The organism is Proteiniphilum saccharofermentans (assembly GCF_900095135.1).
Lineage (GTDB): Bacteria > Bacteroidota > Bacteroidia > Bacteroidales > Dysgonomonadaceae > Proteiniphilum > Proteiniphilum saccharofermentans.
In genome coordinates this window covers 2076165-2133835 of sequence record NZ_LT605205.1, presented here as the reverse complement: position 1 = coordinate 2133835, position 57671 = coordinate 2076165, and the positions used below count along the sequence as shown (strand labels likewise).

General features: G+C 42.3%; 44 protein-coding genes and 1 tRNA gene (2 of these 45 cut by a window edge). 12 read left to right on the top strand and 33 right to left on the bottom strand.

Features of this window, described 5'->3' with window-relative positions:
- The 8 genes from PSM36_RS08345 to PSM36_RS08310 all read right to left on the bottom strand — a co-directional run.
- Positions 1-384, bottom strand: partial view of a hypothetical protein gene (locus PSM36_RS08345; RefSeq protein WP_076930529.1) — the 5' portion only. It extends 975 nt beyond the left edge of the window; only the first 384 of its 1359 coding nucleotides appear in the window; the start codon lies at positions 382-384; the stop codon falls past the left edge of the window.
- A 96-nt stretch (positions 385-480) separates the two neighbouring features.
- Positions 481-1398 (bottom strand): glycosyltransferase, encoded by a 918-nt coding sequence (locus tag PSM36_RS08340; protein WP_161947559.1) that lies wholly within the window; start codon positions 1396-1398, stop codon positions 481-483.
- A 6-nt stretch (positions 1399-1404) separates the two neighbouring features.
- Complete coding sequence (locus tag PSM36_RS08335) at positions 1405-2895, bottom strand: O-antigen translocase (protein WP_076930527.1); 1491 nt, start codon at positions 2893-2895, stop codon at positions 1405-1407.
- 19 nt (positions 2896-2914) lie between these two features.
- The gene (locus tag PSM36_RS08330; RefSeq protein WP_076930526.1) at positions 2915-4015 is read right to left on the bottom strand and encodes a DegT/DnrJ/EryC1/StrS family aminotransferase; all 1101 of its coding nucleotides are present in this window, start codon (positions 4013-4015) and stop codon (positions 2915-2917) included.
- The gene (locus tag PSM36_RS08325; RefSeq protein ID WP_076930525.1) at positions 3999-4430 is read right to left on the bottom strand and encodes a sugar 3,4-ketoisomerase; all 432 of its coding nucleotides are present in this window, start codon (positions 4428-4430) and stop codon (positions 3999-4001) included. Before PSM36_RS08325 ends, PSM36_RS08330 begins: the two co-directional genes overlap by 17 nt.
- Positions 4427-4831 (bottom strand): sugar 3,4-ketoisomerase, encoded by a 405-nt coding sequence (locus PSM36_RS08320; protein ID WP_076930524.1) that lies wholly within the window; start codon positions 4829-4831, stop codon positions 4427-4429. The genes PSM36_RS08325 and PSM36_RS08320 overlap by 4 nt, the downstream gene beginning before the upstream one ends.
- 106 nt (positions 4832-4937) lie before the next feature.
- Positions 4938-7310 carry a GumC family protein gene (locus PSM36_RS08315; protein ID WP_076930523.1) on the bottom strand — a complete coding sequence of 791 codons (2373 nt, stop codon included), beginning with the start codon at positions 7308-7310 and terminating at the stop codon, positions 4938-4940.
- Between the two features lie 20 nt (positions 7311-7330).
- Positions 7331-8125, bottom strand: a complete 795-nt coding sequence (locus PSM36_RS08310) for a polysaccharide biosynthesis/export family protein (protein ID WP_076930522.1) — start codon at positions 8123-8125, stop codon at positions 7331-7333.
- 581 nt (positions 8126-8706) lie between these two features.
- Here PSM36_RS08310 and PSM36_RS08305 point away from each other — a divergent pair.
- Together PSM36_RS08305 and PSM36_RS08300 are read left to right on the top strand one after the other, a co-directional pair.
- Positions 8707-10083, top strand: coding sequence for a right-handed parallel beta-helix repeat-containing protein (locus PSM36_RS08305; protein WP_076930521.1), 1377 nt, complete (start codon positions 8707-8709; stop codon positions 10081-10083).
- Positions 10084-10271: 188 nt separating this feature from the next.
- A complete protein-coding gene (locus PSM36_RS08300; protein WP_076930520.1) occupies positions 10272-10727 on the top strand; it encodes a lipid-binding protein in 456 nt (151 codons plus the stop codon).
- On the opposite strand, the gene PSM36_RS08295 is transcribed toward PSM36_RS08300, so the two are convergent.
- The 4 genes from PSM36_RS08295 to PSM36_RS08280 all read right to left on the bottom strand — a co-directional run bounded on the left by PSM36_RS08295 (position 10717) and on the right by PSM36_RS08280 (position 16232).
- Positions 10717-11544 carry a helix-turn-helix transcriptional regulator gene (locus tag PSM36_RS08295; RefSeq protein ID WP_076930519.1) on the bottom strand — a complete coding sequence of 276 codons (828 nt, stop codon included), beginning with the start codon at positions 11542-11544 and terminating at the stop codon, positions 10717-10719. The two genes, PSM36_RS08300 and PSM36_RS08295, sit on opposite strands and share 11 nt — an antisense overlap.
- A gap of 262 nt (positions 11545-11806) precedes the next feature.
- Positions 11807-13324, bottom strand: coding sequence for a hypothetical protein (locus PSM36_RS08290; protein WP_076930518.1), 1518 nt, complete (start codon positions 13322-13324; stop codon positions 11807-11809).
- Between the two features lie 149 nt (positions 13325-13473).
- The gene (locus PSM36_RS08285; RefSeq protein ID WP_076930517.1) at positions 13474-14958 is read right to left on the bottom strand and encodes a hypothetical protein; all 1485 of its coding nucleotides are present in this window, start codon (positions 14956-14958) and stop codon (positions 13474-13476) included.
- A 2-nt stretch (positions 14959-14960) separates the two neighbouring features.
- Positions 14961-16232, bottom strand: a complete 1272-nt coding sequence (locus PSM36_RS08280; RefSeq protein WP_076930516.1) for a glycosyltransferase family 4 protein — start codon at positions 16230-16232, stop codon at positions 14961-14963.
- Positions 16233-16597: 365 nt separating this feature from the next.
- Here PSM36_RS08280 and PSM36_RS08275 point away from each other — a divergent pair, with 365 nt between their 5' ends.
- The 9 genes from PSM36_RS08275 (at position 16598) to PSM36_RS08235 (ending at position 27498) form a co-directional block, all read left to right on the top strand.
- Positions 16598-17548 carry a glycosyltransferase family 2 protein gene (locus PSM36_RS08275; protein ID WP_076930515.1) on the top strand — a complete coding sequence of 317 codons (951 nt, stop codon included), beginning with the start codon at positions 16598-16600 and terminating at the stop codon, positions 17546-17548.
- A gap of 91 nt (positions 17549-17639) precedes the next feature.
- Positions 17640-18662, top strand: a complete 1023-nt coding sequence (locus PSM36_RS08270) for an FAD:protein FMN transferase (RefSeq protein WP_076930514.1) — start codon at positions 17640-17642, stop codon at positions 18660-18662.
- Positions 18663-18685: 23 nt separating this feature from the next.
- Positions 18686-19795, top strand: a complete 1110-nt coding sequence (locus PSM36_RS08265) for a hypothetical protein (protein WP_076930513.1) — start codon at positions 18686-18688, stop codon at positions 19793-19795.
- Positions 19796-19975: 180 nt separating this feature from the next.
- Entirely contained in the window at positions 19976-21676 is a 1701-nt protein-coding gene (locus tag PSM36_RS08260) for a tetratricopeptide repeat protein (protein WP_076930512.1), read from the top strand.
- Positions 21677-21874: 198 nt separating this feature from the next.
- The gene (locus tag PSM36_RS08255) at positions 21875-22648 is read left to right on the top strand and encodes an MCP four helix bundle domain-containing protein (protein WP_154670987.1); all 774 of its coding nucleotides are present in this window, start codon (positions 21875-21877) and stop codon (positions 22646-22648) included.
- Between the two features lie 11 nt (positions 22649-22659).
- Positions 22660-24105 carry a TrkH family potassium uptake protein gene (locus tag PSM36_RS08250; protein WP_076930510.1) on the top strand — a complete coding sequence of 482 codons (1446 nt, stop codon included), beginning with the start codon at positions 22660-22662 and terminating at the stop codon, positions 24103-24105.
- Positions 24106-24294: 189 nt separating this feature from the next.
- On the top strand, positions 24295-25587 hold the full coding sequence (tyrS, locus tag PSM36_RS08245) for a tyrosine--tRNA ligase (protein ID WP_076932140.1): 1293 nt from the start codon (positions 24295-24297) through the stop codon (positions 25585-25587).
- A gap of 175 nt (positions 25588-25762) precedes the next feature.
- A tRNA-Gln gene (locus PSM36_RS08240) sits at positions 25763-25836 on the top strand.
- Between the two features lie 132 nt (positions 25837-25968).
- Positions 25969-27498 (top strand): MATE family efflux transporter, encoded by a 1530-nt coding sequence (locus tag PSM36_RS08235; protein WP_083710984.1) that lies wholly within the window; start codon positions 25969-25971, stop codon positions 27496-27498.
- Between the two features lie 73 nt (positions 27499-27571).
- Here the strand turns inward: PSM36_RS08235 and PSM36_RS08230 are convergent, their stop codons facing one another.
- The 5 genes from PSM36_RS08230 to PSM36_RS08210 form a co-directional block, all read right to left on the bottom strand.
- On the bottom strand, positions 27572-28441 hold the full coding sequence (locus PSM36_RS08230) for a sugar phosphate isomerase/epimerase family protein (protein ID WP_076930509.1): 870 nt from the start codon (positions 28439-28441) through the stop codon (positions 27572-27574).
- 73 nt (positions 28442-28514) lie between these two features.
- Positions 28515-29399 carry a 3-keto-disaccharide hydrolase gene (locus tag PSM36_RS08225; protein WP_076932138.1) on the bottom strand — a complete coding sequence of 295 codons (885 nt, stop codon included), beginning with the start codon at positions 29397-29399 and terminating at the stop codon, positions 28515-28517.
- Between the two features lie 116 nt (positions 29400-29515).
- Positions 29516-30985, bottom strand: coding sequence for a Gfo/Idh/MocA family protein (locus PSM36_RS08220; protein WP_076930508.1), 1470 nt, complete (start codon positions 30983-30985; stop codon positions 29516-29518).
- A 40-nt stretch (positions 30986-31025) separates the two neighbouring features.
- The gene (locus tag PSM36_RS08215) at positions 31026-32693 is read right to left on the bottom strand and encodes a Gfo/Idh/MocA family protein (protein WP_076930507.1); all 1668 of its coding nucleotides are present in this window, start codon (positions 32691-32693) and stop codon (positions 31026-31028) included.
- 12 nt (positions 32694-32705) lie between these two features.
- Positions 32706-33185 carry a DoxX family protein gene (locus PSM36_RS08210; protein ID WP_076930506.1) on the bottom strand — a complete coding sequence of 160 codons (480 nt, stop codon included), beginning with the start codon at positions 33183-33185 and terminating at the stop codon, positions 32706-32708.
- A gap of 242 nt (positions 33186-33427) precedes the next feature.
- Here PSM36_RS08210 and PSM36_RS08205 point away from each other — a divergent pair, with 242 nt between their 5' ends.
- Complete coding sequence (locus PSM36_RS08205) at positions 33428-35080, top strand: AMP-binding protein (RefSeq protein WP_076932137.1); 1653 nt, start codon at positions 33428-33430, stop codon at positions 35078-35080.
- Positions 35081-35216: 136 nt separating this feature from the next.
- On the opposite strand, the gene carB (PSM36_RS08200) is transcribed toward PSM36_RS08205, so the two are convergent.
- The 16 genes from carB (PSM36_RS08200) to fabG all read right to left on the bottom strand — a co-directional run.
- The gene (carB, locus tag PSM36_RS08200) at positions 35217-38429 is read right to left on the bottom strand and encodes a carbamoyl-phosphate synthase (glutamine-hydrolyzing) large subunit (protein ID WP_076930505.1); all 3213 of its coding nucleotides are present in this window, start codon (positions 38427-38429) and stop codon (positions 35217-35219) included.
- A gap of 186 nt (positions 38430-38615) precedes the next feature.
- Positions 38616-41888 (bottom strand): carbamoyl-phosphate synthase (glutamine-hydrolyzing) large subunit, encoded by a 3273-nt coding sequence (gene carB, locus PSM36_RS08195; RefSeq protein WP_076932136.1) that lies wholly within the window; start codon positions 41886-41888, stop codon positions 38616-38618.
- 224 nt (positions 41889-42112) lie between these two features.
- Positions 42113-43183, bottom strand: coding sequence for a glutamine-hydrolyzing carbamoyl-phosphate synthase small subunit (gene carA, locus PSM36_RS08190; protein WP_076930504.1), 1071 nt, complete (start codon positions 43181-43183; stop codon positions 42113-42115).
- 227 nt (positions 43184-43410) lie between these two features.
- Positions 43411-44133 (bottom strand): LytR/AlgR family response regulator transcription factor, encoded by a 723-nt coding sequence (locus PSM36_RS08185; RefSeq protein ID WP_076930503.1) that lies wholly within the window; start codon positions 44131-44133, stop codon positions 43411-43413.
- 10 nt (positions 44134-44143) lie between these two features.
- Positions 44144-45298, bottom strand: a complete 1155-nt coding sequence (locus PSM36_RS08180) for a sensor histidine kinase (protein WP_019540808.1) — start codon at positions 45296-45298, stop codon at positions 44144-44146.
- A gap of 22 nt (positions 45299-45320) precedes the next feature.
- Positions 45321-46544 (bottom strand): ABC transporter permease, encoded by a 1224-nt coding sequence (locus PSM36_RS08175; protein WP_076930502.1) that lies wholly within the window; start codon positions 46542-46544, stop codon positions 45321-45323.
- An 85-nt stretch (positions 46545-46629) separates the two neighbouring features.
- Complete coding sequence (locus PSM36_RS08170) at positions 46630-47379, bottom strand: ABC transporter ATP-binding protein (RefSeq protein WP_076932135.1); 750 nt, start codon at positions 47377-47379, stop codon at positions 46630-46632.
- A 32-nt stretch (positions 47380-47411) separates the two neighbouring features.
- A complete protein-coding gene (locus PSM36_RS08165) occupies positions 47412-48608 on the bottom strand; it encodes an efflux RND transporter periplasmic adaptor subunit (RefSeq protein ID WP_076930501.1) in 1197 nt (398 codons plus the stop codon).
- Positions 48609-48710: 102 nt separating this feature from the next.
- Positions 48711-50081 carry a TolC family protein gene (locus PSM36_RS08160; protein WP_076930500.1) on the bottom strand — a complete coding sequence of 457 codons (1371 nt, stop codon included), beginning with the start codon at positions 50079-50081 and terminating at the stop codon, positions 48711-48713.
- Positions 50082-50371: 290 nt separating this feature from the next.
- Positions 50372-51520 carry a galactokinase gene (gene galK / locus PSM36_RS08155; protein WP_076930499.1) on the bottom strand — a complete coding sequence of 383 codons (1149 nt, stop codon included), beginning with the start codon at positions 51518-51520 and terminating at the stop codon, positions 50372-50374.
- A gap of 25 nt (positions 51521-51545) precedes the next feature.
- Positions 51546-52886 (bottom strand): MFS transporter, encoded by a 1341-nt coding sequence (locus tag PSM36_RS08150; RefSeq protein WP_076930498.1) that lies wholly within the window; start codon positions 52884-52886, stop codon positions 51546-51548.
- 61 nt (positions 52887-52947) lie between these two features.
- Entirely contained in the window at positions 52948-54033 is a 1086-nt protein-coding gene (locus tag PSM36_RS08145) for an aldose epimerase family protein (RefSeq protein ID WP_076932134.1), read from the bottom strand.
- A 130-nt stretch (positions 54034-54163) separates the two neighbouring features.
- A complete protein-coding gene (locus tag PSM36_RS08140) occupies positions 54164-55477 on the bottom strand; it encodes a hemolysin family protein (RefSeq protein ID WP_083710983.1) in 1314 nt (437 codons plus the stop codon).
- Positions 55478-55513: 36 nt separating this feature from the next.
- Positions 55514-56416, bottom strand: a complete 903-nt coding sequence (locus PSM36_RS08135) for a sugar phosphate nucleotidyltransferase (protein ID WP_076930497.1) — start codon at positions 56414-56416, stop codon at positions 55514-55516.
- Positions 56417-56583: 167 nt separating this feature from the next.
- The gene (locus PSM36_RS08130; protein WP_076930496.1) at positions 56584-57267 is read right to left on the bottom strand and encodes an RluA family pseudouridine synthase; all 684 of its coding nucleotides are present in this window, start codon (positions 57265-57267) and stop codon (positions 56584-56586) included.
- 4 nt (positions 57268-57271) lie between these two features.
- Positions 57272-57671, bottom strand: the 3' portion of a protein-coding gene (gene fabG / locus PSM36_RS08125) for a 3-oxoacyl-[acyl-carrier-protein] reductase (RefSeq protein ID WP_076930495.1). 347 nt of this gene lie beyond the right edge of the window; the window shows 400 of its 747 coding nt (coding positions 348-747); its start codon lies beyond the right edge, outside the window; the stop codon is at positions 57272-57274.

The following is a 57671-nucleotide window of genomic DNA, read 5'->3' as shown; positions in this document are numbered from 1 at the left end:
AAGTAACGACTGCACGACCATTTTATTGGTTGATGCAAATATCACAACCGGTAACATTAACGCCATAGCATTTCCAATTAAACCTTTCCAGTCCCAATAAATTTCAGCAGCAAACATTCCTCTTATGATGCAAACGAGATTCCATATCAAATAGATCCATACAATAAGCATATTGTCCTGGTTTCTTTTATCGAAGAAATAACGACGGGAAAGAAAAAAAGCTAACAGGATCAGGAAGGAAATAGCCCACCAAATCGTTGTATTATCTAAAACTCCTGCCATTGGTACTCCCTGTTTAAGAAAAGGAACTACTGAATAGACCGCTAACAATAAAATTGTAACCGGGAGAAAATGGCTGATAATCTGTTTATTTACTCTATTCATTGGTCTTATTTTTTAAAAAAAATTGCTTTAAACATTATACCGATTATTCGATGTTACTACATCCACCTCTATAATTATATTAGCCATTTTACAGTGTTAATAGTGCTTTACACCGTTGGCTTTCATATACCAGTAATTGAGGCTCAACTTTCGCAAAAATCGTCTACCGTTATAGCCATTTATCCCCTTATATCGGAATCTTAACCAATTCTCATAATAGCCCGACAAGTCTAATGGATTGAAAACACTTAAGTGGCGGGTCAGATATTTTTTAAAAACCTTAAAACCTTCCTTTTTTCTGATCTCATCCAACTTCGGACTTCTGGAAGTTGCATTGCTATGTACCCTGTAGGCTACTGTAGGTTTCTCCATATAATGCAACCTGTACCCCTCTTCCAATGCTCTTATCACCATGACCATATCCTCGTATATCTTGAATTCCTCATCTAAGAACATCCCTTTCCCAATCATTTCTCTCTTACAAAAGAAAGTGGGAGTATTCAAAAAGACCGGCCATCGGGAGTAGGTTTTCATCTGTTTTTCGGCCGTGGGCAAACTTGAAAAGTGGATCAGCCCTTCGTTAAGTACCTTATCCCTGATCAATACACCGTTTTCATCAATTTCTCTGACATCCGAGGCTATAAAGGAAGCTTCGGGAAATTGCCTTGTATAGGTTAGATTATCGTCAATTGCACTATCAATAAGGATATCATCTCCGGAGATTACTTTGATCCAGTCACCCACCGATGCACGTACTCCTCTGTTACAGTTAGCCGAAATACCGGTATTACGTGGTACGGTAATTAATTTTGTCGTCGAAAAACGATCCTTATTTTCCACTATCCAATCCGCGCAAAGCTGAACAGTTTGATCACGGGATCCGTCATCACTCACTATCAACTCAAGATTTCCCCAGGTTTGTGCTTTTACGCTTTCGAGAGCCTCAATTACATACCTTGAGCTGTTGTATGTGATAATGATCACCGATACCAATGGATTGTCCGTTACTTTCATAAGCATTTATTTTCTTTTAATTTTTCGTATAAAATTTTGAGTGAGTTCTTTTATCCCTATCCTTTTTTCCAGTTCCCTGAATGAGTACCACGATGAAACGGCAATTAGCAATATACCAATTAAATAACTATAAGGGCGTTCGATAAAGTGTACCACTCCAAACGTGAGTAAAGCCAAAAGGAATTGTATTGTAAAAATCTTTTTAAAAACAGAATGAAATGAGAAATTATATTTCACTTTTGCAATGATGAATACCTGTATAAGATAAACAATATAGGAAACCATAAATGCAAATCCTAACCCATCTAATCCTCCCCAGCGAAAACCAAGAATACCAAAAACCAGCATATACAAACTTCCTCCCAATTCATTCCAGAAGTACAGTTTTCCCTCACCTTTCGCCAGAAACACAAAGGCGATAGCCCAGCTAACAGCTTTGAAAAAAATCCCCAGTGCCGCCCAGTAAATCATACCGGAGATGACCAAAAACTCCGAAGAATATAAGATCAAAACTGCTAAGTTCACAAATACCAGAAAAACAATGAGAATAGGAGCCAAAAGGAGTAGTGCTATTTCGGATTGCTGGTTGATACTCTCCCTGCATAAACCGTTATCCGAAGCTACTCGTGATAAGCCGGGAAAGTAATCGGTTCCCATCGCCGTGAAAATCATTCCCACATAAGTGTTGATCAAGGTAAAACCGGCAGTATAAAAACCCACATCATCCACACTACCGGTATGATTGATATAGATCCTGACCAAATAGCCCGTAATCAAGGCAACCAATCCGCTCAGGCTGATTATAAAACCGGTTCCCATCATACTTTTCCCCTCAGCAATGGTTTTCTCCCCCGAGACTGTTACTTTCTCCAGCTTGATCTTCCGGGCGAAATACCATGCGAAAAAGAATGTAACAAATGCCGTGATAATAATTACCGGCACAATCCCGTCCATTCCAAACAGATAGTACAATGGAACAGTAACAAACAACCCCACCAGGCTTCCGTACAGATTGGCCTTTGCCAGATGCTGTATCCGACGTAATGCCTGTAGCGTTACCAATTCCCCCGTAGTCAATTGATTCAGGAGCAATGTAACGGAGATCCAGATAAAAGGCAGCGTGTATTCCCTATTTCCGAAGGTGAACTCGCTCAACCAGGGTGAAAAGACCAACGTAACCAACGCACCGAGCAGTCCGGATATCCATACCATACGCCGTAAAACAGTAACAACCGTAGAAATGCGTTTCTCATCACCGGTGTTAGTCGCTTCAGAAATACTTTTGACGGCGATCGTGCCAAGTCCAAAATTGGTCAGTCCATTCACCAAACCGGTTGTAGTGGTAAGCAGTCCCACAACCCCCATACCGGTCGGCCCCAATAATACCGCCACAAACTTGGAACGTATTATCGAAATCAATATCTGGAAGACCTGTACTCCACCAAAAACTGAAGTAGCCTTCATGATCTGCCGGTATGAATCTTTCTTTTCTGTCATTTTTTTTTACACTAATGCGTCAACAAAAAGCGTTAACAGCATCTACAATTGTTTTTACTTCTTCATCGGTGATCACCGCACTAATTGGCAAACTCAATACCTCTGCATGTATCTTCTCTGTAATCGGGAATGAAAAATCATTCCAGGCACTGTATGCTTTTTGTTTATGAGGTGGGATCGGATAATGGATCAGTGTCTGTATTCCCTTTTCCCGGAGGTAGTGCTGCAATTCGTCTCGTTTTGCTGAGCGAATGATAAACAGATGAAACACATGTGCATTCCAATCATTGACTACCGGTAATGTAATATCGGGATGGATGATATGCTTCAGATAATAGCCTGCCACCTCTCTCCTACGGGTTGTTTCACTATCGAGATGTGCCAATTTCACATCCAGCACGGCAGCTTGCAATTCATCCAGGCGACTGTTATATCCTTGATAATCGAATCGGTATTTCACTGATGAGCCATAGTTGGCAAGGGTTCTTACTACTTCACCAAGTCCTTTATCATTGGTGGTAACGGCTCCGGCATCACCCAGGGCACCCAGGTTTTTACCGGGATAAAAACTGTGTCCTGCAGCATCGCCCAATGCACCGGTTTTCTTCCCGTTAAATTTACAACCATGTGCCTGAGCATTGTCTTCAATCAGTTTTAAACCATATTGTTTGCAAAGGTTACCGATCTTGTCAGTATAAGCACATTGTCCGTAGAGATGGACGATCATGACTCCTTTTGTCTTCGAAGTAATTGCCGCCTCGATTTTTTGGTCGTCGATCTGGTAGGTAGTTATATCCGGTTCCACCAGGACAGGCACCAACCCACTATCAGAAACAGCAAGAATAGAAGCGATATAGGTATTGGCAGGAACAATGATCTCATCACCCGGTTGCATTACCCCTATTTCCATGTAAGCCCGCAAAATGATCCGCAAGGCATCCAGCCCATTGGCTACACCCACGCAGTAATCGGTTCCGGTATATGCGGCGTAGCTTTTCTCGAACTGCTTCACCTCTTCTCCTAACAAATACCAGCCGGCATCAATCACACGTGACACGGCATCATGGATTTCCGGAGCGTATTGTTGCGTTATTTTTTGTATATCAAGAAATTTTATCATCTCCATTCTTGTAAGCTAAAAATTGATTATAGTCCCTGATATAATCACCGGCATCATATAAGTGCGATGCCAGTACCAGACATACCGATCCCGATGAAAATCCGATCTCCCCGGCCCATATACCGGGCGGGATATGTAGCCCAAGATAGGGCCGATTCAGTGTCACAGTTCGTTTTGTCTTTCCGTCATCGAGGATGATATCGAATGCACCACTCACTGCAACCAGGAACTGATGGCACTCTTTGTGTGCATGCGCTCCCCGATCCTCACCTCCGGGTATATCGTAAAGATAAAAAACACGATTGACCTCGAACGGGATTGATCTTCCATTTTCAATCACACTGATATTACCTTTTTCGTGTTGATGCTTACCTATTTCAATGATAGAGCAATCATAAATAGTAGGTTTATTCATTGCGGATTTTCTTTAAATGATTTGTAATCATAAATATAATCCGACAAGTCGAATTTTGTAGATGCCAGAACCAATGCTACCGAATTGGTGGAAAAATTCTGCATCTGTCTCCATACTCCTTTAGGAACATACAATCCATAATAGGAGCGATTCAGGGAGAATAGTTTTTTCGATTTACCGTCATCCATCAATACTTCGAAACTTCCGGATAATGCCACAATAAACTCCTGGTTGTTTCTGTAGGCATGACCACCTCTCACCTCTCCCCCCGGAACATCATAAATCCAATAAGTACGTTCAATTTTGAATGGAATATGATTGTTCTGTTCAATAACAGAGAGATTTCCTCTTCTGTCAAAATTCTTGGGAAGTTGAATAATTTCCGCTTCATTGAATGTCATCTTGCAACTCCTTTAAAACATGTTAAACATCAACTATTTACAGGACAAAAAAAGACAGTATATTTTAAAAAAAAGACATTACTTCATCCGCCAATTGTAAGCCAATTTATGCATATCCATACCCATATTTCTTATAAAGGCCATACCTGTAGGACGCTTTATTTAAATTAACAGAATTGAGTATGAAATACATCTTCTTGAGTTTGTTCTCATTAAAATACCTGTCAGCGTCTTCCACAAACTTTTTCGGAGTGACACCGGCACGGGTAACAAACAGATTCACATCAGCAATTCGGTTCAGTAAAAAGCCGTCGGAAACCATTCCTATAGGTGCTGTATCAATAATGATAAAATCATATTTACTTTTGAGAGTACTGATCAATTCATCCAGCGCCGGCTTTGCCAATAATTCATTCGGATTGGGAGGAACAGATCCGGCAGTGATAACGGATAAGTTGGGATGAATCCCCGATGGCTTTATCAGCTCCTCCTTATCCATATAGCCCGAGAGGTAGAGTGTCATACCCTGCTTGCTATCCAATCCCAACTGTTTGGCCAGTTTCGGTTTTCTGATATCTAGTTCTACTAATAATACCTTTTTGTCGAGGAGTGCCAGACTCATACCTAAGTTAACGGAAACAAACGATTTACCTTCACCGCTAACACTCGACAGTATATTGACCACTTTTTTATCTTTACTGTCAACTACAAACATAAGGTTGGCCCGCAGGAGTCTTAACATTTCGTTAAAGCTATCGTTATTGTCCTGTTTCACCATAACTGTTTCCGTCTGTACGGTCTTAGGTATCTCTCCCAACAACGGGATGGAGGATATTTTCTCCAGTTCCTCTTTATTCTCCAATTGAAAACGGAATAAATCTCTTATATAAATGCCTATTACAGGTAATACCAGTCCAAGGACAAAGAAGAAAAACAGAATAATTATTTTCTTTGGCCATGCCACACCCGCTACCCGTATATTGTCCACCAATTTAGAATTGGGCTGTACAGCCGTCATGTTCATGTAACGTTCTTCTTTCTTCTGAAGCAGATAGAGAAACAAATCTTCTTTGATATTCTGCTGACGTTTAATATCGGATAATGCCCTTTCCTGTCGTGGAATAGCCCTGACCATGGCATTATTACGAGAATATTCATCATTGATATCCCTCAATTGGATCTCCAGCGTATTTTTTTCTCCTTGCAAACCGGAAACAACAGAACTGAATGTGGATGCCAGTTGATTATTCAGATTGATCATTGATTGATTGCTACTGGAGGCAATTCGTGACAGCCTGTTTCGCTCCAATACCAAATCATTGTAGGCCGTAATCTGGGAGTTCAATACGGTACTTTGAATACCGGTATTAGCCGGAATAAGTTGGGTGTGTCCGCTCATTTGCCGCACAGAACTTAACAAGCTTGAGACAATTCCCAATTGTGTCTCTACATCCATTCTTCGCTGGCGAACACTAGCCAGTTGTGAAGTATAGAGGTTGGCCTGGGAAGAGATATCAGTCAGACCCTGTGATTGCCTAAACTGCTGTGCCTGATCTTCCACACTACTTAATTCATTGCTCAGATTGGCAAGATGCTTATCAATTACCTGTGCTGTTTTTTCAGCCAATTCTAATTGATCACTAATCCCCTGTTGATTATAAGCTTCAATATAGTCTCTGAGGAAATTCACCCCTAATTCCCTATTGGGGGCAGTCATCGTGATATTTGCCACAGTAGAGTTTCTTGAGGTTAGTTTTACATCCAAAGACCCCTTTAATCCATTGGCAACACTTAATGGATGCTGAATAATTACTCTGATCCACCTTTCTTCTGTCGGCAACATCTTGCTTTTTGACAGCTTGAGTTGGCCAAAGGGTAATTGTATAGTGGAAGCATTTCTGGAAGCTTTTACCTGGTACTTTTGCTCGTTAAATTTTCCATCAAACAGATAATTACCATCGGGATAGGCTATCAGATCGAACGTTATACCATTTTTACCCAAGGCGTTTAGCTGTTCTTCCGATAACATAACCTTAACAGGTAACTCGTTTCCATATAGTACCGCAGTCTTTCGTTTGGGAAAGTTGGGGATAATTTTATCCAGGCCAAGCAGAGGACTCATTTCAATATAGGTGGCATACAAATGGTTTTTCCTGACCACCTCTTCACCAACCGGCGACATCTTCAGAATCTCTATTTCATTTTCAACATTATTCCGTCTGAAGACTACTCCCATATTATGTTCCATATTCAGTTCGGTAGTACCTCCCTTCTGATCGTCTTTGAATAGAATGGAAGTAGTTATCTGGTATTTTGGCAATGTAAAATAGATATAAGCTGCAGCAATACCAAGAAAAAAGACGATGGAAAATACAAACCATTTCCAATAAGACAGATATTTCATCAGAATGGCGGTCACATCAATCTTTTTCTCTGATAACTCCATAAACTCTTCTTCTACTCCCATATACTTATTCATAATTTTCCTTTTTGAGATATTTATCGGCGTGTCAAAGTATAAATGGTGACTCCCAATGTGGCTAACGAAACCAATACTGATATAGTGGAGTTCCGGAAATTATCCGCTTCCCCAAATCTGGATGAATTAGCTCTTGTCTGATTGGGTTCCACATAAACCACATCATTTTGTTCCAGGAAAAATGCCGGAGAATCAAATACATTCTTATCGTTAAGATTCAATGTATAAATTACTTTTTCCCCATCTTCATTTTCGCGCAGGACTTTCACATTGTTCCGTTTGCCATATATGGTCATATCTCCTGCCATGGCCAACCCTTCAAAAATGGTTATCCGGCCGTTAGAGGTTTCAAATTTCCCGGGCCTCTGTACTTCTCCCAGTATATTCACGCTGTAATTCATAATTCTGGCAGTTATCACCGGCATCTCTTCCGAGAAAAATGGTTCCAATTGCTTGCCGATATGCTCTTCCAACTGCCTGGTAGTTAATCCGGCAACCTTTAGCTTTCCCAGAGAAGGAAAATTGATTTGTCCTTCACTGTCCACCAGGTAATTTTGTAATACGGGCGTGGAAACGATAGAACTCATCGTCCCATCAATTTGTGGTGCAACGAGATTGAATCTACTCGCAGCTGCGGGCTCACTGCTCACTACTGCAATTGAAAGAATGTCTCGGGGTTTGATTTGGGCATCATATTTTTCACTGTTGAGGATGGTCTGCCCTTGACCGGATTGCTGAAGGTAGGCAATATCTTTTACTTGTACACAGGAAGCCACCATGCAAGCAAAGGCCAGCAGATAAATAGTCTTTTTCATTTTTTGAATTTTCTTTTGGGGTAATTGCACAATATCGCCATGTTACAACAAAATACGGACAACAAACATACAACAACCAGTAACTGTGATTTTTAATTTCTATACAATGACAAAATTTTAATTTTGTCGACCTCTATATTCTTAACTAAATTAGTTAAGTGCTGCAAATATAAGTAGGGAATAGATCATTTCTATAAAAAAAAGCTTACATAACATTACAAAATAACGACACTTTTTTATATAAACGGCTGTAGCATTTATTTTAAACATTTTCATTTTTCACACTTGTTCTAAATAGTGAAATTTTTCCGTTAATGGGTTCTAATTCTTATTAATTTGAATATTTTTCACATCTATCGTCTTGTCTTTTAACATGATGATAAAAAAAAAGCACTTATATTTGCACCGCAATCAAACAACAAGCTACATTGAACCGATTACTTTCGGTAGAAGTCACTCTTAGGAAAATCAGGCATGTTCACTCTTTGTATAAGGGAAATCGTTATTGTGTTTTTAGTTGAAAATAATACGAATTCAATCGGGCTTAAATTTCAAACACACTATCTAAGAAAGAAAAAAAGATGAAACGAAACAACTACATTATCATCATGGGATTGACATTATTATGCCTCCCAATACACTTATCTTACGGTCAAGGATCCAGATATACCGGATCATACAAGAAATCTGGCGTGATTCAACATACACGTCAATCCAATTTTGTAATTGAAGGATTAGAGTTTTCAGGTACCCAAGGAGATATTATTTCTCTATATGCTTGTGAAAATGTAATCATAAGAAACAACAAGTTTCTCTCTTCAAACAACATCGGTATTTATCTTACTGATTGTAAAAACATCACAATCATAGATAACTCTTTCGATAATGTACGTACGGCACTGAGAGCACATAGATCAGAAACTGTAAAATTTGACTACAATGACGTTTTTAATCTCGGTGGCCTTTTAGCATTATCAGATAATACCATTAATGGCTTCGCTGCATTGTTTGATAAGGTAACCGGAAGTGGAAACAGTATCAGTTACAATGCTATCGAAAACATTTTTGGAGATAGTTCTCCTGGTGATATAATCAACGTGAATCAATCCAATGGAACACTACAAAGCCCCATCATTGTGAAAGGAAATTGGATCAGAGGCGGTGGTCCATCACCAAACGGTGGAGGCATTCTGTTAGGAGATATAGGTGGTTCTTATCAAATTGCGGAAGACAATATCCTTGTCGATCCCGGACAATACGGTATTGGAATTGCAGGAGGCCATAATATGACTGTGAGAAATAACAAGATATATGCCAAAAAACAATACTTTACCAATGTGGCTCTTTACGCCACAAATTATTATGAGAACGAATTTGGCAAATCTCATACTATCAGGATGGAAAATAACATCGTTAATTATACGAACAGCAACGGAGTAAGCGGACAATCCTGGTGGATAGGTGACAATATGAAACCGGTTGCAGGTATAGAAACTAACAAATATGATAAGAATCTAACTGCATCTATCCTTCCGACTAAAATTATCGGAAGGGCTGGGTCAACTTCACCTGCTCCACCATCTAATCCCGGAGAAGGAACGACTCCCCTCCCTGAGGATGAACCGGAAGAAAACCCTGCTCCGACCCCTAACCCCGAGAATCCCGGAAATAATGATCAAGAAACTAACAATCCGGACACTTCTCTCCCCAATATAAAGAATGACCCTTCCATCCGGATTTATCTGGACAGATACAACCGGGTTTGTGTGAACGTTGTGGGAACTTTGATTTCACCAACAGCCGAAATTATTGGAGCCAACAACAAATTACAGGTCATCTATCGCAAACCACTAAAGCGTTTCCATACTGTGCTGCCTAACAGACCCGCCCCAGGTAATTACACTATCCTGGTAAAGAACGGGGATAAGGCACACCTAAAAACGCTCTATGTTCCCTGATTCAGAAATTACATCATTGCAATATCTGAAAGCCTGAGGCATATAACGACGAACATGCATCTTTCTTTCCTCTCGGCTTAATACAATTATTCATTACACTAATCGTATAGAAGAACGAACTTATTATCAATCACGTATAAAAGGATAACTCGGGTGAGTTTCTATACATCTAATCATAAAACAATCGTATGAAGAAAATAATATATTTACTGGGATTCCTCACATTGGGAATCATTGCTTCTTGTGAAAAAGAAGCGGATAATGGTGCAACAGGTGATGCATCCAAGCTGGTCAACATCACCGGGCAATGGGAAGTAACAGCCTACAATGATTCCACATTTGTATCGGGACCATTCAAGGTGATCACGCTGAAAGATCCTTCAACTAAAAGTGATTCGATCACTATTCAGGATACGGAGATAGAATTCTGGAAATTCCAAACCAAAGCATTTGTCGATGAAAAGAATGGTACTTTCCAAACAGAACTATCTAATTGCGAAGTAAGTGAGGAAGCTATCGGAATCAAAATTTCGAATGGAAAGATAATTAATTCAGATAGTATTTACTTCGAGATACAGTTCGAGGACGATGAAACTCCTTACAAGAACACTTTCCAGTTAAAAGGACATCGAATTAGCGAATAAGATTATATCCCTGCAATACAGAAACTGCGGTGTTGGCAGGCTGATCCTCATCGTGCTTGTTCACCAACTCTTTGAGCGTATCTATTAATTGTTTTTTGTTAAGTATATCCAGTTTCCTGTTAATACGATGTATCGTCACGAACACCGCATCCAGGGTTCTGTTGGTAATTGAAGCAATATCCTTGCTGTCCATATCGTTTACAAGTAATCCGCAAAGGATCACTTCTCGGTGGGACAGTGAGGGATATGCTTTCTGGATAATACGTAATTCCCTTTCATAATAGACCAGATCATCCAAGGTCAGTTGCTGGTTCTCCTCCCTAAAATATTTCTTCATCAAACTCTCGTGCATGGTCTTTCCTGTTCTGTTCAAATAGGGTTTCAATTTTGCAATCTCCTCTTTTACCGAATAGAGTGATGAGATAGAAGCTACCGAATATTTCTCCGATGCCTTTGAGAAGTAAATAATATACACTTTTCCTAACAAAGGATTGTGTATGCAACTTAAAGAATAATTCATTATTTCGTGCTTGCCATTCAGAAGAATTATATGCACTTTCTGATCATTCACAATGTCATCCTTAAGTTTTTGGTAACAGTCTCCTAAATAGGGATTGATCTTCCTCCATGTCGTCAGGTCGAAAATTGCTCCATCTTGCATTCCCAACGTTTCATAAGCACGCTTGTTTAATATGACTTCCTCCTTGAGAGGAATATAGATGGCAGTGGGACTGGGAATCTGATTGATATCAAGTACAATCTTGCCGTTCAATTGGTATTCATTACCAATTCCGACCTCAATTTCTTGGGTTCGCATTTTGCTGTGATTTTAATATTTGTCGCAAATATATAACATATGGTCGATATTTAAACACAAGTTAACCAAGAAAAAAATATTAAAAATATTAAAAATTAAACACACTTCCTATATATCATTGATTAAAAGCTAGTTAAATAAATTTACATTTTTTGTATCATGAAGAATAATTCCACACTTTTCCTCACTATCTCATTTTTGAAATCCTTATTAAGCTTTCTATATCTAACTGGGCGTTTACGTCCTTTTGTTTTTCTTACCGTTAGTTTCCCGTTACAAACAACTTTTCACTTTGTTTCATTCTTCTTTTTTTGGCTGCCTGATGTATCTTCAAGAGACCTGTGTACGACATAATATCATAGACAAAAATTCGAACTTTCCGTTTGAAAGTATAAGGGTTGACCGGTTCATTCAAAACTTCACTCCATAAATATTTCATTGTATCTATGTATAAAGAAGGTTTTTCACATTTCCTTTTTAATGGATCAATACTCAACATTATATCAAACAATTCTCTTGAATTGAACGGTGTGAAGACTTCTTGTACTATATCCCATTCCAACTGACTCTGAGCCTGCCAACCTCCCATACGATGCTCCCAATAAAACAAATCTAACAAGAGGTAATTAAAACTATTTCCTTTTATTGATTCACGCCATTTTCTTATTTCTTCTCTTATAAAATCTAATTCTTCCCAACCATTTTCCATTTGTAAAAAATCATTTTCAGTTAAATTGGCTTTATGCTTTCCATCTGGGTAGCAAGCACATCGACCAATTTCCGAACAACTACCTTTCACGGCTACTTTCTCTTGTGGATAAATTTTCGACATTCCAAAAGCAATTCTACCCCAGTCATTAATGTGAGCCATATCGGTATTACCTCTATATATTCCGGCAAATTCGGGGGTAATACTTTTTTGACAATCTAAAATATTAAAATTTAAGTTTAGCGATTTAGATAAGGACATAGGTATTCTTATATCCATATGTTTGTCATTCATATTCCTGTATTTCAATGTATAAAAAGTAATATTGGGAACAATATCTTTACAGCTACTTAAAATAATTCTGGAATCCCATCCCGCTGTCAAACTAAAGGCTAAATCCATATTGTTGTTTGCGGCCGAAATTATCTTTTTTAATAGAGTGGAAAACTCTATTACTCCTTCAGAATAATCTCTTCTTTTTAATTCTTGAAACGGATAGTAACGTTTTTGTTCAAATTCAGAAATCTTGACATAATGATTTGGAACTAGGTGAAAAATGTTTTCATACAAAGTTGCACCACTCGGCAGATAGTGCTCTCTGACAGTTGCAACATACTCAGAATTAAAATATTCTTCATGTACCTTTGTTTTTTTCAGAGGTATAACTTCATTGATTAATAATGGCTGAGAAGCTGCATAAAAATTATCCTCGTCTTTTGTATAGTAAACTGTCCTTAAACCACAAGCATCATTAAAGAAGATGAAGTCGTCTTCTGTTTTAATGATTAACACGAATCGACCGGTCAAACTATATAATTTTTTTGGAAAATCATTTATATCTTTCAGATTCGAAAGATCATCAAGTATTTGTTTTGATGTTTCCCCAGGAGCATGTGGATTTAAAATGTAACCGATTAAATACAGATCATAAAATCCTGATGATTTTTCAAATTGACAATCCGGATGAACGTATATAAAATATTTATCATTTTTTTCTATTTGCCACGTTTCAAGCCGCTTACACTCAACGGGGGTAAATAAAAACTGTCTTCTAAACTTTAAGTTATCCATATTTGGGGTTATTAAAGAGTTTCTTAATATAGAGGTAATCATCAATACGAACAAGTCGAAGACCGTACCATCTTGGATTTGTATCTTACTGTGATTTTAATATTTGTCGCAAATATATAAATATGTGGCCGATATTTAATTTTTTTCCCTCAATTTTTTCTTTTTTTCACTGCCTGATATATGTTCAAAAGACCTGTGTATGACATAATATCATAGACAAATAATCGTATTCTCTGTTTGAAAGGATAAGGGTTGACCGGTTCACTCAAAACTTCAGGCCATAAGTATTTCACGGTATCGAAGTACAATGCGGGATTTTCGTATTTCCTTTTTAAGGGATCAATACTAAACATTATATCAAACATTTCTCTTGAATTGAACGGCGTGAAGACCTCTTGTACTATATCCCACTCTAACTGGCTCTGAGCCTGCCACGCACCCATATGATGCTCCCAATAATATAAATCCATCAAGGGGTAATTAAAATTGTTCCCCTTTATCAATTCATGCCATTTTCTTATTGCCTCTCTTATGATAGCTACATCCCTCCAACCTTTTTCTACCTGCAATAAGTCTTCATCCGTCAAATGGGCTTTATGCTTTCCGTCAGGGTACCACGAACATCGACCGACTTCAGAACAACTTCCTTTCACAGCTACTTTTTCTCCGGGAAAAGTTTTTGATATTCCAAAAGCAATTTTACCCCAATCATTAATATGAGCCATATAGGAATTGGCTTCATATATCTCGGCAAATTCGGGAGTAATATCTTTTTGACAATCTAAAATATCAAAATTTAAGTTTAGCGATTCGGACAGGGACCTGGGTATTCTTATATCCATATTCTTATCATCCATATCCCTGTATCTCAGTGTATAAAAAGTAATATCGCGAGCAATGTCCTTACAGCCACTTAAAATAATCCGGGTATCCCAACCCGCCGTCAAGCTAAAAGTCAAATCCAGATTGTTATGTGCAGCCAAAATTATTTTTTTTAAAAGAGTGGAAAACGCAATCACCCCTTCGGCATAATTTCTCCTTTTTATTTTTTGAAACGGATAGTAACGTTTTTGTACAGATTCAGAAGCCTTGACATAATGATTTGGAACCAGATGGAACACGTTCTCATACAAAGTTACACCACTCGGCAAATAGTGTTCTATGTTATTTGCAACATACTCCGAATTAAAATATTCTTCGTAGGCCTTTATTTTTTTCAGAGATATAACTTCATTAATCAATAATGGTTGGGATGCGGCAAAAAAATTATCCTTCTCTTTTGTATAGCAGACTGTCCTAAAGCCACAAGCATCATTAAAGAAGATGAAATCGTTATCTGTTTTAATGATTAACACGAATCGGCCAGCCAAACTATATAGCTTTTTGGGAAAACTGCTTACGTCTTTCAGGTTTGAAAGATTGTCAAGTATCTGTTTTGACGTTTCTTCGGGAGCATGTGGATTTAAAATGTAACCAATTAAATACAAATCATAAAATCCTGATGATTTTTCAAATTGACAATCAGGATGAACATAGATAAAATGGTTGTCAACTTTTTCTATTTGCCACGCTTCAAGTTGCCTACACTCAATTGGTGTGAATAAAAACTGTCTTCTATATTTTAAATTATTCATTTTTAGTATGTCGCATTGATTATTCTGTCATAAATTTCCAACTGGATTTGAAGAACTTTTGTCTGGTCATTTCTTTGCAATGCTGTCTTTCGGGCTTCGGCAGACAACTTTTTAGCCAGTTCCTGATCAGTGATAATTTTCTCTATTTGTCGTGCGCATGCCCAATGGTCTCCTGTTGGAAAATAGAGAGCGGACTTATTATGTTCAGCCAACTGAGGCATCGCTCCGGCAAACGATGCGGCAATAGGCACACCCACCATCATGCATTCTGCCATAAACAGGCTATATGTTTCTACAAAAGAAGGAATTACTACCAGGGATGACCTGTGTATTTCAGCTATCATTGCATCTACGTCCATCTTTCCTAACCAGGAAATTGAATCTGTAATACCTAACTTCTTCACTTTTTTAAGCAACCAACTGGTATAACCATCTCGAATCAATCCATAATATTTTTTATTAATTTGAATATCTCCACCGATATTCAGTTTTATATTGGGATACTTATTTTTAAGCAGGACAATCGCTTCAAAAAGAACTTGTAAACCTTTATAAGGAATAGCTCCGGAACATGATGTAAAGATGTTTATCGTTTGGCTATTATTTTGATATTCCCAAATAGGCGTTTCGTAAAATTCACGTCTTAGCATGATCCCGGTGTGGAAGATATTGCTTTTTGGACTTACGTACTGAACAATTGAATTTACCCAATCTGATTGCACAGATATATTTTCCATCTGTTGAATCAAGCGCCATTCATGTTTTCCATTTTTTTCAAATTCTTTACGGATAAAATAGGGATGATTTTGAGGTCGAAGTATTTCTTTCAGGCCAATACATCCCAGTAGATCATTACGGGATAGTCCTCCGTAATAATTTTTTGGAATAGTAAATAACAAACCCTGTATATCCAATAATATTGGTGTCTGAAGTTTTGCCTTAATTACTGAAAAGCCTAAACCACTTTCTGTTCCCCAAACCTGAATTAAATCGGGCTTTATTTCCTGATTGATTCTTATAATGAATGAGATTACCTCTCTGGTACCTTCATGGCACTTTTCCCTTTCTTTGTCTGGTATAATCCATTGATTTATATTACTGACATTATTTTGCGTAATGGATTTTACATCTCCGTAGCTTACATTATAAAGTTCAATACCCGGACTTTTTGCGAGAGCATCTCCCATTGCAATTAACCACGTACCTGTGGTTTTAATTTTTTCGTTTGAAAATTGTAAGGAACTAAACCAAAGTATTTTTCTTTTTTTATTCATTCGAAAGTTGATTTTTATAAATACTGTTATATCGTAGAAACTTCAGATTGAATTATTCACGCTTGAGTAAGAAACCAATAAACCTCTATATATTAAAACATTAAACGCATACACAAGATGCAGTAATAACCTGAAAGAACATTTCATCTTGCAATGATACAAATAATTTTTAACAAAACATCCTTCTACTGTGAATTTTCTGTGTAATACCTCAACCATTACTGATAAAATGACTTAAATCTCTCAATCGAAATTCTTTATGGATTCCATTAAATATACATGATTATCTTTTCAGTCCCTTTAGTCTCTTTTTTGCGTATAAAATCTCGCTTTTATCTCGTATATTTGTACGATAAAACGAAAACATGGATATATCAGTTGTCATACCACTTTACAACGAGGAGGAGTCACTCACCGAACTGCATGATTGGATCCGGCGCATTATGCTCGAAAACCAGCTGTCATACGAAATTATTTTTGTAGATGACGGGAGTACCGACGGATCCTGGGAAATCATCAAAAAACTCAAAGACGAATCGGAAAATGTAAGGGCGATTAAATTCCGTCGGAATTACGGGAAATCGCCGGCCCTGCATTGTGCTTTCCAGAAAGCGCAAGGCGATGTAATCATCACTATGGACGCCGACCTTCAGGATAGCCCTGACGAGATACCGGAACTTTACCGGATGATCAAGGAAGAGGGATATGATCTGGTTTCAGGTTGGAAAAAGAAAAGATATGATGACAAACTGACCAAAAACTTACCTTCGAAACTCTTCAACGCTACCGCCAGAAAGGTTTCAGGCATTAAACTCCACGATTTTAACTGCGGACTGAAAGCCTATCGTAAATCGCTGGCCAAAAGTATCGAGGTCTATAATGATATGCACCGTTGGATCCCCGTATTAGCCAAGAATGCCGGTTTTACCCGTATAGGCGAGAAAGTGGTCCGTCACAGTCCGCGGAAATACGGGAAAAGTAAATTTGGGGCGAACCGTTTTGTCAATGGTTATCTCGACCTGATGACGCTCTGGTTTTTAAGCCGGTTCGGTAAGAAACCGATGCATATCTTCGGACTATGGGGTAGCCTGATGTTCCTGCTGGGGTTGATTGCTATCATACTTGTGGGAGTCATTAAACTGTATGACATGCATCACGGGAATCCCTACCGGTTGGTTACGGAATCACCCTATTTCTATATTTCCCTTACCATGATGATCCTGGGTACCCTACTCTTCCTTGCGGGATTCCTGGGTGAACTGGTATCAAGGAATGCACCTGAAAGAAATCATTATCGAATAGACGAAGAGTTTTGAGAATTTGTTGATTTGGTAATTTAACGATGTGATGATTAATCTGCTAGTCAGTAAATAACTTTTAGTTCTTAGTTTTTAGTTAAAAAAATATATGCAAATGAAATATCAATACAATCTGTTACTGTTCTTAGTTCTTATGCTGTCCTGTACGTCAGGAAGCAAACGGAACGACCTTTATTATCAGGATCAGGGAGAGATATTCACGACCGGATATAATATCAAGTATGCCTACAACCGCTCATTAAAGGAGGATATCGTGGCGGAACTCAACAGGTTTGATATGTCGTTAAACCCTTTCAAAGAGAACTCTATCATTACGAAAGTAAATCGAAATGAACCGGTGGAACTCGATTCTTTCTTCCTGAAGGTGTTCCGGAGATCGGAAGAGATCTCACGCACGACAGGCGGGAAATTCGACATCACCGTCTCTCCGCTTATCAATGCCTGGGGTTTCGGTTTTCAGAATATGGACACCATCACCCCGGAAATTATCGATAGCCTGAAAGATTTTGTCGGCTATGAAAAAATATCGGTCGATGCCGGAGGAAATATCGTCAAAACCGACCCACGGGTGCAGATAAACACTTCTGCCATAGCCAAAGGATATGCCTGTGATGTAATTGCCGATCTGCTGGAAAGCTATGGTATAGAGAATTATATGGTGGAAATTGGCGGAGAGATTGCGGCCAAAGGGGTGAACGACAAGGGAGACTGCTGGCGTATCGGGATAGATAAACCCATCGACGACGTCACCGGTATGTTACACAACCTGCAAGCAGTACTTTCACTCTGCAATAAATCACTCGCCACATCGGGGAACTACCGCAACTACTATATCAAAGAAGGTAAGAAATATGCCCATACCATTGATCCACATACCGGATATCCCGCACAACTCGATATTTTGGGAGCTACCGTAATTGCCGATGATTGTATGACCGCCGACGCTTATGCCACCGCTTTTATGGCTATGGGTTTAGAGCAATCGGTTGAAACAGCCAAACAAATACCCGGGTTACACTATTATTTCATTTATGAAAAACCCGACGGATCATTAGGTATAGAGTGTTCTGAAGGTTTTGAACAGTTTTTTGTGAAAAAAGACGATGCATAATAAAACGGATATACTAAAAAAGAATGGAACAACTACAAACAAAGAAAAAAAGCCTGAATATTAAAAAAATGTGTCATCAAAAGAAAAATCGGGGCATAATCAGTGCCAACACATCTGATGCATCTTATGGAAAGCTATCCATAGCATTATCGATATTATTTATATTCTCTTCTTTTTTTCTTCCCGCCCAAGAAGCCGAGACACCTACATACCCCAATTTTAAAGTCGATGGAACATTAAAAAATAAATTCGAGCATGCCTCTGAGACTGGCATGTCCCGTTTCTCTGTCCGTAACTCCCGTATCGGTGTAGCAGGGAATATCAATTCTTATTCGGCCTACAGGGTACAAGTGGAGCTTAGTAACGAAGGCAAATTCAGTGTATTGGACCTCAGTGGGACACTGAAACCTATCGAAGGCCTGTCTCTCACATTAGGACAAACCAGTATACCTTTATTCAATAGTTATATTGTCACTCCCGGTTCAATGATGTTTGCCAACCGTGCTTTCCTGGGGAAATATTTTTTAAGTACCCGTGATTTGGGTTTTGTAGCTAAATATGATTTTCTTCTCGGTACTATTCCCACGAAGTTTGAGTTTGGCGTATTTAATGGAAATACGATCAACGATCCGGTCTGGAAAAAAAATATGTCTTATGGAGGAAGAATAGAATTAGGTAATATGCAGGGGTTTCGCATGACCGCAAAAATATATGACTATCCTAATGATGAAACCACCCATTTTCTTTTCTATGGTGCCGACCTGCGTTACGAGCAAAATAACTGGAAAGTAGAGACTGAAGTCATGAAGAAAGAGAGTAAAACTGAGTTTCATACCGATTTGCTTTCTTATTATCTGCAAGGTGCATATACGATACCCGTCCGGACAAAGATGTTTGAATTTGTCAGGCCAGCCGTTCGATGGGATGCCATTGACGGACAACCCGAAGTAGGCGGTTTCGACGTCAACCGGTTGACAACAGGTATCGGTTTCGGATTTAATAATGAGCGTTTTTCCTCTATTCTCCGGCTCGATTATGAATGGTATATGGTGAATCATGGAATGGATATCTTTTCACCAAATGATGAGATGGATTCCGATAAATTCACCCTGGAGTTGCTTTTTACTTTTTAAATATGCTGAAAAAGTATAATGTAGAACCATGGGGCATATATGTATAAATCCAATATAAAAGATTGATAAAATAGCAAAAATATAGATTAACCTGTTTTTTAATTGCGTAGAATTGGGTATTTTTGTCTTTCGCAAACTCTTGGAAAATTGATCAATGCAAACAAATTAATAAATTCACACATGAAAAGAAAATCTTCTATTTTGTCCCTTCTGCTCATTGTCGGAGTCGCCATTTTCTCGACTTCGTGCAGCAGCAAATTAAAGCCGCTTACGCAGAACAACTTCAACGTAACACCTTCCCCGCTTGAAACAGTAGGGAACCAGATCCCTGTGACCATTAACGGTACATTCCCCGAAAAATGGTTTAACAAAAATGCTACGGTGACTATCACCCCCATTCTGAGATATGCCAGTGGTGAAATTGCCGGCACTCCTTACAGTTATCAGGGAGAGAATATCTCCGGTAACAGGATTACCATTTCTCAAAACAGGGGTGGTAACTTCTCGATGAACAGCTCATTCCCTTACACTCCCGAGATGCAGTCATCAGAACTCTACCTCAGGTTCGACGGAAGAATTAAGAACAAACGCTCTAATCTACCTGATCTGAAAGTGGCTGATGGAGTAATCGCAACTTCAGCCCTTGCAGATGTGGCAACTACCTCTCCTTCTGTAGCGCCTGATGGATTTCAGCGTATCATTCAGGACGCCCAGGAAGCCAATATCATGTTCGTCATCCAGCAAGCCAATTTGCGCCAGAGTGAGTTGAACAAACGGGATATGGCAGAATGGAAACGTCGTGTGGAAGAAGCATTCAACGATCCCCGTCAGAATGTAAACGTAGAGGTGTCTGCCTATGCATCACCCGATGGAGGTCTCTCCCTTAACGAAAGACTTGCCGCTGAGCGTGAACGCAATACATCCAAATATCTGGAAAGTGAACTGAGCAGAAGGAAAATCGATACCGATGTCTATGCGCATTACACAGCCCAGGACTGGGACGGATTCCGTCAGTTGGTTTCCGCCTCCAATCTGCAGGACAAAGAGTTGATCCTACGTGTACTGGAGATGTATCCCGATTCAGAGACCCGCGAAAGAGAAATCAAGAATATCTCTTATGTGTTCGAGGAACTGGCAGGCACCATTCTGCCTCAACTGCGCCGTTCACGTATCATCGCCAATATCGAGATCATCGGTAAGTCGGATGATGAAATCATGACGGCATGGAAGCAAAATCCGAAAGAACTGTCGGTTGAAGAATTATTGTACGCCTCTACGCTCACCAACGACGAGACCCAAAAAGAGAGTATTTATCAATATGTAACTGCAAACTTCTCCAACGATTACAGGGGATGGAACAATATCGGAACCATGTTCTTTAAACGCGGGGATTATGCCAAAGCTAAACAATCATTTGATCATGCAGCGCAGGTGAATCCTTCTGCTCCAGAAGTAAATATGAACAAAGCCCTGTTTGCTATAATGGACAATGACCTGAACTCCGCCAACGAACTGTTGGGACGGTCTGCCGGTGCTGCCGGACTTGATGAAGCCATGGGTCTTCTCAACCTGTTTCAGGGTAATTATAACCAGGCTGTGGGTGCTTATGGACAAAGCAAAAGCAACAATGCAGGCTTGGCGCAATTATTAGTAAGAGACTATAATAGGGCAAAACAAACTCTTGAAGCAGTGGAAAATCCCGATGCAATAACGGCTTACCTACTTGCTGTGATCGCCTCCAGAACCAATAACTTCAACGAAGTGGCATCCAATCTGCGTACTGCCATCGGCCGGGACAGAAGTATCGCCACCAAGGCTCTGAACGATCTGGAATTCGCGAAATATCGCACTAACCAGGAATTTATGTCAATCGTCAGATAAAATCCAAGTACTGAAAGAATAGTTCTAATTACCCCTTACAAGGTTTATAAGACAAAGAGGCTGTCTCAGAATGAAGATTAACTTCAGTGAGGCAGTCTCTCTTTTTTTGTAAAAACCCTATTCAAATGAAATAAACAAACCTGAAAACACGTAACTTTGCCAACCGGTAAATTATCTCTCATTATAAATGAAATCAAGATGATAAAATCACTCAAAATAAAGATTGTGCTCAGCCTTTCCCTCCTGATTCTTATGTTGATGGCTGCCGGCGTTATGTCTGTTCTGGATTTCAGAAAAATAGGAAACTCAGTAGATACGGTGCTGAAAAATAATTACCAATCTATTGAATCAGCGAAGAAGATGCTCGATGCTGTAGAAAGAGAAGATAGGGGTATATTGCTATGGCTGATAGGAAATAAAGATTCGGGAATCGAAACCGTTTTGAGTTCCGACTCAATAATCAGGAAAGCAATCGTGGATATAGAAGAGAATATCACCGAAACCAACGAAGCACAGTACGTAAGGGCAATTATGGATGAGTATGAACAATACTATTCTTCCGTAATGACAATATTGGAAAGCGGACATAATGCCGAAGAGTCTAAACTGATATACTATAGCGGAACTGATTCGCTTTTCCTCAAAACAAAAGAGGCCATTAACAGACTGATGGTACTGAATCAAGATCAGATGTACCGGCAGGCAGGGATCGTGAAAGAGCAATCGCGCCGGGCCATGATGCCTGCCATCGTCTCTATCGCGGCTGCCATCATCTTCGCACTATTGCTTTACTTTTTTATCGGTACTTATTTTATCCGGCCCGTCAGACAACTGATCAACAGTATAAAGGAATACTATCCGGAAAAAGGTCGATTGTCCACCGGAATAGTATCCAAAGATGAATTTAAGGAACTGGAAGAAGAAATCAACCAGTTAATATACAGGCTGCGGCGGACTAAAAACTCAATATAAGCATTAGGTCAATGATACGAACAAGAGTAATTATCAAATATCTGGGTTATATACTACTGTTCAATGCATTATTCCTGTCCATTTCGGCAATGATCTCCTTTGCCAATGATGAGGACTCAGTGAGTGCACTCCTTTTCAGTGCCCTGTTAACCGCAGCGCTGGGAGCTTTCCCGCAAATTTTTGTCGAAAAGACAGAAGAGATATCTTTTCACGAGGGATTGGCGATCAGTGTGATGGGTTGGATCATTACCTGTATCGTCGGTATGATCCCCTATTATATCTGGGGAGGAGAATTTAGCTTGGTGAATGCGCTTTTCGAGAGCGTCTCAGGCTATACTACAACCGGGGCAAGCATTTTGAGTGATGTAGAGGCGCTTCCGAAAGGATTGTTATTCTGGCGTTCTTCCACTACATTTATCGGGGGTGTAGGTATTATTCTTTTTGTACTGCTGATCCTACCGGAAAAGAAAGGGGTACAAGCCAGTTTTTATCGTTCGGAAGTATCGGATCTGTCGAAAATGAATTTTCGGGCCCGCTCCCGGTATATCATCCGTATGATAGCCACAGTCTATTTCACGTTAATCGTAGTGGAGACAATCCTGTTGAAACTGCTCGGCATGACTTTTTTCGATGCCATTTGTCATTCATTTTCCACGGTTGCGACAGCAGGTTTTTCCACGAAAAACCTGAGTATTGCCGCTTATGACAATATCTGGATAGAACTGGTCATCATGTTTTTTATGTTGATCAGCAGTATGCATTTCGGTCTGGTTTATGGCACCATGACGAACCAGAAGACAAATATTTTCACTTCCCGTCCCGCACGCATGTATATGGTTGTCACATTCATCGGGATTATTCTGATAACTTTTCAACTGGCACAGGAAAAAGTATATGGACTGGGGGAATCCCTTCGGTATGCGTCTTTTCAGGTGATTTCACTGGTAAGCACTACCGGTCTTGCTACTGTAGATACGGCGAAGTGGCCCTTGTTTTCTATTATCCTGCTTCTGTATTATTCCATACAGTGTGGGATGGTTGGCTCTACAGCCGGCGGTATTAAATTCGACCGGATCTATCTCTTCTTCGCATCTGTAAAAAAGCAATTTAAATCGATCATTCATCCCGAAGGAATGTATGTCGTGAAAATGGATAAAAAAATCATCGATCACAACCTTGAGTTACAGGTTATGATCTTTATCGTTGCTTATCTTATCACAATGATGACTACAACCCTCCTGCTTACAACCATGGGAATAGATGGAACAACTTCTTTGTCGGCTTCCATTGCCACCATCGGAAACGTAGGCCCCGGTTTCGGAGATGTGAGTTCACTCGGCAATTACGGCCAGCTACCCAATGCGGCCAAATACATACTTTCAGCGAATATGTTACTGGGACGTCTGGAAATTATGAATGTATTCGCTCTTTTCTTATTGCTGTGCAGGAAAGATTAGAATTAAGAATAAAGACTTTTGACCCCGAGAGCCAAGACACAAGATACTATGAGATAGTTATTCCGTAGTTATTTGGTAATAGCGGTATAGCCAAATAACACGATCGCAACAAGCGAATAACAACAAAGTTGAATAAAAAATAGTACCTTTGCATACTTAAAAATCGATATATATAGACTTAATCAAATGATGAATTTTGTGGAAGAACTCCGTTGGCGTGGTATGATACACGAAATAATGCCCGGAACGGAAGAACAGTTATTGAAAGAACGGACAGCAGGCTACCTGGGGATCGACCCCACAGCCGATTCACTCCATATCGGGCATCTGGTAGGTGTGATGATGTTGAAACATTTTCAACGTGCAGGCCATACCCCTATCGCGTTGGTGGGCGGTGCCACGGGAATGATCGGCGATCCATCGATGAAATCGGCCGAACGTAATCTGCTAGACGAAGCAACATTGCGCCATAACCAGGAAGCCATAAAAAAACAACTGGCGAAATTCCTTGACTTTGAGAGTGAAATTCCCAACAGGGCCATCCTTGTAAATAACTATGACTGGATGAAAGACTATTCTTTCCTGAGTTTTATCCGCGATATCGGTAAGCATATCACCGTCAATTATATGATGGCCAAAGACTCTGTCAAGAAGAGGCTGAGCGGGGAATCGAGTGAGGGTATGTCGTTCACCGAATTCTCTTATCAACTGCTGCAAGGATACGACTTCCTCCATCTCTACCGTGACAAGGGATGTCGCCTCCAATTGGGAGGTTCGGACCAATGGGGCAATATCACTACCGGTACGGAGTTGATCCGCCGTGTGGAGGGAGGTGAAGCCTATGCATTGGTATGTCCACTTATCACCAAGGCCGACGGAGGTAAGTTCGGCAAGACCGAGAGTGGCAATGTATGGCTCGACCGCCGCTATACCTCACCTTATAAATTCTACCAGTTCTGGCTTAATGTGAGCGATGCCGACGCAGAAAAATATATCAAGATCTTCACTTCCCTCCCGAAAGAGGAAATAGAAGCATTGGTGGCAGAACAGCAATCGGCTCCCCATCTTCGTCCATTACAAAAACGGTTGGCCGAAGAGATTACTGTAATGGTTCATTCGCGAGAAGATTATGAAATGGCTGTGAATGCTTCGGAGATATTATTCGGTAAATCCACATCCCAATCACTCCGTGCCATTGATGAGGAAACCTTCCTGCAGGTATTTGAGGGAGTCCCACAATTTATCGTTTCACGCGAGAAACTGGCGGAAGGCATTAAAGCAGTCGATCTGCTCACCGAAGAGGCAACCGTATTCCCTTCCAAGGGAGAGATGCGCAAGACTGTACAGTCAGGTGGCGTAATGATCAATAAGGAAAAACTAGAATCATTCGACGAAATCATTGATCTTGCCCGGCTTATCGGTGACAAATATATTCTAACCCAACGGGGAAAGAAGAATTACTTCCTGCTGATTGCAGAATAGTGCCAACGTTCAGGTTTTCTGAAAGGTGAATCGTTGAAGGCAAGGTATTTTGGAGGAAACGTCCTCTATAAATTGATAAAGTAATTACTGATTCATCGAAAAATAGCCGGGATTATTTGGAACGTTCCAAATATTATACTACTTTTGCACTGCTTTTCACGAAGCAGATAAGGATTGTCCCATGGTGTAATGGTAGCACATCTGATTTTGGTTCAGCCAGTCTAGGTTCGAGTCCTGGTGGGACAACCAATCCAAAACAATGACAAAACCTTGGTGGATGCCAATATAGTATAAAATCACAGAGACTTAAAAACATTACTTTTCCCTTCTATCTCTTTTTCAGGTATTTCTGGAAAGTGTGATATATTAATTAAATAAAAGGTGGATGCTGCCAACAGGGTCATAAAAAATACCGGCTTCTTGTATGCCAAGATGGCGATAACCGTGTTTGTATCTCTCTATACTACACGATTATTACTCAGTTCATTGGGTGCTATCGACTTCGGGATTTTTAATGTGGTTGGAGGAATTATCGCCATGCTGGGATTTTTGGATGCAGCGATGGCTGGTGCTACGCAACGCTTCATGAGCATTGCGGAAGGAGAAGGGAAGCCGGAGAAGAAGAAAGCTATTTTCAATATCAGCATTATATTGCATTTAGCTATTGCTATTGTTCTTGGATTGGTACTACTTATAATAGGTTATTTTTTCTTCAACGGTATCTTGAATATCCCTGATGACAGGGTATATGCAGCCAAGGTAGTATACGGCAGTATGATTATCAGTACAATGCTTACTGTGATGACTGTGCCCTATGAAGCCGTCCTGAACTCCCATGAAAACATGTTGTATTATGCCATTGTAGGTGTCGTAGAATCCTTTTTAAAATTAGCTGTAGCTTTTATTGTAGTGTATGCCCTGCAGGACAAACTGATTGTATACGGTGTATTGATGGCAGTAATTTCCCTTTTGGTCATGGCAATTATGCGCATATACTGTCACAGACGCTATGAAGAATGCATCATTGCCCCCAGACGCTATTGGAATAAATCCCTCATGAGACAAATGACCGGATTTGCCGGATGGAATTTGTTGAACAATGCCAGTAGAATGATTTCACAATACGGATTGGGTATTGTATTAAATAATTTTTTTGGGGCTATCTTAAACGCGGCGCAAGGTATTGCGAATCAGATATCCGGTCAGTTGATGGCCTTTTCCAATACGATGATAAAGGCTGTTTCTCCTATGATTGCAAAAAGCGAGGGTGCAGGAGAGAGGGAAAAAATGCTGAATGCATCGTTATTATCTGCCAAATACGGTTATTTATTATTCGCTATTTTTGCCGTACCCTTTTTATTGGAGACTCCATATATTATGGAGATATGGTTGGAAGAAGTTCCCGATTGGGCTGTACTGTTTGTCAGACTACAATTAATTCTTTTATTGGTCGAGCAGCTAACACTCATGGTTGGCAGATCCGTGGAGGTACAAGGAGATATAAAAGTTTATTTTGCATTGCAATCGTTCCTGAATATATTGCCTATTGTCTTAACATATCTGTTTTTCTCTTTTGGCTTTCCACCGTACTACTTATATATTATCTGGATTTTGGTAGGAGGTATAATAAGTGGTAGTGTTTGTGTCTATTTTGCAAAGCTGAAATGCGGGCTTAAGTTTTCTGATTTCATGTATAAGGTATTCTATCCCTCTGTTATTCCTACCATAGGCATGTTGATTACAGGAGCCATACTTGTTCATTGGCTGGAAGAATCCTTTCTCCGTTTACTATTTGTCATTGGAATAACCACTATTTCATTTGTCATTATAGTATATACCACTATGGCAAAAAATGAGAAATCGATGATTATCAGCCTGATCAAGCTCTTAAAGAAAAAAATATTCAAATAAAAGAAAATCAATCAAAAAACCCGGAACAGATATCTGCCCGGGCTTTCTCTATGGTCCGTATGAACGGAAGGGATTATTTTGAATAGCGTGCTTTTACATAAGGAGCATCATTCAAAAAGTCATAACTTTCCTTCACACTTTCAAAAGGAGTTAATCCTTCGGTATATCTTTCTACCTCCACGATCATGTATTTGGCTCCTGCAGTTTCAGCATTGTTATAAATGCTCTCGAAATCGACCTCACCGCTTCTGCCCAATTCGAGTTCGTCCTTGATATGAAGCAGTTCGAAACGGCCGGGATAATTGTTGAAGTAATCCACCGGATCTTTACCGCCTTTCACTACCCAATAGACATCCATCTGGAAGAATACCTTGGAGGGGTCGGTATTGTTGAGCATATAATCATACATCAACTGGCCTTCTATCTCCTTGAATTCGAAATCGTGATTGTGGTAGCCGAAGCGGAGACCGGCTGCATTGCACTTCTCACCGATCTGGTTATAATAATCGCAATAGGCCTGCAGATCGGCCAACGTGGCAGGTGTAGGCATCCAGGGGGTAACAATATATTTCATACCTGCCTCTTTATGTGCCTGAATAGCGGTATCCCACCAGGCCCAAACCTCATCCCAGTTGGTTGCGGCTACACTGTCAGCCAATGGTCTTGCCGTATGGGAAGAGAGTACTTCCATACCCACCTCTTCAATAGATTTTTTGAAATCGGCTGGTGACAAGCCATAGAACTGTCCATCGCCATAACCGGCTGCTTCTACTCCGGTATATCCCATTTCAGCGACTTTAGCGACAGTACCTTTATAGTCGGATTTGATATCGTCGCGTACTGAATAAAGCTGAAGATAAATTTCTTTTTTCTGGGTGCAGGCCGGTAAAATAAACAGACCGCTCAGAAGCACAGCCATTAATAAAAATGAACCTTTTTTCATTGTATTGCTTGTTTAAAGAAAAAGAATATTTCCACCTTTCAGTAGAAATATTCTTTCCGGTTGTTTGATAAAATTAATCTAATATTTTGACCCTGATGTTTCTGAACCAGACATCGTCGCCATGATCCTGCAGACCGATGTAACCTTCGCGGTTTTCACCTCCACAGTTGTTCAGCAATTCGAATGCCAAAGGCCATTTATCCTGGCTGAATTTACTTGCCTGCAACATGTCTGTCCACTGTTGTGTCCACAAATGGTATTCAACCACGTTTTCACCATTCTGTCTATGTACAACGGTTCCTTTATAAACCATTATCCCACCGGTATTCCATTCTCCGAATGGTTTTGAATTCTGGGGAACGGCCGGGATCATGTCGTACAACGACAGTGACTGCCGGTTGTTATCCTTACCCAATTTTGCATCAGGATGATTTTCATTGTCAAGTATCTGAGCTTCCGGAGCAGAGATATAAATAGGTTCCATCCTCATTTCGCCAGTGTTAGGATCTTTAGTCTGTACTTCCTGTGCAAGATAGAATACACCTGAGTTGCTACCTTTGGCTACTTTCCACTCGAAATCCAGTTCAAAATTTTTGAACTTATGAGCAAAGATGATATCGCCACCGTCAGCGTCCTGTGCTTCACCACCACCGGAACCGTTAAACTTGATCGCACCATCTTCGATAGTCCATTTCCCGGGAACATCATCTTTTCCGTAACCTCTCCATCCTGTGAAGTCTTTACCGTTGAAGATAACGATATATCCGTCTTTATCTGTCTGGAACTGAGATAAATCTACCTGAGGTTTATCTAATACTGTATATTCAGGAACGGCACTTTCCACAGTAGAATCGGCTCCATTATCTGCGGCAGCATCGGTCTTTTTTCCACCGGGACCGCAAGCCATCAATACACTTGCAAGCATACAACAACTTAATCCGTAAATTGATTTTTTAATTCGTTTCATAACTATTTTTCTTTTAATTAAACTGATAATTAACTTCTGTTGAAATGGGGGAATAACGACGGGCAATTCCGCCGCTATTCCCTTCAATACTATTCAATACTTTAAAATTACGGCATGTCGGGTAATTTCCAGCCATTCTTATAAGTATGCTTGATCATTTCTTCAGCATATGCAATGGCATTTACCGGTTCAGTCCATGTTTTGTCGAATGTGGGGTGACCGTCGGTAATTTTGAAACCGTCTTCAATAATAGTTCTGACAGTCGCGTCGGACGGAATGTTCGTGAATTTCATATTTTCACCATCCCAGTGCAATTCCTGATTTAAAGCCTGCAGTCTTACTGCGAGCACACCCATCACCACCATTTCGTTGAAAGGTCCTGCTTCAGAGAAAGGAGAAGCTGTTTCTACACGGTTTTCGGGAGATTCCTTACATGCGCGCACCCAATCCATTTCGTGAGAGAGGGTTACTTCACGTTGGGTTTTCGGAGAGTTGGGAGTACGTCCGGAAACTAACCACGGATTTACACCATAGCATCCGCAGATAAGGATGTCTTTGGTGCCGTAGAATATCACACCACCACCCTGATCATTCAGGTTTTTACCGGCGGGAACACCTTCAGGACGCATGGGAGTCAAACCTCCGTCGTACCAGGTCACTTCAACTTCGGGCATAGCCACTTTGGGCAGGTTGTCGCGTTGCGGGAACACATATTTCACCATCTGTGCATTAGGAGCACAGTCGGTAAGTAACATGGTGGATGATCCCTGTACTTTTGTGGGGTAGCCCAGATTCAAACCTTTAAACACCGGATGAAGTATATGACAAGCCATATCACCCAAAGCGCCGGTTCCGAAGTCCCACCATCCGCGCCAGTTCCAGGGATGATAAATTTCATTGAACGGACGTTTATTGGCCGGCCCGATGAAGAGATCCCAGTTCAGGGTAGAAGGAACCTTATCAGCTTTTTTCGGAGTCATCAGCCCCTGCGGCCAGATAGGTCTGTCGGTAAAAGCCTCTACTCTCGTCACTTCACCGATCTGTCCGTCTCTGATCCAGTCGATCACCTGCCTTACACCGGGACCGGAAGAACCCTGGTTACCCATACTGGTAGCCACTTTATGTTTGGCGGCAAGTTTTGTCAACAGACGCGATTCGTACACGCTATGAGTAAGCGGTTTCTGTACATACACATGTTTGCCCATCGTCATAGCGTCTGCGGCAATAATCGCGTGTGTATGGTCGGCAGTAGCCACCACTACACCGTCGATGGATTTACCCAACTCATCATACATCTTCCTGTAGTCGTAATATTTCTTCGCGTTGGGATATTTGTCGAATACGCGTTTGCTGTATTTCCAGTCTACATCGCAAAGCCCGATGATATTCTCACTCTGGAGCTGGTTCAGGTTAGAATTTCCCATCCCCCCTACTCCAACGGCAGCTATATTGAGTTTATCGCTCGGGGCCTTGTAACCCATACTCTTTCCCAGTACCGAAGAAGGTACAACTGTTAGACCGGCTGCTGCAATCGCACCGGTTTCTAAGAATTTTCTTCTTGAAATTTTTGATGACATAAGTACTTTTTTTTGGATTAAATTTTAACGTTTTTGATATTTATTCTCTGGTTATCTCTTCTTTATCCTTATCCCAATACATTGTTCGTCCTTCCAGGTACGCCCGTGTTCCCATATGGGCGGTAATAGCTTCTTCGAATCCCTGATCGATGCCACAAGAAGGTTGTTTACCGTTCCTGATGCAATCGAGCCACTCTTTCAGATGCAGGAAAGTAGTGTTATAACGCTTTCCACTGATGAATGAATAGAGAAGGCCCCGTTCGGCAAAATATCTCTCGGTAGCGGTAGACACAGCATCTACACTCTGCCCCGGAAGATAGGTATAGAACGGTTCGTCTAATTTCACAATACCTTGGTCGATCTGCCTACGATACTGTTCTGACTGCGGGTCCACAGTTATCTTGAGCGTGTTGCCCACTTCCATGGTCGCATCGTGCCCCATGATTTTCCGGCTGCGGCTGAACTGGCTGGCCAACGTAGCTGAATACAACATGGTGAGTTCCTTATCTCTGAACTCAAATACCGTTTGTAACACATCGGGTACGGTACGGCCGTCCTTAAAGAAATAGACTCCTCCCGAAGAGGAGGCCGATGAGGGAATACCCAGATGAAGGATCTGGTTCATCGCGTCATACTCGTGTGTCAACAGATCGCCGCTCAGGCCGGTACTGTAATCCCACCAGCAGCGCCAGCGGAAAAATCTTTCCAGGCTGAACTTCTCGCGGGATTCAGGCCCCACATACTTCAACAATCCTGCCGAAGTCATATAATCCATATATTCTTTAATCCTGTCCGGATTTCCTTCAAACTGCTCCCAGTCAATGGTTTTAGGGCTGGCATCCTTATGTATGGGGTAAACCCATGCACCATTGGGGTCATTGCGGTTGGTACCGGTCTCTACCAGTGATATCTTACCCAACAGTCCTCTTTCGATGATCTGCCGCGCCCTCTCGTAGGCTTCGATCTGCCTGTTTTGATGTCCCAACTGAAACACCAGCTGAGGGTTGCTTCTCGCCAAAGCGCGAAGCTCATAAGTTTCGGGGACCGTCCATGTCATCGGCTTTTCCAAGTAAACATGTTTACCGGCCCTGATAGCATCCATAGCCATGGTACCGTGCCAATGGTCGGGTGACGCAATTACCACGGCATCCACATCGGGTGCGGCCAATAATTCCTTATAATGGCGATAGCGCCTGGGTTTGGGGCCTAATGTACCTCCCACCCCTTCTCTGTGGATATTGGCTCCGGCAATTACCGCCCCTTCACCATAAGTATCAAATATATCGCAGACCGCCGTTATCATCACTCGCAGGTCATCCTGCTCCATAAAATCCTGGTAACGGGTATTCGCCGGATCTGCCTTCGATAGCCGGATCAGGTCTTCCACATATTCGGGAGTGGCAAAACCCAATCCCTGCATCAACTGAGTTCCCCTGATACCGAAACCGATGATACCTATCCGGATTACTTCCGCATCAGGAGAGGGTGACGAGTAAGGAGTCACATCAGTGCGGAAGCGGGACATCTCCGCTGCATTGCGGGTGGAGCTTTCTGCTTTTTTCTTCCTGTAAACACCATACGCCATGGCACCCAATACCGGTACCGAAACTATCGCCTTAAGCGCATCACGGCGACCCTGAGATACCTCTTTTGCTGATGGGGTCTTATCTTCTTTTTGATTGTTAATCTCTTTTTCTTCTTCCTTCATAAAAATAATAATCTACCTACTTTTACGAAATAGTAAGCTGTCAAAACTAATAGCCCTGGAGGCCGGAAACAGCATCAATACCGCTACTGTCACCAATAAAATCAGATTCTTATCAACCCATAGATAAGATCCTTCGGCGGGCAGAATATATTCTGCAAATAATAAAGGAGGGTGTGAGAGGTAGTAGAGCAGCAAAAAGATCATGGCTCCTATATAGCCGATATTCGTAAAAAGCCCTAAAACCAACATCAAGCCAACGATTGTCAATCCCCAGATATTGATAAGATTAACAGCTTCAAGCGACGCCGGATTTTCTGCAAGCCGCACGAAAAACGACGCAAACATACCTTTTGAATCCATCAGGTAGCCAAATGCCGACCAGTTCGGGGTAAATACCTTTGCCAAACCCTCATATAAAAAATACCATCCTATCAGAACACGTAGAATAAACAGCGCGTATCGTTGTAATTTGCTATAATGTATTGATTGCATCTCTTATCTGACTAAAAATTTTCACCTCATTCCATAATTCAGGTGTAAAATGCATCTGTAAAAGTAAAACAAATATTTTTGAAAATGAAATTTTATTACAGTAATTGAACAAAATTAGATATTTTATTTCTAAGAAGGAAAAAATTCCGACATTTGTAGCGAATAAAAACAAACAAATCGTTTAACCGATTGTTTTTAAAAATATAAAAACTCTGAATGTTAATTTATTGAATATTGAAAAGATGAATCAAAACACCTTTCTGGGCTTGATTGAACAAAGTATTCGCAATCACTGGGAAATGCCGGCTATGACCGACTTCCAGGGTAAGACTTTTTATTATAAAGATTTTGCCCGCGAGATAGACCAGCTGCATGACTATTTTAGAACTGCCGGCATTCAACGAGGTGACAAAATTTCGATATGCGGTAAAAATTCTGCAAGATGGGTTATTTCCTTTTTTGCCACACTCTCCTATGGTGCTGTCGCAGTGAGTATCCTTCATGAATTCGACAAGGCCAGCGTGCAATTCATCGTAGATCATTCCGATTCAAAAATGTTATTTGTCGACGACACCATTTGGAACGAAATCGATGAGAAAACCATACCAAAAGTTGAAACTGTTTTTTCCCTTGAAAACTATTTGTTGCTGAAATCATCTTCCGACGAATTGAAACAGTTCGATGCAGACACGCCGGACTATTTCGATAAAAAATATGGAAAAGGATTTTTCGTGAACGATATTGTTTTCCGTACCGATAAACCGGAAGAGCTGGCCGTAATCAATTACACTTCTGGCACTACCAATAGTCCCAAAGGGGTAATGCTTCCCTACAGGAGCCTTTGGTCAAATACCAGATTCGCAATCGACAACCTGCCATTTATCGAATCGGGAGATAAAATAGTCTGTATGCTCCCGATAGCACATGCCTACGGCCTGGCTTTCGAAATACTCAATACCATCTCCCTGGGTTGTCATATTCATTTTCTGGGAAAGACTCCTTCTCCTCAGGTACTACTCGAGATGTTTTCGAAGGTGAAGCCCAAATTGGTATTGGCAGTTCCTCTTATCATAGAGAAAATTGTCAACCGGAGTGTACTTCCGAAACTGCAGCAGGGAGCGGCAAAAACCCTTGTCAAAGTCCCCCTGTTAAACAGTGTCGTATATAGTAAGGTACGAGCCTCAATGATCAAGTTCTTCGGCGGAGAGCTGGTTGAAGTGGTAATCGGCGGTGCAGCACTTAATCCCGATGTAGAGAAGTTTTTAAGGAAAATCAGATTCCCTTACACTGTGGGATACGGGATGACCGAATGTGGCCCATTGATCTCTTACGCCTACTGGACTAAGTATAAAGAACGTTCCAGTGGAAAAGTCGTGGACAGGATGGAGGTGAAGGTCGATTCGGGCGACCCGCAAAATATCGTAGGTGAAATATTGACCCGCGGTAGTAACGTAATGCTGGGATATTATAAAAACGAAGAGGCTACAAAACAAACCTTTACCGAAGATGGCTGGTTAAAAACCGGAGATTTGGGAACCATAGACAGCGACGATTTCATCTTTATCAAAGGTCGAAATAAAAATATGATACTGGGATCTTCCGGGCAGAATATCTATCCCGAAGAGATTGAAGAGAAGATCAACAGTTCTCCGTTTGTAAAAGAATCACTGGCTATCAGTGAAGACCAAAAGATCATCGCCCTGCTCGTACCCGACAAGGATATCCTGAAGGAAAATGGTTTTACAGACCAGGATATGAATACCTTGTTCCAGCAGGTGATTGCAGAGGTAAACAGCCAATTGCCTTCGTACAGTAAGATCACCTCCTTCCGGATTCGGGAAGAGGAGTTCGAAAAAACACCTAAACGAAGTATCCGTCGATTCAAATATGTTTAGATTTAGAATTTAAGATTCAAGATTTAAGATTTTTGGAATTAGACTTTTAGATAAAAAAGCGAGAGCCGGGACATTAAAATCTTGGCTCTCGTTTTATATTGTAACTAAATCACTCGATCAGCAAAACATCGATCCTCTAATATTCGTTCCAGCTCCTGATCTCAAGATCATCCTGATCCAAATTGCAGAAGGCCGTGATAAAAGCGCTGGCAAGTCGGGCATTGGTGATAAGCGGGATATTAAAATCGACCGCACCGCGGCGGATAATATATCCGTTGGTAAGTTCCCGTTTCGTGACGTTTTTGGGAATATTGATGATCAGGTCGAACCGCTTGTCGACAATCATCTGCCTGATATTGTTTTCCCCATCTTCGTCCGGCCAGTTCACATCGGTCGCCTTAATGCCGTTCTCCTCCAGGAACTTCTGCGTACCGTGGCTGGCATAGAGATCATAGCCTTTCTCACCCAATAGCTTGCATGCCTCCAGCAGGTCGACTTTCGACTTCATCTCTCCCGAAGAAATCAGGATACCTTTTTGGGGTATTTTGTATCCTACCGAGAGCATCGACTTGAGGATCGCATCCGAGAAATCTTCCCCGATACATCCCACTTCACCGGTGGAGGACATATCCACTCCCAGTACCGGATCAGTATTTTGCAGACGGGAGAAAGAGAACTGCGACGCTTTTACTCCGATATATTCCAGGTCGAAGACCGAGCTGTCGGGTTTGCTGAAAGGCGCATCCAACATGATGCGGGTTGCGGTATCAATAAAATTATGTTTCAATACTTTGGAGACAAAGGGGAAAGAGCGCGATGCCCGCAGGTTACATTCAATCACCTTGATCTCGTTGTTTTTTGCCAGATACTGGATATTGAACGGTCCGCTGATATTCAACTCTTTCGCTATGCGTTTCGATATTTTCTTCACGCGGCGCATGGTTTCGAAATAAATCTTCTGCGCAGGGAACACCAGGGTAGCATCACCCGAATGGACACCGGCAAATTCCACATGTTCCGAAATGGCATATTCTACCACTTCTCCCTCACGGGCTACCGCATCGAATTCAATCTCCTTGGCATTCTGCAGGAAGGAAGAGACTACTACGGGATACTCTTTCGATACATTGGCCGCCATTTTCAGGAAAGCATGCATCTGTTCCTTATCGTAACAAACGTTCATGGCAGCCCCCGAAAGCACATAAGAAGGACGGATCAATACGGGGAAGCCCACTTCGTCGATAAAAGCATCGATCTCTTCGAAGCTGGTCATCTCTTTCCAGCGGGGCTGGTCGATTCCCAATTCATCGAGCATGGAGGAAAACTTATGGCGGTTCTCGGCCCGGTCGATCGACAAGGGAGAGGTTCCCAGGATGGATACATTCTGCCGGTACAACTTCATGGCGAGGTTGTTGGGGATCTGTCCCCCTACCGAAACGATTACCCCTTTTGGAATTTCTATATCGATCACGTCAAGTACACGCTCGAACGACAGTTCGTCGAAATAGAGCCGGTCACACATATCGTAATCGGTCGATACCGTCTCGGGGTTATAGTTGATCATTACCGATTCATATCCCAGTTCACGGGCGGTCTGCACCGCATTGACCGAGCACCAGTCGAATTCTACCGACGAACCGATGCGGTAAGCACCGGACCCCAGCACAATGACGGACTCTTTTTCACTTTTACCGGGTGTAAAAGCTTTATCTGAATCATACGTAAAATATAAATAATTGGTCTTATCCGGATTTTCGGAAGCAACCGTGTTAATGCGGCGTACAATGGGTGTAATCTGTAAAGACTTCCTATGGTTACGTACCCTGATCAGTTCATCCTCTACCGTACTTTGGGGATCTTCTACAAACCGTGCGATCTGGAAATCGGAAAAGCCAAGGCGCTTTGCTTTTTTGAGTACATCTTCCGACAAATCTTCAATCTTATTATAGGTCTCAAGGACTTTTGAATAATTATAAATATTTTCCAGCCTCTCCAGGAACCACGGATCTATTTTGGTCAATTCCTCAATTTGTTGCACTGAATATCCTTTTTCAAAAGCATCGGCAATAGCAAAGATACGCATGTCGGTCGGCTTTGAGAGCGCATCCTCCACATTGTCGAAGGTCATCTCCCTGTTTCCCACGAAGCCATGCATCCCCTGCCCGATCATACGTAATCCCTTTTGGATGATCTCTTCGAACGATTGTCCGATGGACATGATCTCACCGACCGATTTCATGGAGGAGCCGATCTCGTGGCTGACGCCGTAGAATTTATTGAGGTCCCAACGAGGGATCTTCACGATCATATAGTCTACCTTTGGAGCTACATAGGCGGAGTTGGGCGTTCCCATCTCCCCTATCTGGTCGAGCGTATACCCCAACGCCAGTTTTGCCGCCACAAAAGCCAGGGGATATCCCGATGCTTTGGAAGCGAGGGCAGATGAGCGGCTCAGACGGGCATTGATCTCGATAATACGGTAATCGTTGGTCTCCGCATTGAAAGCATACTGGATATTGCATTCTCCCACGATGCCGATATGGCGTACCACACGCTGTGCGATATCTTCGAGCATGGCAATCTGCTCTTTGCTGAGTGTGATGATGGGTGCCACCACAATGCTTTCACCGGTATGGATACCCAGCGGGTCGAAGTTTTCCATCGGTACGACCGTGAAGCAGTGGTCGTTCTTGTCACGGATCACTTCAAACTCAATTTCTTTCCACCCTTTCAGGCTTTCCTCTACCAGTATCTGGTTAGAGAAAGAGAGGGCACTCTTGCATAGCTCTACAAACTCCTCCTGATTCGTGCAGATACCCGAACCTTGTCCGCCTAATGCATATGCCGAACGCACCATAATAGGAAATCCCATCTCACGTGCTGTAGCCAAAGCATCTTCCAGGTTTTCTACCGCTCTCGATGCAGGTGTTTTGGCATCGATCTCATCCAATTTCTTCACAAACAAATCCCTGTCCTCTGTGATCATGATCGCCTCTACCGACGTTCCCAATACACGTACGCCATATTTATCGAGTATTCCGCTTTGGTATAGTTCGGCGCCACAGTTCAGTGCCGTCTGCCCGCCAAAAGCCAGAAGGATACCATCCGGTTGCTCTTTCCGGATTACCTTCTCTACGAAATAGGGAGTGATTGGCAGGAAGTAAACCCTGTCAGCCACACCTTCCGACGTCTGGATGGTAGCAATATTCGGATTGATCAACACTGTTTCTATTCCCTCTTCACGCATTGCTTTCAAAGCCTGCGAACCGGAATAATCAAATTCTCCCGCTTGTCCGATCTTCAGGGCGCCGGAACCCAATAAAATAACTTTTTTAATTGATTTGTCCATGAATTGAATTATATGATTTTTTTGATTGAATCAGATTGATGGAAATTGAACCAGATTGATGGAGATTGAACCAGATTGATGGAGATTGAATGAGATTGAATGAGATTGATATAATGAGTGGTTCATTTGAGTTTACTAAAAGCGAATTTACACATTCATTGTCAATTATCAATTGTCAATTGTCAATTAATTATACTCTCCCCAATGTTTGATTTCTATTTTATCCTGCGATATTCTACAGAAGGCTTTGATAAAGGCACTTGCCAGGCGGGCATTAGTAATAAGCGGGATATTGTAATCTATGGCCCCGCGGCGGATCTTATATCCGTTTGTCAACTCCCTCTCGGTAAGATTTTTAGGAATATTAATGATCAGGTCGAATTTCTTTTGGGCGATCATCTCATCCACCTTCAGTTCCGCTCCTTTCTCATCGGGCCAGGCTACATAATGGCTTTTGACACCGTTCTCCTCCAGGAATTTCTGCGTCCCACCGGTAGCATACAGGTTGTAACCGTGTTGTTGCAAAAGACGGCAGGCATCCAGCAAGTCGACTTTCGAGCGGGATCCTCCTGAAGAAACCATGATATTTTTCTCCGGAATACGGTAGCCTACTGCCAGCATAGAAGTAAGTAACGCATCATCAAAATGGGTTCCGATAGCTCCTACTTCTCCCGTGGAAGCCATATCCACTCCCAATACGGGGTCAGCTTTCTGTAGCCGGGTAAAAGAGAACTGAGGTGCTTTGATACCCACATAATCGAGTTCGAACGCCGATTTTTCCGGTTTCTCCACCGGAATATCAAGCATCACTTTCGTTGCGAGATCTATAAAGTTAATTTTCAATACCTTGGATACAAAAGGAAATGATCTTGACGCCCTCAGGTTACACTCGATCACCTTGATGGCGTTATCCTTGGCCAGGAACTGAATATTGAACGGTCCGGTAATTTGCAGGGCTCGTGCAATCTCCCGCGTGATCTGTTTAATTCTCCTTACCGTTTGCACATAAATTTTCTGCGGCGGGAACTGAATGGTGGCATCGCCGGAGTGTACACCTGCAAATTCCACATGTTCGGAGATGGCATAGACGATCAGTTCGCCGTTGCGTGCTACCGCATCCATTTCTATCTCCTTGGCATTTTCGACAAACTCCGATACTACCACCGGGTATTTGGCCGATACTTCAGTTGCCAGTGTAAGGAAATGTTCCAGTTCCTTTTCGTTGGAACAAACATTCATGGCTGCTCCCGAAAGGACATAGGAAGGGCGTACCAGTAGCGGAAATCCCACTTCTTCGGCAAATTGATGGATATCACTGAGGGTGGTGAGTTCTTTCCAGCGCGGCTGGTCGATACCCAACCTGTCAAGCATGGAAGAGAACTTGTGCCGGTCTTCTGCATTGTCGATACTTTTGGCACCCGTACCCAGAATATTCACACCCGACTGATCCAACCTTACTGCCAGGTTATTGGGGATCTGTCCTCCCACGGAGAGGATGACACCATGCGGATTCTCCAGTTCGATGATATCCATTACCCGCTCGTATGACAACTCATCGAAGTAAAGCCGGTCGCACATATCATAATCGGTCGACACCGTTTCGGGATTGTAGTTGATCATCACAGAGCGGAACCCTTCCTTACGGACTGTGTTCAACGCATTGACCGAGCACCAGTCGAATTCCACCGATGAACCGATACGATAAGCACCCGATCCAAGCACGATGACCGAGCGGTGATCCCCCAGATAATGTACATCATTTTCCGATCCGTTATAAGTGAGATAGAGGTAATTAGTCTGGGCGGGATATTCCGCGGCAAGTGTATCTATCTGTTTCACAAATGGCAGGATACCCAGTTTTTTCCGGTATTCACGTATTTGAATGAAATCATCATCTTTCATTTTTTCCTTCCGGATAGCCCGTGCCACCTGAAAATCGGAAAATCCCTGTTGTTTGGCTGTTTTCAGTATCTCATCGAACCCGGGATTATTTTCTTTTCCAGGATCAATTGATTCGTCCGTATAATTTTCCAATGTTTCCGCAGTCTTTACGATATTATACAGTTTCTGCAGGAACCAGCGGTCTATTTTTGTCAGGTCATGGATCTGGTCGATAGTATATCCTTTTCTAAATGCCTTGCTGATGACGAAGATGCGCTGGTCGGTCGGCTCCCGGAGCGCTTTGTCTATATCGTCGATCTTCAGTTCCTTGTTCTCCACAAAGCCATGCATTCCTAAACCGGTCATGCGAAGCCCTTTTTGTATGGCTTCTTCAAAGGTGCGGCCGATCGCCATGATCTCACCGACCGATTTCATCGAGGAACCGATCTCTTTGGAAACTCCGCTGAATTTTCCCAGATCCCAGCGGGGTATTTTCACGACGATATAATCGAGTGCCGGTTCAAAGAAGGCACTGGTCGACCGGGTCACCGAATTCTTCAGGTCGAACAGGCCATATCCTAAAGCGAGTTTGGCCGCGACGAATGCCAGCGGATAGCCGGTCGCCTTGGATGCCAGTGCCGACGAACGGCTCAGGCGGGCATTGACCTCGATCACCCGGTAGTCTTCAGAGGCGGGATCGAAAGCGTACTGCACGTTACATTCTCCCACGATACCGATATGACGGACAATCCTGATCGAGAGTTCCCTTAACTTGTGATACTCGGAATTGGTCAGCGTTTGCGAGGGAGCCACCACAATACTCTCGCCGGTATGTATGCCGAGCGGGTCGAAGTTCTCCATGTTACAGACGGTGATACAGTTATCGTACCGGTCACGCACCACTTCATATTCGACCTCTTTCCACCCTTTAAGGGATTTCTCCACCAGAAGTTGGTCGGAGTAGTTGAATGCTTTGGAGGCCAGCGATTTCAGTTCTTCTTCATCGTTACAGAAACCTGAACCCAATCCCCCAAGCGCATAAGCGGCACGTACAATGATGGGATAACCCAGTCGGCTTGCAGCCTGTAAAGCATCTTTGGTTGTAGAGACAGCATAGCTTTGGATAGTTTTCACGTTGATCTGGTCGAGTTTTTTCACGAACAGATCGCGGTCTTCGGTATCCATAATCGACTGTACCGGCGTTCCCAGCACAGCGACATTATATTTTTCAAGCGTACCTGCAGTATATAACTGTACACCACAGTTCAGCGCGGTCTGCCCTCCGAAAGCCAGCAGGATACCATCGGGCCGTTCTTTTTCGATTACCTTCTCTACAAAATAAGGCGTTACCGGCAGGAAATATATCTTATCGGCTGATCCTTCCGAAGTCTGCACTGTGGCTATATTCGGATTGATCAGGATGGTCTCTACACCCTCTTCCCGCAATGCTTTCAGTGCCTGCGAACCGGAGTAGTCGAACTCACCTGCCTCACCGATCTTAAGTGCGCCGGACCCAAGGATAAGCGCCTTTTTTATCTTCAGCCGCCCTTCTCCGGATGAGGGAGTTATATCTTGCATAAATAAATTATTATTCATCATTATTGTAGAAGTTAGAATTGAGAATTGAGAACTAAGAACTGAGAATTTGGAAGTCGGAAATGAAGAAGTTCAAAAAGTTCAAGAAGTGAAGAAGTCTTGGCTCTTGACTCCTGGTTCTTGATTCTAATATTCATATCTCGCTTCACGACAATCAGCACATAAAATTGGTAATTTGTAATTAGTAATTAGTAATTTCCAAACGATCAAATCATCTTCACAAACTCTTCAAAGAAAAAGCGGGTATCGGTCGGCCCACCGGTCGCCTCAGGATGGAACTGCACCGAATAGAAAGGTTTTGTTTTGTGCCGGATTCCTTCGTTGGTACCATCATTCATATTCACGAACCAGGGTTCCCACTCAGCACCCAACTGCGATTCGTCCACTGCATAGCCATGGTTCTGGGAAGTAATGTAACAACGGCTACTCCCCACCTTTTGTACCGGTTGGTTATGACTGCGGTGCCCGTATTTCAGTTTGTAGATATTGGCTCCGGCCGCTTTCGACAGCAGTTGGTTCCCCATGCAGATCCCGAAGATGGGTTTCTCTTTCTTCATTGCTTCACGGATATGGGCGACGGTGATTCCGCAATGATCGGGGTTTCCCGGGCCGTTGGAAATCATCACTCCATCGTAGTCGATCCTGTTGAAATCGTAGTCCCATGGAACACGGATCAAACGAACTCCCTGCTTAACCAGTTCCCGTACGATATTCAGTTTGGCACCGCAATCGATCAGGACCACCTTCTTCTCACCCTGCCCATATTCGATCACTTCACTGCAGCTGACTTTGGCAACCAAATTTTCAGTCTCGGGGTCATAAAAATCTATTTCATCGTCCCCAGCATACATTATCTTCCCCAGCATGGATCCTTTTTCCCGGAGTACCTTTGTAAGCAGACGGGTATCTATTCCAGTGATACCGGGGACCCCTTCTTCCTTGAGCCAGTCGCCGAGACTTTTCACCGCATTCCAGTGGGAATATTCATCCGAATAATCCTGTAGGATCAGGCCGTATGCATGGATACGGCAGGACTCAAAAAAATCGGAAACTCCGTCTGTTTCGCTGTATGCGGGAACTCCGTAATTTCCGATAATAGGATATGTGAGTGTTAAAATTTGTCCTTCGTAGGAGGGGTCTGTCAGGCTTTCGGGATAACCGACCATTGCCGTGTTGAAAACTACCTCTCCCGATGTTGCCTTTTCGGCTCCAAAAGATTGCCCATGAAAAACCATCCCGTTTTCAAGGATCAATCGCACCGGTTTGTATCTGTGCATAGTGCGTTACATTATTTGTAGAGTTGATAATTGTATGATATTAGGACACAAAGTTAGAAAAATTCCGGAAATAATGCAACTAATTTCAGAAATCCTCTTTCATTTTATCTGAATTGTGAAATTATTCACATTATTCTTGTTAACCACATCGCCACATAATTATACACCTGACCGCTTGGTGGAAGCAGGTTACCCATTAAGGGGAGCAAGAGACCACCGCGTTTATCTTATTTAGCAGCGATAAAATTGAACACTCCTTGTTTGTAAGTCCTTCCGATGGGTATCTCCCGATTCGCTACCATAAGCCGGTTTCTGTTGAGGAACTCAATTTTGTTTTTTTGTACTATAAAAGAACGATGTACCCTGATAAATAAATGGGCAGGAAGTATCTTTTCCATGTTTTTCATCGATTCCAGGGTGATAAACGGTCGGTTCCGGTTTCCGGTGTAAATCTTTATGTAATCCCTTAGACCTTCGATATAAAGGATATCCTTAAAAGGGATGGGAATGATCTGCTGGTCCGACTTCACGAAAATCGCATCTGTCTCAGGAACATTTTTCTGCATCGGAACATTCTTCGTTACAGCTTCAAACCAGTCTTGCGCTTTTTTGCACGTTACCAGGAATTCGTCGAAAGAGACCGGTTTTAACAAATAATCGAAGGCATTTACGCGATATCCCTCCAACGCATACTCTTTAAAAGCCGTAATAAAGACGATCTTTGTGTCAGGCGGCACCAGACGGGCTAATTCCATACCGTTGATATGCGGCATTTGGATATCCAGAAAAATCAAATCTACCTTTTTGTTTACAAGGTCTTGCATCGCCAAAGCGGGATTATTGTATTTTCCCGTCAATAAAAGGCCGGGTGTATCCTGTATATACGATTCCAAAAGGCTCAATGCCAACGGCTCATCGTCAATAATCCAACAGGTCAGTACTTTATTCATGTTTTTTTTTTCAGGTTTCGATGATCAATACGGTTGAATAGATATTATTCTCAATTTCTTTATGCCACATATGGCGGTAAGGATAAATCAGTTCCAGTCTCTTCTTCACTTGTTGCAACCCGATACCGCTACCGCTTTTATCCGACTCGTCCTTCGGAAAATGACTATTGCGGCACAAGAATTCGATCTTCCCGTCTTCCTTTTCCGACAAAGAAATATCGATAAAAGAATACTCATCACTACTCACCCCGTGTTTAAAAGCATTTTCTATCAGCGAAATAAAAATAAGCGGAGCGATCATCACCTCACTATTTTCCCTGATATCGAATTTTACGCTGAGATTGGTATTGGCAGGCAAACGCAGACGCATCAGATCAATGTAGTTACCGATAAAATTCACCTCTTCCTTCAATGGCACATACATCTTATTATTCTCATATAACACATATTGCAGTAACCGGCTTAAATCCATAATAGCCGGTTTGACTTTCGGCGAATTGAGTTGTGCCAGTGCGTAGATATTATTCAGCGTATTGAGCAGAAAATGCGGATTTATCTGATTCTTTAAGTTTTTCAATTCGGCTTCTATCATCGCCTGCTGCATTTCTTTCTGCATGGCCTCTATTTTGGTCCATCGGCTGCTCATTTTGATGGCCGTACTCAAAACGACCACCAATGTCAGTAAAATTACATCCCGAAGGATGAAAATCACAATCGGCAACCATCTGTTTTTTTCCATCCTGGGAGGGTCTTCCGGAGGCTTTCCTCCTCCGAATGGTGGCATATCTCCGTGCATATTCACTGAAAAGGAGAATTCATGCCAGAGATGAATGAGCAAAGCTGTTCCCAAAATCAACAGGATATTGATAATAAGAAATTCGTTCTTCCTGTTTTCAAATAAGAGACGATCGATAAGATAGAAGTAATTACTATAAAATACGATCATAAAACAAACCGGAACAGGAAGAAACAAGAGAAAACTCACCCAGGAAAAATCTCCCCGGCTCATAAAAAACAGGGGTAGCCCGAAGATTATGCACCAGGCGGCAATGTGAATAAATATATTGTCTGCTATTTTCGTATAAGGCAGCCAATACTGAGGTTTATCAGGTTTTATCTCCAATTTTGGCTTACCGTCCGGTGTTTCTGTTTTTTTCTGATCCATCTTCTCTAATTTTTACAGTTCCTTATTCATATCGTATTGCTTCGATAGGATCGAGCCTTGCAGCTTTCTTTGCCGGATACCATCCGAAGAAAATACCGGTTATCGAACAAACACCGAATGAGAGCAATACGCTCCACGATTGAATGAATACCGGCCACGAAGCTACCCAGTTTACTGTAAAAGTAGCACCCACGCCCACAAAAATACCAATAATTCCTCCAATTACACTAATCAGGATCGCTTCTATCAGGAATTGCATCAATACATCTTTTCCCCGGGCTCCCACACTCATTCTCAATCCTATTTCACGAGTGCGTTCGGTAACGGAGACATACATGATATTCATAATTCCTATACCTCCTACTACCAGGCTGATGCCGGCCACACACGCCAAAAGAATCGTCATCAAATCAGAAGTAGTCGTGAGCATCGAACTTAACTCTTCCTGCGAACGTATCTCGAAATCATAATTGTCGGGATCCGATATACCGTGATTCTCCGCCAGGATTGCCATGATGCTTTCAACAGCGTCGGGGGTCGCTTCTTCCGAAACAGCCGAACAATAGATCCCCTGTAAATAATTGATCGCTAAGATTCTTTTTTGCACAGCGGTATAAGGAGCCAGTACTATATCGTCCTGATCCATCCCCATTGTGTTATATCCTTTGCTTTCCAGTACCCCGACCACTTCGAAAGGGATCGTGTTGAAACGAATGACCTTGCCGATCGGATCTTCGCCTTTCGTGAATAAATTATCGACAATCGTTTTCCCGATGATGCAGACTTTATTGTTCGTTTCCACATCTTCCTGGGTGAACATGGAGCCGGATTGAATTTTCAACTGGCGGATAGTCAGGTACTCAGGACTTACGCCGTTGATGCTGCTCGGATAATTCTGATTCTGATAAATGAACTGTCCGCTACTGCTTACATTCGGGGAGACCGCCGAAACATATTCAGCTTTATCCCTTATGTCGAAATAATCTCTGTTTTTCAGTGTTTCCAGATTTGACATACTTATACGTGCCCCACCCTCACCACGTTCGGAATAAGGATGTATCATGATCATATTCGATCCCATCTCCGATATCTGCTTCCGGATACTTCGTTTGGAGCCTTCTCCTATCGCCAACATGGTAATGACAGATGCTACTCCGATAATAATACCCAGCATGGTCAGCAATGCCCGGACTTTATTTCGGGACAGTGCGACCAATGCTATTTTGAATAAATTCTCTGTATTCATTTGATTTTTCTATTCTTTATGGTGTATCTAACCAATCATCAAATCAGTAAATCATCACGACCTGTCCCGACTTGTCGGGATCAACCTACACCTCTTCTTTGGGCAATTTCTCATAAGCTTCGGCAGCCGACAAGATGTGTTGATTATACGCATCTTCAATGATCCGCCCGTCTTTCAATACGATATTACGGGTGCTGTAGCGGGCTATATCCTCGTTATGGGTTACGAAAATAATGGTTTTTCCTTCCTGATTCAGTTGCTGGAGCAATTTCAGGATACTGAACGATGTGCGCGTATCCAGGTTTCCGGTTGCTTCGTCGGCGAGGATCACTGCCGGATCATTCACCAATGCCCGGGCTATGGCAACACGTTGCATCTGTCCACCACTCATCTGGTTACTCTTATGCAACAGGCGATCGCCAAGCTCCACCCTCTCCAGCGCATCGATAGCTTTCTGCCGGCGCATGGATGAGGAAATGCCGGGATTATACATCAGCGGAAGTTCCACGTTTTCCACAGCCGTGGTATTAGCCAACAGGTTATAACTCTGGAAAACAAATCCTATCTTGGTATTCCTGATCCCGGCGCGCTGGTCTTTGTTCATTTTCTGTACCGAGATGCCGTCGAGCAGGTAAGAACCTTCGGTAGGGGTATCCAGGCAACCCAGAATATTCAGCAGGGTACTTTTCCCGCTTCCCGATTTTCCCATGATGGTAACGAATTCACCTTCCTTGATACTGAACGTTACACTACGTAAGGCATGGACGATTTCCGCACCTACAATGAAATTGCGACGGATATCCGATATGTCGATGATAACAGGATTATTGTTCATTTCTTCAACTTTTGGAATCATTCGTATTCTGGTTATCTTCTTCCACCTCCGCCTCCACGACGTGGCGGTTGCGCCATGAAAGGACTGGATTCGTTTCCGCTATCCGGCTGGGTTGTTAGTTTGGCAGGCTGGGTATTCTTTCCTGTGACCACTTTTTCTCCTTCGTTTACACCCGAGAGCACTTCGGTATACATATTATTGCTGTTACCCGTTTTTATCTGACGTCGTACCAACAAGTTGCCCTGGTCGAGCACCCATACTACCGTATCTTTTTCACCGATTGGCTCATTTCCCGGATTAAAATTAACGGCCTGGGAAGGAACTGTCAGGACATCCGGTTTATCCAGTGTATAGATCGTGCAGGTAGCCGTCATTCCCGGTTTCAGTTTCAGCCCGTCGTTAGGCGCCTCCACTACTACTTCATAGGTAACTACATTATTGGTTGTGGTGGGTGATAGTCGAACCTGCGTAGTAGTACCGGTGAACTCTTCGTAAGGAAAAGCATCCACGGTAAACATCACCCGTTGTCCGGTAGCGATATCCCCCATATCCGCTTCGTCCACTTCCGCTATTACACGCATCTTGGTAAGATCGTTCGCAATGGTAAAGAGTGTGGGTGTTTCGAAACTGGCGGCAACCGTCTGCCCTTCTTCCACTTCACGGCTTAAAACAACCCCGTTGATAGGAGAATATATTTTTGCGTATCCCAGATTCGTTTCGGCTGTCTGATAGTTGCTTACACCTACGTTATAATCATTCCGGGCTTTTTGATAAGAATATAACGCTTCTTCATAATCCGAACTGCTGATCAGCTGTTTTTCATACAACACCTTAAAACGCTCATAATTTTTCTCCTTATATTCCAGCTCGCTTTTGGCTGTGGCCATCGAACTCTTTGCCGACGACAAGGTTGCCTGTAACACGGTCTGGTCGAGTTCGGCAAGCAATTCACCTTGTGAAACTATGCTATTGTAATCGACATAAATTTTATCGACTCTCCCGCTTACCTGTGTTCCCACATCAATTTTCGTGATAGGTTCCAGTGTTCCGGTACATGTCACCATATTGGATATATCTTGTCTTTCCACACTCTCTGTAAGCCATTCTATTTTATCATTTTTATTATCCTTACAGGAGTAAAAGGATATTATCATAATCCCTGCGAGCAGGATAAAAGCCATAAAAAATAACCTGATACGCCTTTTTGAATTGTTATTCTTTGTCTTCATATGATTTTTTATTTTTTACATTTCAATTACATTAGACTATTTCTACGCTCGGCATAATCAAAGTAAACTTTGCTTCTGCTCTCGCTTAACGAAATAGTTCCCTCAAATCAAGCCCTGATAGTATTCCAGTATTTTAATATTCAGTAAAGCCATATATTTTGCCTGCAGCAATTCCTGTTGAGCCGTTATCAATCTGTTTTTTTCCGTCAACATTTCAATCGTATTCTTGAGGCCCAATGTAAACTGTTCGTTCATCACATCGTAACTCTCCCGGCTATATTTAACTTTCTCTTCGGCCGCAACGAACTGAGCTTGTGAAGCCAGGGTATTTAAATAAGCCGTTTCAATGTCGGCATATAGTTCTTTTCGGATACTTAATTCATTCAATTGTGATGAATAGACATTGATGCCGGCTTTCTCCACGGCGCTTTTGACAGTCCTGTTGGAAAAGATGGGAATGCTGACCGACAATCCGATCACGTTGTTCCAGTTATATTTCAACTGGGAACCGAAAGAATATCCGGAATGATTATAGAGGTTGCCGGTCCCCGTATTTGCCTGTAAACTGACAGTAGGATAAAAACCTGATTTCGCTTTTTCAATATCCAGTTGCGCATATTCAGTGTTAAGCTCGCTGTTTCTTATTTGTGGCATCACATGTAAAGCCGTCTGATAAATCGTCTGTTTATCGGGGATCAGGGATAATACATCGTCTTCGCCGGGTGGTGTGAGCGTCAAATCCATACTGTCAAGCCTGTCCAGTTCCAGAAGTTGTTTCAATTGTAATTTATAATTCTCCAGGGTGGTTTGGGCATTCACCAGATTGTAATTATCCGCTGCATACTGTGATTCCCATTGAGAAACATCGCTTTTGGCTACCGAACCGACAGATAATTTTATCTTATTGCTCTCCAATTGGGCTTTGCTTAATTCTACAGCGTCCTCATATGCTTTTAAAGCCTCGCTGGCATAAAGAATTTGGAGATAGTTTTGTATGATGGCTAATTTGATGTTGTTTTTACTCTCCTCGATTTCCAGATCGGCGATCCGGTTGTTTAATTCGGCCTGTTTGATACCGGTAATGCGAGAACCGCCGTCGAATATAGTCCACGATGCATTCAGGCTGTAACTCCCGGATGCGGAAAGGGAAGATGTTCCGGAAGATGTATCTTCTTGTGAAAACGGGTAATTGGTAAGGTTCTGACCAATAGATGCCGAGAGTGAAGGAAGCATTGCCGCTTTCGCCAGTTTGGTATCGACCAATCCGGTTTCTTTATTGGCTTCACTCTGTTTTATTTGTATATTATTTTCAAGTGCATAATCGATACACGCCTGTAAATCCCATTGCGAGGGTAAGGCTTTTTCTTGCGAATATGCGGCCGGTATTCCTGACAAAAGGAATATTACTACCGTGATACAAACAGAAGCAATATTTGTACTTATTGGAAAGAATGGATAAAAAATGTACCTCATAAATAATCCTTTTTTCAGGCAAAAGTAGCGTCGCCCGACAAGCTCCGAAAAACATTTCGACGAAGGTTGGGTATTTATCGACCAAAAAAAGGAATCACGGTATTAATGACTTTCCGGGAAATACATTTTTTCCCGGAACATCATCAGGATAAGAGGCAAATCACTACAAATCGGTAAAAGACGGTTAAAAATTTGGAGTGTAATGATATTCATGGTGGGATTAAAAAAAAGCTGAAAGCATACACCCTGAAGGGGCTTCTGCTTTCAGCCATAAAGTGTGTGTTTTTAAATCAGAGCTTGCGAGCTCCGTCGCTGATCACTACATCATAGACTTTCGGTTCATGGCCGTACTTGGCTTTGAACTGCGCTTTGGCATCAGCGATAAATGAATCATACAACTCATCCTTTACCAGATTGATGGTACAACCGCCAAAGCCGCCTCCCATCACACGCGAACCGGTTACACCGTGCTCACGGGCCAAATCATTCAGGAAATCAAGCTCTTCACAGCTCACTTCGTAGAGTTTACTCATACCGTGGTGCGTTTCATACATCTTCTGACCGACGGTCTCATAATCGCCTTTTTCCAATGCATCACACACATCGAGTACCCGCTGGGTTTCCTCGATCACATATTTGGCACGCAGATAGTCCTCTTCCGAAATCTCATTCTTTACCTCGTCGAGCATCTCCATAGAAGCATCACGCAGGAACTCCACCTCGGGGTGGCGCTTTGCAATGGTTCTCGCGGCATGTTCGCACGATTCCCGCCGTTTGTTATATGCCGATGAAGCCAGCTCATGTTTTACAACAGTATCAAGCAACACCAGTTTATATCCTTTGGGATCAAACGGGAAGTAGGCATATTCCATCGATTTGGTATCGAGGCGGATCAGATTGCCTTTCTTCCCGAAGATGGAAGCAAACTGGTCCATAATACCGCATTTCACACCTACATAGTTGTGCTCGGTGGATTGACCGATACGCGCCAGTTCGAATTTATCGATACCAAGACCGAGCAGGTCATTCAAGGCGAAAGCATAGGTACTTTCCAATGCCGCCGAAGATGACATACCTGCACCGAGGGGCACATCGCCCGCAAATGCGGTGTCGAATCCCTTCACCGTACCACCTCTTTTGATGATCTCACGGCATACGCCAAACAGATATTTGGCCCAACCCTCTTTCGGAAGATCCTCTTCATTGAGCCCAAACTCGGAACTTTCGTCCAGATCAATCGCATAGGCCCTCACTTTATCCGTGCCATTGAACCGGATAGCAGCGATCATCCCTTTATCGATAGCGCCGGGGAATACGAAGCTCCCATTATAATCGGTATGTTCCCCTATTAAGTTGATACGTCCCGGTGAGGCATAGACCTCCGGGGTCTGGTTGCCGAATTTCTCTGAAAATATTTTAATTACTTGTTCTTTCGTCATTATAATTAATTATTAAAACTCCAAATTATTCTTCTACGGGTGCACTCTGGGAAGCAGTATCTACCGGTACTTCTTCATCCGTCACAGAGACACCGGTGGTTACGTTCTTCGAACCGATCAGGGCATAGAACAACAGGTAAGCCAATCCTATGGCAATCACCCAATAGCTTGCCAGATAACTGACAGAATCGGCTATACCACCCTGAATAGCAGGAAGGATACCGCCACCGCAAACCAGGGTCATAAATATTCCCGTAGCGGCCGGTGTGAACTTGCCCAACCCTTCTACTGCCAGGTTGAATATGCTACCCCACATGATGGATGTGCAGAAACCGACCAACACCATAAACATTGCATTAATGGGTATCTGTACCAACCCAAATGAAAGGCCGCCTTCGGAGGTAAACGCCGGGAATGTAACTTCGATGGTTGTCGGTGAGAAGATAGCTGCCAGGATTAATAACAATCCTACTAATGAGGCTGTAGAAAGCATGGCCTTACTGGAAATTTTACTTCCTAAGGAAGCCCCGATTAACCTGCCGGCTAACATAAAAAGCCAATAGATCCCGGCCACAAATCCCGCGGTTGTTTTACCGACCGGTGTGTCGGATAACCATAATATCATTACGCCGGGTGTACCGACTTCAACTCCCACATAAACAAAAATAGCAACGGCACCCAAGATAAAATGCCTGAATTTCATCGCTCCTGACATCAGTGTACCCATTGGTTCTTTTGTCTTTGTCGCGTGAGGCTCAGGAATTCTTATGCCCATCAAAACAAAGAATACAACAGCAAAAACACCCATTGCGATGTACATTACCGGAAATACATCACTGATCCTGGCGCTGGTCGCTTCACCGATCAAAATACCCACGAAAGCGGGCGTAAAGGTAGCCATCACGGAGTTGAAGGAACCACCGACCTGGATCAGCTGGTTGCCTTTGTTACCTCCGCCGCCCAACGTGTTCAACATGGGGTTGACCACGGTATTCAACAGACACATGGAGAAACCGGCAATGAATGCCCCAAGCAGGTAAACAACAAAGGCTGCTCCTTCGGGTGCATGTCCGGAGAGAAATTGTACAAATACCCCTACAAACCCCACGGCAATAGCGATCAGGGCCGTTTTTTTATACCCGACACGTTGCAAAAGCATGCCGCCCGGTATTCCCATCACTGCGTAAGCAATAAAATTGGCTGCATTCCCCAGCAACCCGAGGAAATTGGAAACGCCGAATTGTTCTTTTAATACTTGTCCCATCGGTGCCGCCAAATTGGTAACAAATGAGATCATTCCGAAAAGCGCGATCATCATGATGATTGGCACAATCCGATTCTTGTTCTGATCAGTAGTCGTGTTCATACTTTTTGATTAATTAATTATTAATTATTATTCTATTAACTGTTAATGGTCTAATACAAAATCATTTTGAATCCTCGTTCAAAAACCGGTAGGTTGTCCTCGATGCAAAAGTTTCATCCGGGCGTAGGATCACCGACGGATATTCCGGCTTATTGATGCTATCGGGGAAATGTTGTGTTTCGAAACAAACAGCCGATCTTGCAGGATAACGCTTCCCATGCTTCCCGGCAAAATTACCGGTCATCCAATTGCCGGTATAGACCTGCATACCTGGTTCGGTAGTATAGATCTCCATTTTGACTCCTGTTTTCGGAGAAAGACAGTAACCCGCATAAACGTATTCATCCATACTCTTTTTATCCAAAATAAAAGTATGATCGTATCCTTTGCCAAAATGTAGTTGTTCAAAATCGTCATCGATCCGCTCTCCTATGGTATGGGGTACGGTAAAATCGAACGGCGTTCCCTTTACCGGTGCCGGTTCACCATAAGGTATGGCCGTATTATCGGTAGGCAAATAACTCTCTGCATTAATCACTAACCAATGATCACTGATGGATGGATCCCCTTGTCCGGAAAGATTGAAATAAGAATGATTGGTGAGATTCAGGATGGTCGTTTTGTCGGTAGTGGCCTTATAATGAATATCCAGAGCATTATCGTCCGTCAAAGTGTAAGTCAATGTAACGGCGAGATTACCGGGAAACCCTTCTTCCCCGTCGGGCGAGAGATAAAACAGTTCGATACTCTGGTCAGTCATTTTTTTCACTTCCCATACCACAGCATTGAACCCCTTAATTCCTCCATGGAGTGAGTTAGGGCCATTGTTCACTGCCAATTGGTATTCTTTCCCTTCAAGAGTAAAACGGCCTTTGGCGATCCGGTTAGCCGTCCTGCCGCAAATAGCACCGAAATAAGCCTCTTCCGAAGTCAGGTATTCATCTATCGTATTATGGCCCAATACAACGTCAACCAATGTTCCGTCTCTATCGGGTACCATCAGCGAAACTATTTTAGCACCATAATTGGTGACTGCCAGTTCGCATCCATTCTCATTTGTCAGAGTGTACAACCCGGTTTGCCTGCCGTCTACCGTTTTCTGAAAAGCATCGACAAGCAAACCGGATTTGCCATACAATTTGTTCATGTAATTTTCTGGGTTTAAAATTAAGATATCGATGAAGATTGATTCTATATAAATCTGCGGTAAAATTACCACCTATTTTCGACGTAGCATGAAAAAATTTTGTGTTATATAACATAAAACTTTTTAATTATTACATAAATACTTCATCAACTTCTTTTAATTTTTTTGTTACTAAAACTTTATCTATTTTATTTCCGTCCACATCCACAATCTCGAAATGAAGATTGTCATAATCGAACTGATCTCCTACCGCCGGGATTTTATTGATGCATTCAAACACAAAGCCGGCTACAGTAGAATAATCAATCTTGTCAAAATTTACAATAAAGTCTTCGTCCATCTGCGACAATATCTCTATAGGAGCCTCTCCACTTACCAGGGCGGACTGGTCATCACGTATAAATATAAGTGGATCCGAGAGTTCATCTTCGGTCTCTTCAGGAATAGCGCCCACCAAGTTTTCAAAGATATCATGAATCGTGATAATTCCATCAAGGCTTCCATATTCGTCCACCACTACAGCCACAAACTTGTGGTTATTTTTGAAATTCTCTAGTACTTTTTGTGCCAGCTGATTATTCGGGACAATAATAGGCTCCATGATCAGATCCTCTATTGAAAAGAGATCCCGCTTATTGAGCCGTAACAGGAAATCTCTCATTGAGATGGTACCTACAAAATCATCGATCTCTTTTCTGCAGGCAAGTATCTTACTGTGTTTTGTTTGCAACAGGTCCTCTATGATCTCCTCCCTGTTCTTGCTTATATCTACCCATTCCACATCAGTACGATGCGTCATAAGGTGGATGGCACGTTTATCGGAAAAATAAAAAACCTGCTCGTGGATTATATTTTCTTCAGCATCGATAACTCCCTCATGGGAAGCGGTCTTCAACATGGCTCTCAACTCCATTTCCGAGACTACTTCCACTTTGGGTTTCAGCCCTATCAACCGGTTGACAAAGCTGGTCGATACCGACAACAGTTTTACAAACGGATAGAAGATGATACTCACCACATGGATTGTAGGTGCCACTGCAATCGCCATTTTTTCGGGATTATTCAACGCGATGGTTTTGGGAACTAATTCACCTATCACTATGGAAACATAAGTGATAAGAAATACTACAATTACCATGGAGACGACTTCAGCAAAAGGAGCAATAGTCGGAAACTGCTGGAAGAAAGGAACCAGATAAACAGTGAAAGCCTGCCCTCCGTAAGCACCGTTGATGATACCGATCAGGGTAATTCCTACCTGTACAGACGATAGGAAATTACCGGGGTCGGAACGTAATTTCAATGCTCGTTTTGCACCTAACTTACCTTTCTTCCGTTCTGCCTCCAGTTTATTCTTCTTGGTAGATACAATAGCGATCTCCGACAAGGCGAAAAAACCGTTAAAAAGAATCAGTATAAGAATGATAATGATGTCAATCCACATAGCAGGCCAGTTCTGTAAAATATAACCGTGATGATTTTACCACAATGGAGAGGGATATATTCCCTCATCGACAAGACTTTTTAACTTTGCCACAACTCCAGGACGGTCTTCGGCATAAGTTACACCGAACCATGAGGAAGGCGTATCGAGCACTTTCACAGAAGCATTACCATTAACGATCAGGTGATTGACCAATAACGGTATAAAATATTCTGCTTTTAGATTTTCGGCATTTTCTTTAAGGAATTGCACAAAATAATCATCGGAATATTTGAAATAGTCGGGCGTAAATCCCCACATATTCATGGATACAGGAGTGTTATCATCGATGGCAACCCATTGGTCGTTTTCGTCCTTATAGCTCACTTTCCCATCCACACGCATTACCTGGGTACGTTCCACTACTCCGGTAAGATTGCGTTCTTCGTCAGTTTCACAAACCCCACGCGCTACGGTTCCACTTTCAGAAAGAGTGTTCCCGACACGGTAGCCCACCATACAATATTTGTTTTCATTTCCTTCCAGCGTAGAAAGATAATCAGCCAATACCTTATAGCTCTCACGCCCGTAGAAATCATCGGCGTTAATCACCGCAAAAGGCTCATTAATGACCTCTTTACCCATCATCACGGCATGGTTGGTACCCCAGGGTTTGACACGGTCAGGATGAGGCGTAAAACCTTCCGGCAATTTATCCAGTTCCTGGAATACCAGTTCCACCGGTATTTTTTTCTCATATTTACTGACGATCTTCTCCCGGAAATCATTTTCAAACGACTGACGGATCACGAAGACCAGCTTTCCAAAGCCGGCATTCACCGCATCATAAATAGAATAATCCATAATGGTCTCACCACCCGGGCCCAATCCGTCTAACTGTTTCAGTCCTCCATAGCGGCTACCCATTCCCGCTGCCAATACAAATAAAGTTGGTTTCATTTAAATTGATTTGATAATTTAATGATTTATTGATTTGTAGATTTATACTTTTTTCCCTTAATAATGTCAGTTCATACACCGATATGCAAATGTAAGATTTTTATCTTAAAATTCATTCACTGCTTTATGGATAATATCGAATTCCTGCGGCTTATTAAGCAAAAAAATTATAAAATTGCATCTTTCACTTCAAATGATTTCCATAAATTATCGTTCGGTACAGGTGCGGTGACCAGTATCTTTTCTTTGGAGACAGGATGGATAAACGAGATAGTACGTGCATGGAGACTGATGCTCCCGTCCGGATTAGAACGGGCTGCGCCATATTTGAGATCTCCCTTGATTGGGCATCCTATTTTGGCTAATTGAACCCGGATCTGATGGTGTCTTCCGGTCTCCAGATCTATCTCCAGCAAATAATAATTCTGTGAAACGGCGATCAGCCGGTAATGCAGTATCGCTTTTTTTGTATGTGGTTTTTCATTGGCATATGCATTGGATTTGTTAGTCTTTTCATTTTTAATCAGATAGTGTATCAACTGATCTTCCTCTTTCGGGGGACGATTTTTCACAATGGCCCAATAGGTCTTGTCTATCTCGCCATTACGAAACATATCGTTAAGCCGAGACAACGCTTTACTGGTCTTTACAAACACCACCACTCCACTCGTAGGACGGTCGAGCCGGTGCGTCACACCACAAAAAACGTTGCCGGGCTTATTGTATTTCTCTTTCAGATACTCCTTCACCATCTCGGACAACGGCTGGTCGCCCGTTTTGTCGCCCTGCACGATCTCACCCGGCACCTTGTTGACAATAATGATGTGGTTATCTTCGTAAAGAACTGTCATCTAATCAGGTATTCATACCACCGCAGACATTGATTACTTGTCCACTTACATACGAAGAGAGGTCGCAGGCAAGGAAAAGAGCTGTATTCGCAACATCTTCCGGTGTACCTCCGCGTCGTAATGGAATCTGCTTTGCCCATTCGTTACGCACTTCTTCCGACAACTGTCCGGTCATTTCGGTAATGATGAAACCAGGAGCAATGGCATTGACACGGATACCGCGTGAACCTAACTCTTTCGCCATGGATTTCGCCAGACCGATCATACCTGCTTTGGAAGCGGAATAGTTGGCCTGACCGGCGTTCCCGGATACTCCCACCACGGAACTCATGTTCACGATGCTGCCTGATTTCTGACGCATCATCACAGGTGTCACCGCATGAATGAAGTTGAATGCCGATTTC

Bases quoted from the DNA above. Each gene is read 5' to 3' on its own strand.
- PSM36_RS08165 (WP_076930501.1), bottom strand. From the start codon at position 48,608: ATGAAGACAAAGAATAACAATTCAAAAAGGCGTATCAGGTTATTTTTT.
- PSM36_RS08140 (WP_083710983.1), bottom strand. From the start codon at position 55,477: ATGTGGATTGACATCATTATCATTCTTATACTGATTCTTTTTAACGGT.
- PSM36_RS08270 (WP_076930514.1), top strand. From the start codon at position 17,640: ATGCAAATGAAATATCAATACAATCTGTTACTGTTCTTAGTTCTTATG.
- PSM36_RS08185 (WP_076930503.1), bottom strand. From the start codon at position 44,133: ATGAATAAAGTACTGACCTGTTGGATTATTGACGATGAGCCGTTGGCA.
- PSM36_RS08305 (WP_076930521.1), top strand. From the start codon at position 8,707: ATGAAACGAAACAACTACATTATCATCATGGGATTGACATTATTATGC.
- PSM36_RS08260 (WP_076930512.1), top strand. From the start codon at position 19,976: ATGAAAAGAAAATCTTCTATTTTGTCCCTTCTGCTCATTGTCGGAGTC.
- PSM36_RS08280 (WP_076930516.1), bottom strand. From the start codon at position 16,232: ATGAATAAAAAAAGAAAAATACTTTGGTTTAGTTCCTTACAATTTTCA.
- PSM36_RS08250 (WP_076930510.1), top strand. From the start codon at position 22,660: ATGATACGAACAAGAGTAATTATCAAATATCTGGGTTATATACTACTG.
- tyrS (WP_076932140.1), top strand. From the start codon at position 24,295: ATGAATTTTGTGGAAGAACTCCGTTGGCGTGGTATGATACACGAAATA.
- PSM36_RS08175 (WP_076930502.1), bottom strand. From the start codon at position 46,544: ATGAATACAGAGAATTTATTCAAAATAGCATTGGTCGCACTGTCCCGA.
- PSM36_RS08220 (WP_076930508.1), bottom strand. From the start codon at position 30,985: ATGTCATCAAAAATTTCAAGAAGAAAATTCTTAGAAACCGGTGCGATT.
- PSM36_RS08320 (WP_076930524.1), bottom strand. From the start codon at position 4,831: ATGACATTCAATGAAGCGGAAATTATTCAACTTCCCAAGAATTTTGAC.
- PSM36_RS08210 (WP_076930506.1), bottom strand. From the start codon at position 33,185: ATGCAATCAATACATTATAGCAAATTACAACGATACGCGCTGTTTATT.
- PSM36_RS08135 (WP_076930497.1), bottom strand. From the start codon at position 56,416: ATGAAACCAACTTTATTTGTATTGGCAGCGGGAATGGGTAGCCGCTAT.
- PSM36_RS08205 (WP_076932137.1), top strand. From the start codon at position 33,428: ATGAATCAAAACACCTTTCTGGGCTTGATTGAACAAAGTATTCGCAAT.
- PSM36_RS08215 (WP_076930507.1), bottom strand. From the start codon at position 32,693: ATGAAGGAAGAAGAAAAAGAGATTAACAATCAAAAAGAAGATAAGACC.
- PSM36_RS08330 (WP_076930526.1), bottom strand. From the start codon at position 4,015: ATGATAAAATTTCTTGATATACAAAAAATAACGCAACAATACGCTCCG.
- PSM36_RS08325 (WP_076930525.1), bottom strand. From the start codon at position 4,430: ATGAATAAACCTACTATTTATGATTGCTCTATCATTGAAATAGGTAAG.
- PSM36_RS08285 (WP_076930517.1), bottom strand. From the start codon at position 14,958: ATGAATAATTTAAAATATAGAAGACAGTTTTTATTCACACCAATTGAG.
- PSM36_RS08170 (WP_076932135.1), bottom strand. From the start codon at position 47,379: ATGAACAATAATCCTGTTATCATCGACATATCGGATATCCGTCGCAAT.
- PSM36_RS08335 (WP_076930527.1), bottom strand. From the start codon at position 2,895: ATGACAGAAAAGAAAGATTCATACCGGCAGATCATGAAGGCTACTTCA.
- PSM36_RS08230 (WP_076930509.1), bottom strand. From the start codon at position 28,441: ATGAAAAAAGGTTCATTTTTATTAATGGCTGTGCTTCTGAGCGGTCTG.
- PSM36_RS08180 (WP_019540808.1), bottom strand. From the start codon at position 45,298: ATGGATCAGAAAAAAACAGAAACACCGGACGGTAAGCCAAAATTGGAG.
- PSM36_RS08160 (WP_076930500.1), bottom strand. From the start codon at position 50,081: ATGAGGTACATTTTTTATCCATTCTTTCCAATAAGTACAAATATTGCT.
- carA (WP_076930504.1), bottom strand. From the start codon at position 43,183: ATGCACAGATACAAACCGGTGCGATTGATCCTTGAAAACGGGATGGTT.
- PSM36_RS08145 (WP_076932134.1), bottom strand. From the start codon at position 54,033: ATGAACAAATTGTATGGCAAATCCGGTTTGCTTGTCGATGCTTTTCAG.
- PSM36_RS08310 (WP_076930522.1), bottom strand. From the start codon at position 8,125: ATGAAAAAGACTATTTATCTGCTGGCCTTTGCTTGCATGGTGGCTTCC.
- PSM36_RS08315 (WP_076930523.1), bottom strand. From the start codon at position 7,310: ATGAATAAGTATATGGGAGTAGAAGAAGAGTTTATGGAGTTATCAGAG.
- PSM36_RS08150 (WP_076930498.1), bottom strand. From the start codon at position 52,886: ATGAACACGACTACTGATCAGAACAAGAATCGGATTGTGCCAATCATC.
- PSM36_RS08295 (WP_076930519.1), bottom strand. From the start codon at position 11,544: ATGCGAACCCAAGAAATTGAGGTCGGAATTGGTAATGAATACCAATTG.
- PSM36_RS08265 (WP_076930513.1), top strand. From the start codon at position 18,686: ATGGAACAACTACAAACAAAGAAAAAAAGCCTGAATATTAAAAAAATG.
- PSM36_RS08255 (WP_154670987.1), top strand. From the start codon at position 21,875: ATGATAAAATCACTCAAAATAAAGATTGTGCTCAGCCTTTCCCTCCTG.
- PSM36_RS08130 (WP_076930496.1), bottom strand. From the start codon at position 57,267: ATGACAGTTCTTTACGAAGATAACCACATCATTATTGTCAACAAGGTG.
- galK (WP_076930499.1), bottom strand. From the start codon at position 51,520: ATGACGAAAGAACAAGTAATTAAAATATTTTCAGAGAAATTCGGCAAC.
- PSM36_RS08300 (WP_076930520.1), top strand. From the start codon at position 10,272: ATGAAGAAAATAATATATTTACTGGGATTCCTCACATTGGGAATCATT.
- carB (WP_076932136.1), bottom strand. From the start codon at position 41,888: ATGCAAGATATAACTCCCTCATCCGGAGAAGGGCGGCTGAAGATAAAA.
- carB (WP_076930505.1), bottom strand. From the start codon at position 38,429: ATGGACAAATCAATTAAAAAAGTTATTTTATTGGGTTCCGGCGCCCTG.
- PSM36_RS08340 (WP_161947559.1), bottom strand. From the start codon at position 1,398: ATGAAAGTAACGGACAATCCATTGGTATCGGTGATCATTATCACATAC.
- PSM36_RS08290 (WP_076930518.1), bottom strand. From the start codon at position 13,324: ATGGATAACTTAAAGTTTAGAAGACAGTTTTTATTTACCCCCGTTGAG.
- PSM36_RS08275 (WP_076930515.1), top strand. From the start codon at position 16,598: ATGGATATATCAGTTGTCATACCACTTTACAACGAGGAGGAGTCACTC.